This window comes from Pantoea sp. X-Soil-ISGK-421 (assembly GCF_059730785.1).
The window spans coordinates 748,419-805,809 of the sequence record NZ_AP035980.1; the positions used below are offsets into that span (position 1 = coordinate 748,419).

53 protein-coding genes and 2 pseudogenes (2 of these 55 only partly in view) are annotated in these 57,391 nt (G+C 54.2%); 24 read left to right on the forward strand and 31 right to left on the reverse strand.

Features of this window, described 5'->3' with window-relative positions; translation table 11 throughout:
- A protein-coding gene (phbB, locus tag AC6I8K_RS22095) for an acetoacetyl-CoA reductase (RefSeq protein ID WP_007886565.1) crosses the window boundary here: on the reverse strand, positions 1–608 show its 5' portion. 136 nt of this gene lie to the left of the window's left edge; the window shows 608 of its 744 coding nt (coding positions 1–608); the start codon lies at positions 606–608; its stop codon lies beyond the left edge, outside the window.
- A gap of 316 nt (positions 609–924) precedes the next feature.
- On the opposite strand from phbB, the gene AC6I8K_RS22100 reads away from it, so the two are divergent.
- The gene (locus tag AC6I8K_RS22100; protein WP_497827608.1) at positions 925–2,031 is read left to right on the forward strand and encodes a lactonase family protein; all 1,107 of its coding nucleotides are present in this window, start codon (positions 925–927) and stop codon (positions 2,029–2,031) included.
- Position 2,032: 1 nt separating this feature from the next.
- On the opposite strand, the gene AC6I8K_RS22105 is transcribed toward AC6I8K_RS22100, so the two are convergent.
- From AC6I8K_RS22105 to AC6I8K_RS22135, 7 genes are all read right to left on the reverse strand, one after another.
- A complete protein-coding gene (locus AC6I8K_RS22105) occupies positions 2,033–2,986 on the reverse strand; it encodes a LysR family transcriptional regulator (protein WP_497827609.1) in 954 nt (317 codons plus the stop codon).
- Between the two features lie 8 nt (positions 2,987–2,994).
- The gene (locus AC6I8K_RS22110) at positions 2,995–5,643 is read right to left on the reverse strand and encodes an aconitate hydratase (RefSeq protein ID WP_497827610.1); all 2,649 of its coding nucleotides are present in this window, start codon (positions 5,641–5,643) and stop codon (positions 2,995–2,997) included.
- A 123-nt stretch (positions 5,644–5,766) separates the two neighbouring features.
- Entirely contained in the window at positions 5,767–6,477 is a 711-nt protein-coding gene (locus AC6I8K_RS22115) for a transporter substrate-binding domain-containing protein (protein ID WP_007886559.1), read from the reverse strand.
- The gene (locus AC6I8K_RS22120; protein WP_497827611.1) at positions 6,437–7,822 is read right to left on the reverse strand and encodes an MFS transporter; all 1,386 of its coding nucleotides are present in this window, start codon (positions 7,820–7,822) and stop codon (positions 6,437–6,439) included. The genes AC6I8K_RS22115 and AC6I8K_RS22120 overlap by 41 nt, the downstream gene beginning before the upstream one ends.
- Positions 7,823–7,848: 26 nt before the next feature.
- Positions 7,849–8,724, reverse strand: coding sequence for an amidohydrolase family protein (locus tag AC6I8K_RS22125; RefSeq protein WP_497827612.1), 876 nt, complete (start codon positions 8,722–8,724; stop codon positions 7,849–7,851).
- A 37-nt stretch (positions 8,725–8,761) separates the two neighbouring features.
- A complete protein-coding gene (locus AC6I8K_RS22130; protein ID WP_007886556.1) occupies positions 8,762–9,418 on the reverse strand; it encodes an aspartate/glutamate racemase family protein in 657 nt (218 codons plus the stop codon).
- A gap of 56 nt (positions 9,419–9,474) precedes the next feature.
- A complete protein-coding gene (locus AC6I8K_RS22135; protein ID WP_007886555.1) occupies positions 9,475–10,545 on the reverse strand; it encodes an isocitrate/isopropylmalate dehydrogenase family protein in 1,071 nt (356 codons plus the stop codon).
- 327 nt (positions 10,546–10,872) lie between these two features.
- Here AC6I8K_RS22135 and otnK point away from each other — a divergent pair, with 327 nt between their 5' ends.
- The 4 genes from otnK to AC6I8K_RS22155 all read left to right on the forward strand — a co-directional run bounded on the left by otnK (position 10,873) and on the right by AC6I8K_RS22155 (position 14,903).
- Positions 10,873–12,129, forward strand: coding sequence for a 3-oxo-tetronate kinase (otnK, locus tag AC6I8K_RS22140; RefSeq protein ID WP_091003534.1), 1,257 nt, complete (start codon positions 10,873–10,875; stop codon positions 12,127–12,129).
- Positions 12,126–12,764 (forward strand): 3-oxo-tetronate 4-phosphate decarboxylase, encoded by a 639-nt coding sequence (otnC, locus tag AC6I8K_RS22145; RefSeq protein ID WP_180822941.1) that lies wholly within the window; start codon positions 12,126–12,128, stop codon positions 12,762–12,764. Before otnK ends, otnC begins: the two co-directional genes overlap by 4 nt.
- A gap of 82 nt (positions 12,765–12,846) precedes the next feature.
- Positions 12,847–14,148 carry an SLC13 family permease gene (locus AC6I8K_RS22150; protein WP_007886552.1) on the forward strand — a complete coding sequence of 434 codons (1,302 nt, stop codon included), beginning with the start codon at positions 12,847–12,849 and terminating at the stop codon, positions 14,146–14,148.
- Positions 14,149–14,159: 11 nt separating this feature from the next.
- Entirely contained in the window at positions 14,160–14,903 is a 744-nt protein-coding gene (locus AC6I8K_RS22155; protein ID WP_483818211.1) for a DeoR/GlpR family DNA-binding transcription regulator, read from the forward strand.
- Between the two features lie 36 nt (positions 14,904–14,939).
- Here the strand turns inward: AC6I8K_RS22155 and AC6I8K_RS22160 are convergent, their stop codons facing one another.
- A complete protein-coding gene (locus AC6I8K_RS22160; RefSeq protein ID WP_497827613.1) occupies positions 14,940–15,392 on the reverse strand; it encodes an Lrp/AsnC family transcriptional regulator in 453 nt (150 codons plus the stop codon).
- Positions 15,393–15,623: 231 nt separating this feature from the next.
- On the opposite strand from AC6I8K_RS22160, the gene AC6I8K_RS22165 reads away from it, so the two are divergent.
- The 7 genes from AC6I8K_RS22165 to crtB all read left to right on the forward strand — a co-directional run bounded on the left by AC6I8K_RS22165 (position 15,624) and on the right by crtB (position 23,421).
- A complete protein-coding gene (locus AC6I8K_RS22165; RefSeq protein ID WP_497827614.1) occupies positions 15,624–16,238 on the forward strand; it encodes a LysE family translocator in 615 nt (204 codons plus the stop codon).
- Positions 16,239–16,247: 9 nt separating this feature from the next.
- On the forward strand, positions 16,248–17,048 hold the full coding sequence (gene panB / locus AC6I8K_RS22170; RefSeq protein ID WP_483818208.1) for a 3-methyl-2-oxobutanoate hydroxymethyltransferase: 801 nt from the start codon (positions 16,248–16,250) through the stop codon (positions 17,046–17,048).
- A 608-nt stretch (positions 17,049–17,656) separates the two neighbouring features.
- Positions 17,657–18,559: a polyprenyl synthetase family protein gene (locus AC6I8K_RS22175; RefSeq protein ID WP_483818207.1), complete on the forward strand. Its 903-nt coding sequence runs from the start codon at positions 17,657–17,659 to the stop codon at positions 18,557–18,559.
- A 14-nt stretch (positions 18,560–18,573) separates the two neighbouring features.
- Entirely contained in the window at positions 18,574–19,851 is a 1,278-nt protein-coding gene (locus tag AC6I8K_RS22180) for a glycosyltransferase (protein ID WP_497827615.1), read from the forward strand.
- The gene (gene crtY / locus AC6I8K_RS22185) at positions 19,851–21,017 is read left to right on the forward strand and encodes a lycopene beta-cyclase CrtY (RefSeq protein ID WP_497827616.1); all 1,167 of its coding nucleotides are present in this window, start codon (positions 19,851–19,853) and stop codon (positions 21,015–21,017) included. The genes AC6I8K_RS22180 and crtY overlap by 1 nt, the downstream gene beginning before the upstream one ends.
- The gene (locus AC6I8K_RS22190) at positions 21,014–22,495 is read left to right on the forward strand and encodes a phytoene desaturase (protein ID WP_497827617.1); all 1,482 of its coding nucleotides are present in this window, start codon (positions 21,014–21,016) and stop codon (positions 22,493–22,495) included. Before crtY ends, AC6I8K_RS22190 begins: the two co-directional genes overlap by 4 nt.
- Positions 22,492–23,421 (forward strand): 15-cis-phytoene synthase CrtB, encoded by a 930-nt coding sequence (gene crtB, locus AC6I8K_RS22195; protein ID WP_483818203.1) that lies wholly within the window; start codon positions 22,492–22,494, stop codon positions 23,419–23,421. Before AC6I8K_RS22190 ends, crtB begins: the two co-directional genes overlap by 4 nt.
- On the opposite strand, the gene AC6I8K_RS22200 is transcribed toward crtB, so the two are convergent.
- Positions 23,360–23,893 (reverse strand): sterol desaturase family protein, encoded by a 534-nt coding sequence (locus AC6I8K_RS22200; RefSeq protein ID WP_483818202.1) that lies wholly within the window; start codon positions 23,891–23,893, stop codon positions 23,360–23,362. The genes crtB and AC6I8K_RS22200 overlap by 62 nt on opposite strands.
- A 229-nt stretch (positions 23,894–24,122) precedes the next feature.
- On the opposite strand from AC6I8K_RS22200, the gene AC6I8K_RS22205 reads away from it, so the two are divergent.
- Positions 24,123–25,313 carry a CynX/NimT family MFS transporter gene (locus AC6I8K_RS22205; protein ID WP_497827618.1) on the forward strand — a complete coding sequence of 397 codons (1,191 nt, stop codon included), beginning with the start codon at positions 24,123–24,125 and terminating at the stop codon, positions 25,311–25,313.
- Here the strand turns inward: AC6I8K_RS22205 and AC6I8K_RS22210 are convergent.
- The 3 genes and pseudogenes from AC6I8K_RS22210 to AC6I8K_RS22220 form a co-directional block, all read right to left on the reverse strand.
- Positions 25,306–25,650: an ArsR/SmtB family transcription factor gene (locus AC6I8K_RS22210; protein WP_497827619.1), complete on the reverse strand. Its 345-nt coding sequence runs from the start codon at positions 25,648–25,650 to the stop codon at positions 25,306–25,308. The genes AC6I8K_RS22205 and AC6I8K_RS22210 overlap by 8 nt on opposite strands.
- Positions 25,651–25,769: 119 nt before the next feature.
- Positions 25,770–25,974: pseudogene (locus AC6I8K_RS22215) on the reverse strand (sugar phosphate isomerase/epimerase); the annotation flags it as partial.
- An 8-nt stretch (positions 25,975–25,982) separates the two neighbouring features.
- A pseudogene (locus AC6I8K_RS22220) lies at positions 25,983–26,916 on the reverse strand (Gfo/Idh/MocA family oxidoreductase).
- A 385-nt stretch (positions 26,917–27,301) separates the two neighbouring features.
- Between AC6I8K_RS22220 and AC6I8K_RS22225 the strand changes: the two are divergent.
- The 5 genes from AC6I8K_RS22225 (at position 27,302) to AC6I8K_RS22245 (ending at position 33,237) form a co-directional block, all read left to right on the forward strand.
- A complete protein-coding gene (locus AC6I8K_RS22225; protein WP_483818199.1) occupies positions 27,302–28,315 on the forward strand; it encodes a LacI family DNA-binding transcriptional regulator in 1,014 nt (337 codons plus the stop codon).
- 17 nt (positions 28,316–28,332) lie between these two features.
- Positions 28,333–29,157 carry a sugar phosphate isomerase/epimerase family protein gene (locus AC6I8K_RS22230; protein ID WP_497827620.1) on the forward strand — a complete coding sequence of 275 codons (825 nt, stop codon included), beginning with the start codon at positions 28,333–28,335 and terminating at the stop codon, positions 29,155–29,157.
- A gap of 247 nt (positions 29,158–29,404) precedes the next feature.
- Positions 29,405–30,133 (forward strand): gluconate 2-dehydrogenase subunit 3 family protein, encoded by a 729-nt coding sequence (locus tag AC6I8K_RS22235; protein ID WP_497827621.1) that lies wholly within the window; start codon positions 29,405–29,407, stop codon positions 30,131–30,133.
- Positions 30,134–30,151: 18 nt separating this feature from the next.
- The gene (locus AC6I8K_RS22240; protein ID WP_497827622.1) at positions 30,152–31,921 is read left to right on the forward strand and encodes a GMC family oxidoreductase; all 1,770 of its coding nucleotides are present in this window, start codon (positions 30,152–30,154) and stop codon (positions 31,919–31,921) included.
- Positions 31,922–31,923: 2 nt separating this feature from the next.
- A complete protein-coding gene (locus AC6I8K_RS22245; RefSeq protein WP_483818195.1) occupies positions 31,924–33,237 on the forward strand; it encodes a cytochrome c in 1,314 nt (437 codons plus the stop codon).
- A 55-nt stretch (positions 33,238–33,292) separates the two neighbouring features.
- Here the strand turns inward: AC6I8K_RS22245 and AC6I8K_RS22250 are convergent, their stop codons facing one another.
- Together AC6I8K_RS22250 and AC6I8K_RS22255 are read right to left on the reverse strand one after the other, a co-directional pair.
- Complete coding sequence (locus tag AC6I8K_RS22250; protein WP_064739776.1) at positions 33,293–33,757, reverse strand: heme-degrading domain-containing protein; 465 nt, start codon at positions 33,755–33,757, stop codon at positions 33,293–33,295.
- 82 nt (positions 33,758–33,839) lie between these two features.
- Entirely contained in the window at positions 33,840–34,184 is a 345-nt protein-coding gene (locus tag AC6I8K_RS22255) for a cupin domain-containing protein (protein ID WP_483818194.1), read from the reverse strand.
- 145 nt (positions 34,185–34,329) lie between these two features.
- Here AC6I8K_RS22255 and glsB point away from each other — a divergent pair, with 145 nt between their 5' ends.
- The 3 genes from glsB (at position 34,330) to AC6I8K_RS22270 (ending at position 37,798) form a co-directional block, all read left to right on the forward strand.
- A complete protein-coding gene (gene glsB, locus AC6I8K_RS22260) occupies positions 34,330–35,253 on the forward strand; it encodes a glutaminase B (protein ID WP_497827623.1) in 924 nt (307 codons plus the stop codon).
- A 322-nt stretch (positions 35,254–35,575) separates the two neighbouring features.
- The gene (locus AC6I8K_RS22265) at positions 35,576–35,992 is read left to right on the forward strand and encodes a DUF2946 domain-containing protein (protein WP_064739773.1); all 417 of its coding nucleotides are present in this window, start codon (positions 35,576–35,578) and stop codon (positions 35,990–35,992) included.
- Positions 35,993–36,064: 72 nt separating this feature from the next.
- Entirely contained in the window at positions 36,065–37,798 is a 1,734-nt protein-coding gene (locus AC6I8K_RS22270; protein ID WP_497827624.1) for a DUF2534 family protein, read from the forward strand.
- Between the two features lie 80 nt (positions 37,799–37,878).
- Here the strand turns inward: AC6I8K_RS22270 and ahr (AC6I8K_RS22275) are convergent, their stop codons facing one another.
- The 3 genes from ahr (AC6I8K_RS22275) to AC6I8K_RS22285 all read right to left on the reverse strand — a co-directional run bounded on the left by ahr (AC6I8K_RS22275) (position 37,879) and on the right by AC6I8K_RS22285 (position 40,480).
- The gene (ahr, locus tag AC6I8K_RS22275) at positions 37,879–38,895 is read right to left on the reverse strand and encodes an NADPH-dependent aldehyde reductase Ahr (RefSeq protein ID WP_497827625.1); all 1,017 of its coding nucleotides are present in this window, start codon (positions 38,893–38,895) and stop codon (positions 37,879–37,881) included.
- Positions 38,896–39,071: 176 nt separating this feature from the next.
- Positions 39,072–40,088, reverse strand: a complete 1,017-nt coding sequence (gene ahr, locus AC6I8K_RS22280; protein ID WP_483818190.1) for an NADPH-dependent aldehyde reductase Ahr — start codon at positions 40,086–40,088, stop codon at positions 39,072–39,074.
- A gap of 122 nt (positions 40,089–40,210) precedes the next feature.
- A complete protein-coding gene (locus AC6I8K_RS22285; protein ID WP_064739769.1) occupies positions 40,211–40,480 on the reverse strand; it encodes a hypothetical protein in 270 nt (89 codons plus the stop codon).
- 279 nt (positions 40,481–40,759) lie between these two features.
- On the opposite strand from AC6I8K_RS22285, the gene AC6I8K_RS22290 reads away from it, so the two are divergent.
- The 3 genes from AC6I8K_RS22290 to AC6I8K_RS22300 all read left to right on the forward strand — a co-directional run bounded on the left by AC6I8K_RS22290 (position 40,760) and on the right by AC6I8K_RS22300 (position 43,116).
- Entirely contained in the window at positions 40,760–41,320 is a 561-nt protein-coding gene (locus tag AC6I8K_RS22290) for a thioredoxin (protein WP_497827626.1), read from the forward strand.
- A 111-nt stretch (positions 41,321–41,431) separates the two neighbouring features.
- The gene (locus tag AC6I8K_RS22295; RefSeq protein ID WP_497827627.1) at positions 41,432–42,355 is read left to right on the forward strand and encodes an extracellular solute-binding protein; all 924 of its coding nucleotides are present in this window, start codon (positions 41,432–41,434) and stop codon (positions 42,353–42,355) included.
- Positions 42,355–43,116: a molybdate ABC transporter permease subunit gene (locus AC6I8K_RS22300; protein ID WP_497827628.1), complete on the forward strand. Its 762-nt coding sequence runs from the start codon at positions 42,355–42,357 to the stop codon at positions 43,114–43,116. Before AC6I8K_RS22295 ends, AC6I8K_RS22300 begins: the two co-directional genes overlap by 1 nt.
- A 73-nt stretch (positions 43,117–43,189) precedes the next feature.
- On the opposite strand, the gene AC6I8K_RS22305 is transcribed toward AC6I8K_RS22300, so the two are convergent.
- The 13 genes from AC6I8K_RS22305 to AC6I8K_RS22365 form a co-directional block, all read right to left on the reverse strand.
- Positions 43,190–43,663, reverse strand: coding sequence for a GlcG/HbpS family heme-binding protein (locus AC6I8K_RS22305; protein ID WP_483818186.1), 474 nt, complete (start codon positions 43,661–43,663; stop codon positions 43,190–43,192).
- A gap of 86 nt (positions 43,664–43,749) precedes the next feature.
- Complete coding sequence (locus AC6I8K_RS22310) at positions 43,750–44,361, reverse strand: response regulator transcription factor (protein WP_483818185.1); 612 nt, start codon at positions 44,359–44,361, stop codon at positions 43,750–43,752.
- Between the two features lie 4 nt (positions 44,362–44,365).
- Positions 44,366–45,673 (reverse strand): sensor histidine kinase, encoded by a 1,308-nt coding sequence (locus tag AC6I8K_RS22315; RefSeq protein WP_497827629.1) that lies wholly within the window; start codon positions 45,671–45,673, stop codon positions 44,366–44,368.
- A gap of 146 nt (positions 45,674–45,819) precedes the next feature.
- Positions 45,820–46,971, reverse strand: a complete 1,152-nt coding sequence (locus AC6I8K_RS22320; protein ID WP_497827630.1) for a VasL domain-containing protein — start codon at positions 46,969–46,971, stop codon at positions 45,820–45,822.
- Positions 46,972–46,990: 19 nt separating this feature from the next.
- A complete protein-coding gene (gene tssE / locus AC6I8K_RS22325) occupies positions 46,991–47,446 on the reverse strand; it encodes a type VI secretion system baseplate subunit TssE (RefSeq protein WP_497827631.1) in 456 nt (151 codons plus the stop codon).
- Positions 47,443–47,979 (reverse strand): type VI secretion system lipoprotein TssJ, encoded by a 537-nt coding sequence (tssJ, locus tag AC6I8K_RS22330; RefSeq protein ID WP_497827632.1) that lies wholly within the window; start codon positions 47,977–47,979, stop codon positions 47,443–47,445. Before tssJ ends, tssE begins: the two co-directional genes overlap by 4 nt.
- The gene (tssG, locus tag AC6I8K_RS22335; RefSeq protein WP_483818181.1) at positions 47,957–49,024 is read right to left on the reverse strand and encodes a type VI secretion system baseplate subunit TssG; all 1,068 of its coding nucleotides are present in this window, start codon (positions 49,022–49,024) and stop codon (positions 47,957–47,959) included. The genes tssJ and tssG overlap by 23 nt, the downstream gene beginning before the upstream one ends.
- Entirely contained in the window at positions 48,988–50,742 is a 1,755-nt protein-coding gene (gene tssF, locus AC6I8K_RS22340; RefSeq protein WP_497827633.1) for a type VI secretion system baseplate subunit TssF, read from the reverse strand. The genes tssG and tssF overlap by 37 nt, the downstream gene beginning before the upstream one ends.
- 62 nt (positions 50,743–50,804) lie before the next feature.
- Complete coding sequence (gene tssA / locus AC6I8K_RS22345) at positions 50,805–52,376, reverse strand: type VI secretion system protein TssA (RefSeq protein ID WP_497827634.1); 1,572 nt, start codon at positions 52,374–52,376, stop codon at positions 50,805–50,807.
- Positions 52,376–55,783: an ImcF-related family protein gene (locus AC6I8K_RS22350; protein WP_497827635.1), complete on the reverse strand. Its 3,408-nt coding sequence runs from the start codon at positions 55,781–55,783 to the stop codon at positions 52,376–52,378. Before AC6I8K_RS22350 ends, tssA begins: the two co-directional genes overlap by 1 nt.
- Entirely contained in the window at positions 55,776–56,960 is a 1,185-nt protein-coding gene (locus AC6I8K_RS22355; RefSeq protein WP_497827636.1) for a KPHS_23130 family T6SS system protein, read from the reverse strand. The genes AC6I8K_RS22350 and AC6I8K_RS22355 overlap by 8 nt, the downstream gene beginning before the upstream one ends.
- Complete coding sequence (locus AC6I8K_RS22360; protein WP_497827637.1) at positions 56,903–57,160, reverse strand: PAAR domain-containing protein; 258 nt, start codon at positions 57,158–57,160, stop codon at positions 56,903–56,905. The genes AC6I8K_RS22355 and AC6I8K_RS22360 overlap by 58 nt, the downstream gene beginning before the upstream one ends.
- A gap of 68 nt (positions 57,161–57,228) precedes the next feature.
- Positions 57,229–57,391: the final stretch of a T6SS phospholipase effector Tle1-like catalytic domain-containing protein gene (locus AC6I8K_RS22365; RefSeq protein ID WP_497827638.1), read on the reverse strand. 2,243 nt of this gene lie beyond the right edge of the window; only the last 163 of its 2,406 coding nucleotides appear in the window; the start codon falls outside the window, past its right edge; the stop codon is at positions 57,229–57,231.

A 57,391-nucleotide genomic window follows, 5' to 3' on the forward strand; every position in this document is an offset into this window, starting at 1 on the left:
ATCTTATCAATAACCTGCACCGGCGTGACTGTTTTCAGTTTTGACGTAGCCAGATAGCCCGGCGATACCGTATTAACTGTTACTCCGCGTGCCGAAACTTCACGTGCCAGGGCGCGAGTAAAACCCCGTACGGCAGATTTTGCCGTAGAGTAGTTAACCTGACCTGTTTGACCAATTTGCGCGTTGACTGAAGAAATATTGATAATACGTCCCCATCCACGCGACATCATGCCATCCACAACTTGTTTAGTGACGTTGAATAATGAGTTCATATTGGTGTTAATAACGGCCTGCCACTCCTGTGGCTGCATATCACGAAATAATACATTCCGTGCCGTACCGGCATTATTAACCAGCACGTCTATCTCACCGATTTCAGCTTTTATTTTGGCAAACGCTTTAACCGTTGATTCCCAATCAGCCACGTTTCCTTCTGATGCGATAAAATCAAATCCCATCTTTTTATTGTCATCAAGCCAGGCGGTTTTACGTTGAGAATTGGGACCGCATCCTGCAATCACTTTAAAACCATCCTTCGCCAGTCGACGGCAAATAGCGGTTCCGAGGCTTCCCATCCCGGATGTAACATACGCAATACGTTGGGTCATAACCCTTCTCCCAGATGCATTTATGTAACAGTTTTCACGACTTGTTAACAGTAAGCTATCTGCGGTTTTTTTTAGCAATCGCGAGCCGTTGAAATTGTGACCACGATCGTCAATCTTCTGCATTTAAACCCATTCAAATGCAATAACATAAAATTGCAGTGCAGTTTTAAGCCGCCTAAAAACACCGACGCATAACGTAAAAACCCCTTTATAGTTAGTTTAAAAAGCTTGATAACCACAAAAGCGTGATATCAATCACAAGTCAATTTATGCACTTGTGTTTAAATAAATGCATATTGGTATGGCGGGGTTGTAAATGAATAAGTTTGCCTATGTAGGTTGCCGTACGTCCGAGTGGCGTGGCGCACGTGGAAAAGGAATTGAAGTATTTCGCATTGATGAGTCAGGGAACTGGCATCACGTACAACGTGTTACCTCTGTTCAGGAAAATCCGTCCTGGCTCACACTAGATGAAAATAGAAATCGGCTGTACGTGCTGCATGGGGATGGCAATCAGGTAGCTATTTTTGCGCGTGATCCTAACTCTGGCATGCTGACTTTGTTATCTGAACAAACAACGGGCCCACAGAATCCACATCCCGATCTTGATCCACTGCGGCGCAATAACCCGGTGCATGCTGCTCTCTCACCGGATGGCCGCCATCTGCTGATTGCTAACCATGAAGGCGGCAATGTAGCAGCATTAGCGTTCGCTGATGATGACGCGCTACTGCCTCCTCACCACCTGGCGATGGTGGAAGGCCACGCTGATGAGGATGGCGCTGCGGCCAGCCTGTCACGTCCGCATGAAATTATTTTTGCGCCAGATAGCGATTATTACGCTCTGCCCATCCAGGGCAGACAGGCCGGGAACGGCATTGATATGGTGCGTATTTATCACTGGCGAGATGGACAATCACTACTCAATGATGAAGTGCTGTTGCCGTCTGGGAGCTGGCCGCGTCATGTTGATTTCCATCCACAGGGGAAGTGGCTTTATGGCCTGAGTGAACTCGGGAATACGATTACCGTTTACGATTTTGAACAAGAGACGGGAAACATTGCGCTCAAGCAAACGCTGAGCAGCCTACCGGAAGGATTTGAAACACGTAACGACGCCAGTGAAATCGAAGTGCATCCGTCTGGGCGCTTCTTATATGCCGCCAATCGTGGTCATAACAGTATTGCGATTATGCACATAAATCCTGATGATGGCTGTTTAAAGCCGGTGGGATGGGTGTTTTGCGGTGGTAAAACGCCGCGTTTTACAACGCTCTCTGCAGATGGGCTCTATTTTTACAGCGCTAACGAGGACTCTGATTCTATTCGCATTTTCAGCGTTGATCAGGACTCGGGTATGCTTAAAGACACAGGTAAAGAGGTATTCACTGCCAGCCCTACCTGCATTGTATTTTCCGATTAACTCAGCGCTTGAGGTCAGCATTAATGAGACTGGCCTCAAGCAGCGCCCCCTCTTCGGCACCCGTTGCACGTTTCAATGGCGTGACATTTTCGATAAACGCTTTCACCGAGGGTGAAGATAGGGCATATCCCTTCACACCAACATACAACTCACGTTTCGCCCATGGCTCGACGAGGGGAATACAGCGCACAGCATCATGATTAGCCACCTGAGCGATTTCATTAACTGGCAAGATGGCTATTCCCAACTGTTGCGCAACCAGTTCGGCCATAGAGACGAAACTGCTGACCCGTAAGCCTATATTCAGCGTTGTACCCAGCTTTCTCGCTTCACGCTCCAGAATGTGGCTCACTGCACTTTCCCGATGTGGCCCAATCATTTTCTCATCGATGCAATCCACTAATTGCAAGGTCGCGCGCTCCGCCAACGGATGCCCCTGCCACACCAAAACGGACAAATAGTCTTGCTGCCATGGCCAGACCTCAATGCCGGAAGCAGGTGTCCAACTGGAAAAGAAACCGACATCCGCGTCCCCCTGCAGCAAGCCCTGCACGACGCCAATGCCGGTGTGTTCTTCAATATCGATATCTGTCTGCGGGTAATGAGCAAGGAACTGACTGATGGCACGCGGCAAATAATGCATCAACGCCGCAGAGATCGTAAAAATGCGAATGTGGCCGCGTACGCCAGCCACGTAATCACTGAGCTCCTCTTCCATTTGGTCGAGATTGCGGAACACCTGGCGCGCGTGGAACAGCAGCGAGTGCCCCGCAGGCGTCAACTCGATGCCGCGCGGCAAGCGTAGCATCAGTGGCGTGCCAATTTGCTGTTCCAGTTCTGTTATGCGCTTACTCACGGCTGAGACGGCCAGATGCTTACGGCGTGCGGCACGCGTAAGATTCTGCTCTTCAGCCACAGCGACAAACAGTGAAAGTGAGACCAGATCGTAGCGCATGAACTTCCCTACTCTTTAAGTGTTTGCTGAATGACAAAGGGCAAAATACCGCCATAGCGCAGATAGCGCAGTTCTTGCTGGGAGTCTATCACTGCCTCAAGATTCAGTGCAGCAATCTGCCTGCCTCCACGGCGGATGTAGAGCATCAGCGGCGTCGCACCCGGCGCGATCATTTCCAGGCCTGTAATATCCAGGACCTCGGTACCATCCATCTCGGGTAATCTGTCCGCTTCATCGGCAATAAAATGCAGCGGAAGAATGCCCATTCCGATCAAATTCGTGCGGTGGATACGTTCGAAACTATTAGCAATGACGGCTTTAACCCCCATCAGTGCCTGCGCTTTAGCAGCCCAGTCACGGCTCGATCCCGCGCCATAGCGCTCGCCCGCCAGCACTACCAGCGGCGTATCTGTTGCATGCCATGTTTGCGCTGCCTCAAAAGCCGGAAGAATTTGCTGATGAGACGCATCCCAGGCATAACCGCCGCCACCGCGCTTATCCGCCGGTAACAAACGGTTGGATAGCGCTTTATTGGTAAAAGCACCGCGTACCATCACCTCATGATTACTGCGTCGCGTAGAGTAAAGATTCAGGTCCTGTGGATCTTCATGATGTTCCAGCAACCATTGACCGGCAAGGCTGCCTGCGGAAATCGCACCTGCAGGCGAAATATGATCGGTAGTCACGTCATCGCCAAACCAGAGGAAGGGTCGGGCATTATTGAGCGACAGCGGTTCGGCAGGGTCACGAGGTAAACGTTCCAGATAGCCCGGCCGACGCAGATAGGTTGAGGTCGATTCCCATGGATAATGCACGCTACCCGGAGCTTCAATTTGCTGCCAGTGCGGGGTTCCCTGCCAGATAAGATCGCGACGCTGGATGTAATGTTCGCGCTTCATCACTCTTGTTACCCAGCGTTCAACTTCTTCACGCGCTGGCATTAAGTCGCGCATGAAAACCGGCTGATGATGCTCATCGTAGCCAAGCGGGTCACTCAGCATGTCATGCTGCATATTTCCGGCAATAGCCCAGGCAATCACCAATGCTGGCGAGGTGAGATAACCATGACCGAGGCTGGGATTAACGCGACGGGGAAAGTTACGGTTACCGGAAAGCACACACACGGCCTGAAGGCCATCACTCACCAGACTTTCCATGGCCGGTTGTAATGCGCCCGAACTGCCAATGCAGGTCATACAGCCATAACCTGCCACATCGAACCCCACCTTTTCCAACTCGCTAAGCAGGCCTGATTCTCCAAGATAATCGGTAACCGCCCGAGATCCGGGTGAAAAGGAGGTTTTAACCCAAGGCTTGGGTTGCAGTCCATACTTTGCCGCATTCCGGGCAAACAATGCCGCCTGAATCACCAGCCAGGGGTTGGCGGTTGTGGTGCAGCTGGTTATGGCCGCGATAGCCACGGCGCCTTGTTGAATCGGTTGTGGGTAATCATCATGCTGCCATTGCAAAGCGCGCTCGCCGGCTTTCAATGTCTCCATAAAACTTTTCGGCGAATCACTGAGCGGAATTTGTTGATGAGGATTATAAGGCCCCGCCACGCTGGGTTCGATGCTACTTAAATCCAGCTCAATGCGTTGTGTGAAGTCAGGCTGACGATCCTCCGGATGACGCCAAAGGTGCTGATGTTGCATATAACTGCGAATAATTTCCTGTTTCTCTTCACTGCGCCCGGTCATGTTGACGTACTCTGCGCTGCGCTGATCAAACGGGAAGAACACCACGGTGGCACCGTATTCCGGGGCCATATTGGCAATGGTGGCGCGCGATTCGAGCGGCATGCTGTGGAGTGCAGGACCGGTGAACTCAACAAATTTGCCGACCACACCGCTTTCACGCAACAGGCGCGTGATGTGCAGAGCCAGATCGCTGTCGCTGACATCCGGCGGCAGTTCACCGGAAACACAAATTCCCACCACGTCCGGGAAGCGTAACGTGACTGGCTCGCCAACCAATGCGGCTTGACCTTCCAGACCACCTACGCCCCACCCCAACACACCAAGTGCATTTATCATCGGCGTATGGCTGTCGGTTGCAATCATGCAATCGGCGTGCAGCAACGGTATGGCTTCACGCTCATCCACCGTGACCACTTCAGCAATGGTTTCAAGGTTCATTAAATGAATAATGCCGGTGCCGGGTGGAATGACGCGGAAGTTATCCAGGCTTTTTTCTGCCCAGCGAATGAAGCGATAGCGCTCAGCGTTACGGCGAAAATCAAACTTGAGGTTATCTTCCAGCGCATCGGCATTAGCGTAACTTTCAACGATGACCGAATGATCGATGGTTAGCACAGCAGGAATGTGTGGATTGATAGCGCGCGGATCGCCGCCTAACTCAGCAGTAAGATCGCGCATAGCAGCAAAGTCAGCCAAAGCCGGTAAACAGGTAGTGTCATGGAACATGAGGCGGTCGGGATAAAACTCAACCTCACCAGGGGAGGACTTTGCAGACAGATAGTTGAGAAATTCAGGCAGCGTTTGCGGTGAGCATCGCGCAACGTTCTCCAGAAGAATGCGAATGCTGTAAGGCAATGTCTGCAGTTGCTCCAGCGGGACGATCTGGGTGAGGTCAATAAAATGATACAGGCGGTTATGGATAACCAGCGATGAGCGTTCCAGCGTTAAGGGCGATGTCATAAAAACCTTCCGTCACAGCAATCTTGTTATGTTCGTCGCTGGATAACGTCTCATGCCCATTAATGAATGAAAATTGAACATTAACCAATGCAGCGTTCTCCAAATGAGAACGCTGCATTAAGTTTAAGACTCGGCAAGATTCCGATTAATAATCTCGCTGATAGCGCCATTTTCCTGCCATTTATTCAGGTAATGACTAATTTCACCATAAAGCTGGTCCTGCGCATGCGGCAAACAAATAGCCTGGAAAATCTGACCGAAATTATCGGGCAGAACGCGAAAACCGCGATTGTTACTGACTGCACTTTCTAAAGGCTGACGGATTCCTGCTGCCATATCGCCTTCTCCATCCAGAAACGCATCGATCGCGGCCTGTGATGAAGCGAGTCGATTGAGCGCAGCATGTTTTAATTCGCGGCTCAGAAACAGATCGTAGGCTGCTCCTTTACCGACATTGATGACCACATCAGGTTTATCCATCTCGGTCACGCTTTGCCAGTTGCTGCTCTCTCTCACCATCACGGTACCTTCGATAGTGATATAAGACTGCGTAAATCGCAGCACCTCTTCACGCTTCGGGTCTATCGCCAAAAAGGCGACGTCCCAGCGATCGTGAGTGGCATCATCGACCACCTTGCCTGCTGTGGGATACGTAATAAATTGCGCGACTCTTCCCTGTTCAGCCGCAATTTTTTGGGCGATCTCCACAGTAATCCCGCCAGGCTGCCCATCGGGCAGCGTTTTGGCCAATACGGCGTTACCTAAATTGATAGCAAAACGTAGTGGGGTTGCGTTATCGGTGGCTGACATGCGGCTCTCCAGAAAAGTCATCATCGTGATCCTGTTTCGGCGTTTCAAAATTCAGACGTTGAATTTTTCCAGCCACAAACAGATAACAGCACAGATTGAGGAAAGCGCAGACGCCGACAAAAATCAAAGCACCATTGAATAAACCGGTATCTTTTATGATGTAGGCAATAATAATTGGCGTAAAGATTCCCGAAATATTGCCAATCATATTGAACAATCCGCCGCTCAGGCCGACCGCCTCTTTCGGTGAGAAGTCTGAGACTACGCACCATCCCATCGCACCAAATCCCTTGCCAAAGAAGGCCAGCGACATAATAGCCACCACAACCCATGCGGAATCGACGTAATTGCAAATAACCATACTCACGGCTAACAGCATGCCGATAACGATCGGTGTTTTACGTGCGGCTGACAGACTGAAACCACGCGCCAGCATGTAATCGGATAACACGCCGCCCAGCAACGCGCCGGCACATCCACATAACGCCGGCAGTGACGCGATAAATCCCGCCTTGAGAATGGTCATACCACGATCGTGCACCAGATAAACCGGGAACCACGTCAGGAAAAAGTAGGAAAGCACCGTAAAGAAGAACTGCCCCATATACACACCCAGCGCCAATCGGCTGGTCAGTAATTTACGGGTATATCCTTTGCCGACGTTATCGCCTTTTTTACTGGCTTTCATGTTGGTCAGACCGCCGCCGGACTGGATATATTCAAGCTCAGCATCGTTGACCAACGGGTGAACTTTAGGCGTATCGGTGAGTACCCGCGTCATCAACAGCGAGACCAGAATACCGACTGCGCCCATAAACCAGAACACCGACTCCCAACCAAACGAATAGGAGAACCAGCCCATCAACGGTAAGAAGACCACTAATGCAAAATACTGTGCTGCAGTAGTGAATCCGGAAGCTTTACCACGCTCTTTCGCCGGGAACCATGCCGCAAGGAATCGAGAGTTAGCGGGTAGCGTTGGTGCTTCAATCAACCCCATCATAAAGATGAAGCCAAACATCAGTACGCGTGTCACCCAAATATTGTCAAAAGAGGTGCTGAAACCCACCAGAAAGACGAACAGTGACCAGGTGAAAACCCCGGTTACCAACACTTTCTTTGAACCGTAACGATCCAGTAACCAACCACCCGGATATTGCCCCAGAACATAGGCCCAGGTGAAGGTTGAGATCAGATAACCGAGCGCCACAATATCCAGCCCGGCAGATTTCACCATATCCGTACCGGCAATTGAGAAGGTCGCTCTATCACCATGATTTAAAGCAATACTGAGAAATACCATCAGCAAAATCATATAACGATAATGCGTAGGTCTGTTCTTTTTAGCAGTGGAGTTCAGAGTAATCATAATATTCGGCCTTGTCTGGCATACGATTAATTAAATCGGTAAAGTTCAGCCGGGTTTTCCACAAATAATTTGTGTCTAACCTGATCGTTATGCGCCCAGTGGTATATTTTCGATAGTATCAATGCATCATCTGGCATATTTTTATTGGCACTTATTAAATTGGGATGTGGCCAGTCACTTCCCCATAAAACACGTTCAGTTGCATCGTGAAGAAAGCGGGTAACCAGAGCTGCCATATCAGACACATCATCACATTGTGACTGATGATAAAGCGCGGAGAGCTTTACCCAGCATTGGCCCTTTTCAATCAGCTCCCAAGCCAGCTTCCAGACTGGATGCGCCATCGGCTCAGGCTGCGGTAAACGAAAGTAGTGGTCGATGACCAGATTTCCGGGTATCTGAAGTAGCGTTGATCGCAACTGCCACAATTGATCCGCAGTGGCGTGGACCTGCACATGCCAGCCACGTTCCGCCACGCGTTGCGCTACGGGAAGCAGCATTTCAGGTGTCGTTGCATTGCCCGCACCAAGATTGAATCGAACCCCCGTTACGCCAGCTTGCTGCAGCGCATCCAGTTCAGCATCACTGACAGTGTCGTCCACCACGGCTTCACCACGTACATGGGTGCCAAAAGCGCGTAATGCATCTGTCAGGCAACGATTATCCGTTCCATAAGAAGAGGGCTGCACCAGAATATGACGAGAGTGTCCCAACCATTTTTTAAACTGGTTGTAATCGTTGACGGTCGCGTTTGGTAAATTACGTGTATCATCCGCAGCATAGGGATAACGCCTGTCAAAAATATGATGATGACAGTCACAGCTATTTTCAGGCAATACGATCTCAGGCGAGTGTGAAATATGGCTATATTTCACATCCGCCAATATATCTCGGCTTTCCACGTTGATGCCTTTTTTTAAAAGAAATCGACTGACTTAATTAATGAGCCATTAATATTTTCAGTTTTGAAACGGCTGCATGCGGACTGCTCAATACCGGACAGTTCACTGCTGACTGAGCCTGCTCCCAGGCAATGGCCATCGAGAAGTGCGCAAGAAGGATGGCATCAGCCTCAGTATGTTCACGAGCAGCCTGAACAATGAGCTGGTTGTGGCGCTCGGCATCACCTTGCTCGAGAGCATCACGCGCCCCTTCAACCAGAACGCTGGTTAACGTGGCGTCACGATAACCTTTACGTACCAGTTCATGAAATTCCGCTTCCATCCCGGCGACGGCGGGAGCAAACGTTGCCAGCATGACGATATGTTTACCCTTAGCTAAAGCCGCTTCAAACATGGCTTCGTTTGGCTTAAGCACCGGCATGGTATTTTTCGCTGCGCTGGCGTCAATCGCTTCACCAAATGCCGAGCAGGTAAACAACACTGCACCAGCATCAATGTTGGCAGCATAGTTCACCAGTGAATCGATCCGTTGAAACAGACGATCGGTCAACATCGTCACCTTACGACGATCCACACTTAACGCGTCATCCAGCAAGTTACTGATTTCAGCCTCTGGCCACTGATCGGCAAAAGCCTGGTTTATCGGCTCAACCGCCAGTGGAGTCGCGTGGATTAAAACAATACGTTGATTCATCTTCGGCTCCATGAAAGCAGGCTGCCGCTAAAGTGCGGCAACCTCATGACGTTTAATCAGGCGCGAATAGAAGCAGCCACTTTGTCAGCAAAGGCTTTAGTACCACATTTGCCACCCAGGTCCGGCGTGCGGGTTTCTGGGTTTTCCAGCACTTCATCAACGGCACGGCTGATCTCTTCCGCCGCTTTCAGGAATTTTGGCTGGTTGTGCTTCTCTGCGTACCATTGCAGCATCATGGCAACCGACAGAATCATCGACACCGGGTTCGCCTTGTCCTGATTCTGAATATCCGGAGCTGATCCATGCTGAGCCTGCGCGCAGCAATGAGTATCACTGGCCATAATTGAACCGGCCAGGCCAAGGCTGCCTGACAATTCACTCGCCAGGTCGCTGATGATGTCACCATAGAAGTTAGTGGCAACCAGTACGTCGAAACGCTCTGGGTTACGCACCAGGTGAGCGGTTGACGCATCAACTAACAGATCGTCCAGCTCAACTTCAGGGAACTCTTTTGCCACGTGACGTACGGCTTCAAGGAACAGGCCATCCGTCATATGGAAGCTGTTAGCTTTATGAATTGCGGTCACTTTTTTACGACGCTGCATCGCCAGCTCGAAGGCTTTGCGAGCAATACGCTCAGAGCAATGACGGGTAATTTTACGGGTAGACAGCGCCATATCCGGGCTTGGCATCACTTCACCCCAGCCGCGAGTCATGTTGCGGTCTGGATAGAACCCTTCCGTCGCTTCACGCATGATCACCAAATCCATGGATTTGCCTTCCTTCATATTAGACGTCAGGAAAGGACGAGTGCGCGCAGGACGGACGTTAGCATAGAGATCCAGACCAATGCGGAAGCCAGCAGAAACGTTACGGCCGCCTTTTTCCGGTGCTGGATAATCCGCGTGGGACTGGGTACCCAGAATAATGCCGTCATACGTTTTGGCGCGGTCGAGTGATTCCTGGCGCAGCGTAGTGCCGTGTAACTCCAGGCTTTTAAAACCTACGTCTTCGTAGTCGAACTCAAAGTTCAGGCCATACGCTTTATCCAGTGACTCCAGCACAGTTACCGCAGCAGAAGTGATCTCAGGGCCGATACCGTCACAAGGCAGAACCAAAATACGCATAAATACTCCAGATGGTTGGTCAGTTTTCGATTGCATTTTTATACCAATAAATGCACTGAAGGCAAGGTGATTGAGATCACATTTCTGATACAAAAAAAACACATTACAACATTCCTCCGTTTTTTCAGTAAGTTATGGATAAGCCCTGCGAGCTTTAGGATTATTACCCGTTGTAACAGCCGCTTCAAAGATTCCACTCACACCAATTTGTTAACCATAACCCCTTATTTTGTGATCTAAAGCACAAATTAACACCAAGCCTGATTGCACTTGTATTTACATAAAAGCAATATGAGCTCAATTTGTTACCGCTTTAGAGGAACACATATGATTAAGTTGGGCGTCATCGCGGATGACTTTACGGGTGCCACCGACATTGCAAGTTTCATGGTGAATGCGGGCTGGAAAGTGGTGCTGTTCAATGGCGTTCCTGCTGAGGCTTTTGATCAGGAAGGCATCGATGCGGTGGTTATTGCCCTTAAAAGCCGTTCGATTTTGACCAAGACGGCGGTGGAACAATCATTGTCTGCATCAAACTGGCTTAAGTCACAGGGCTGTAAGCGTCAGCTATTCAAATATTGCTCAACCTTTGACTCGACAAAAGAGGGGAACATTGGTCCGGTTACCGATGCCCTGATGAAGAATCTGGATGCGCCAATCACGTTGATTTGCCCGGCAGTACCTGATAATGGACGGACCATTTTGCAAGGCCATCTGTTTGTGAAAGGCCAGTTATTGAATCAAAGCGGGATGGAACATCATCCAGTCACACCGATGAGAGAGTCTTCACTAAAAAAATTGATGGAGGCGCAATCCACCGGCCGCTGCGAAGTCATCGATCTCGACACCATCAAAAATCATGTAGAAGACATTCCTGATGCCCTAGCCAAACTGGCAGAGGAAAAGATCAAATATGTTATCTGTGACGTACTGGATAACAATGATCTGTTAACCGTCGCGCGTGAAACCGCAGATTATGTCCTTATCACCGGTGCAGCAGGTATTGGTTATGCCATTGCGGCACTGGATACGATGCATAAATCCGCTGATAAGCCTGCGTTTGCTATCAGCAAAGAGGGGGCAAGCATTGTCCTGTCAGGCAGCTGCTCTTCCATGACCAACCAGCAGGTGAACTTTTATCAGCAGCGCGCCTCCTCACTGGCACTGGATGTGGAAAAAATCCTTCACGAACCAACGTACTTGCAGACGGTGACGGGCTGGGTGGTGACCCAAAAGAATGATGCGTTGGCTCCGATGGTCTATGCCACGCAACCGCCTCAGATTATCGAGATTATTCAGAAGAACTACGGTGCAGAATTTGTCAGTGAGAAGATTGAAAGCTTCTTCGCCACACTTGCCCACAATTTAAGCAAGGAAGGTTTCAACAAATTTATCGTCGCTGGCGGTGAAACGTCGGGTGCGGTATCACAGGGTCTCAATATTAAAGGCATGGTGATCGGCGATGCTGTCGCGCCTGGTGTACCCTGGACACAGGTATTAGATGAAGAAAAGTGGGTAATCCTCAAGTCAGGCAACTTTGGTAACAGTGATTTCTTCTTAAAAGCGCAGGAGAGTGTGAAATGAGCGAAGTCCAATATCGTCAGGATTTAGTGCGCTACGCACGCTCCCTGTTTGAACGTGGTTACAGCAGCGGTGGCGCTGGAAATATCAGCCTGAAACTGCCTGATGGCCATATCCTCGCCACGCCGACGAACTCCAGTTTTGGCGACCTTGATGCTGATGAATTGAGTAAAGTCACGATGACCGGTGAGCTGGTTTCGGGTCATAAGGCGTCTAAAGAAGTGCTGATGCACCTGGCAATGTACCGTCAGCGTCCTGCTTGTGGCGGCATCGTACATTTGCACTCCCCCTGGCTGACCGCATTATCCTGCTTGCCCGATCTCGACTATGAAAATGCACTGCCGGCGATAACTCCTTACTACGTGATGCGTGTGGGTAAACTGCCGGTGGTGCCTTATATTCGGCCGGGCTCGCCAGAAATTGCTGTACATGTTGAAAAACTGGCTAAGGATCATAATTCAATTCTTCTCGCCAACCATGGCCCCATTATTTCGGGTAAAAATATCCGTGAAGCGGTTTTTAATGCAGAAGAGTTAGAGGAAACGGCAAAACTCTATTTCGTACTCAAACCCTATGGCATGAAAACATTAACTAATGAAAATATTGATGAGCTCAATACGCTTTTCAATATGAAATAAATATTGCCATGGTAAAGCTGTGCAGATTTATCTGCGCAGCGTTTTTTTACATCTTCTACTCTGAAAATTAAAAGGATAAGTCATGTCTTTGATGCTTATCACCGGGATTGTCATGTTTGTTATTCTGACATGGTGCTTATTGAAAAATAAGTTCCCTCCCAGTGTGCTGTTTATTATCTTACCTACGGTAGCCGCTTTAGTCTGTGGATTTGGCTTTAAAGAACTGGGCGAATATGTCGCTTCAGGACTGAAATCGGTAGTTGGCACCGCGACGCTAGTCGCGTTCAGCGCTATGTTCTTTACCCTGATGAAAGAAGCCGGTGTGTTTGACGTGATTGTGCGTTTCATCCTGCGTTTCGTCACACAATCGACCTTTTCTGTTCTACTTGCGACATTGGTCATAGCTTCAGTCTGTAGCCTCGATGGTAATGCGTACGCAACCCTGCTGGTAACCGTTCCGGCATTGTTACCTCTGTATGAAAAGATGAACATCAGCCGTAAAACGTTGCTGATGCTGGTTACCGTTGGAGTCGGCGTAACGGGTATTACCCCATGGGGAGGCTCACTCAACCGAGCCATTGCGGTGACCCATCTTGATATTCTTGACGTCTATTACAAACTCATTCCTCTGCAGGTCGTGCTGTTTGTTCTCGGCGTTATTCTCTGCTGGTACATGGCCAGAGTAGAAAATAAAAGTGGTTCTGGCATTAGCAAAGAGGCCTTCCTGGTGATGCGTGAGGAGATGCTAACCAGCAAAGGTGACCATAATCCATGGCTGCTGCGCGCCAACTTTGTGCTGGTGATTGCAACCATTGTGATTCTGGTTTCTGGATTAGTCGCGGGTAACTTCCTGTTTATGATCGCATTCTCGCTGGCAGTCATGATCAATTATCCGGATGCCAAAAAAGCACAACAGAAAATTAAAGATTACGCGTTAACCATCTTCCCGGTAATCGTGATCTTCTTAACGATTGGCGTATTTGTGGGCATATTGCAAAATACTGGCATTATTAAAGTATTAGTAAATGAACTCGCTGCGGTACTTCCTTCCAGTTTAGGACCTTATCTTTATATCATTCTGGCTGCTTTCAGCGTACCGATCGTTATTTTGATTGGATCCGATGCGTTCTATTTTGCACTCCTTCCTCTCGCGGTAGGCCTTGGGCAAAGTTTTGACGTTTCCCCGCTGCACGTCACCATCGCCATGCTCATTACCGAACAAATAGGTTTGCTGCTTAGTCCGGTTATTCCGGCAACGCATCTGGGGTTAGGACTGCTTAATCTCCAGGTCGGTGAGCATATCCGTCACTCCATGGTGAAAATCTGGATCATGAGTGTCTGTGCTCTGTTGGCCGCTGTCGTTCTTGGCATTATTCCTGTCTGATGAGGAGCGATATGATCCCCGCTGAGCGTCATCAACGGATACTCGAGGTGGTATCCATCAAACATTTTGTCAGCCTGCGGGAGCTGGCAGATATGCTGGATGTCACGGTGATGACTATACGGCGGGATATTGAACAACTCAGCGCGCGTGGCGTCATCATGTCTACGCGCGGTGGTGTGAAATCACGTGAAACCCCGCTACGTATGCCCGTTGAACGCCCCGGGGCTCATTCTCTGGTCCGTGCTGCGCTACGTTATTTAGGTGATAGCAAAGTGGTTTATCTTGATGGCGGAAAATTGACGTTTGAGTTGGCCACGTATTTTCCTTATAGCGATGAGATGACCATAGTCACTAATGACTTTGCCATTGCGCAGCATGTTATGACTCACTCTAGCGCCGCCCTGTTTTTTATTGGTGGCAAACTCAGCCGTCATGATAATACTTTTCATCAACGCGTTGCGCTTGAAACCTTACAGAGTCTCAATTTTGAAAAGGCGTTTATCGCACCGGAATCATGGAGTGATAAAGGCATTTTTCATCATGATGAGTACAGAGCGGCTTACTATGGTGCAATCATCAACGCAGCGCGAAAATGTATCATGCTGGCAGATAACAACACTTACGGCAGCAACGCGCTGTACAAGATGTTCTCACTGACCGACATGGACATGGTCATTACTGACCTGCCTTCCTCGGAGGTGATTTTGAGCAGACGAATGGATCCGCTAAAGCTGCATCCGGTTACAAATAAATAGCATTGTCATGCTCAAAACAACGAGTTAGCAGCCGGCCTACAGCGGCAACGGCCGATCCTGAATGACGGTTTTCATCACCAGGGTCGACGTTAGCCTCTGTACGCCGGGCATAGCGGAAAGTTTCTCATCATATAACTGCTGAAAAGCGGGCAAATCACGCGTTGTGATATGCAGAAGATAATCAGGATCGCCAAATAAGCGTTGTGCCAGCGTAATTTGGGGAAGTTCTTTCACCGCCTCTTCAAACGCACTGACGGCCTTACGGTCGCCATCACGCAACGTCACGAATACAATCGCCGAGAAGTTATATCCGAGGAAGGCAGGATCAAGCTGAGCACGATATCCCTGAATGACGCCACTCTGCTCCAGCGCTTTTACCCTGCGATGGCAAGGTGACAGGCTTAATCCTACCCGCTCCGCAAGCTCAGTTACGGATAAACGGCCATCAGCTTGTAGCTCAGCAAGAATATTGCGGTCGATTCGGTCCATGGGCAAGATTATTCCCTTATCAGCGACATTACGCATTAATATTGAAAGCACATTTTAACCAGCTGAGGATATTCTTTCTACCTGCTAATGCTGTGCGACGCCGCCCAGCATCTGAAGATAGATTCTGTTTATTTCGTTAATCAGGTAGAAGATCGTGTGCAATATCATTTTTTTAAGTCATCCCGAAGACGCTGTGCTCAGCATGACTAATACATCGAGTGGGGTGTAACGATGGCGCTGAGTTTTTTTGCTGCGTTTTGGGCCGTTTCAGTGCTATTTGTCATTACTCCTGGAGCAGACTGGGCCTATGCCATCTCCGCAGGCATTCGCGGGGGCCGGGTTATTCCCGCAGTCTGCGGATTGCTCTCTGGTCACTTGATTGCAACGTTAATTGTTGCCGCAGGTGTAGGAGCCGTGGTCGCAGACCTGCCCACGCTCATGAAAGGATTAACCGTAGCTGGCGACTGCTATTTGATCTGGCTGGGAATAGGCATGCTGCGTCATCCTGCCGTTCCCACTGCAGATGAAAGACAGGTCGAAGGTAATGCGTTGCGTTGGGCTGTAAAAGGGCTTTGCATAAGTGGTCTTAATCCAAAGGTATTTCTGCTGTTTTTGGCATTGTTGCCACAATTCACCGATCCGCATGGCACATGGCCGCTCTCCTTACAAATGGCCGCATTGGGTATGGTGCATGTCGTAAGCTGTGCTGTGGTTTACCTGATAGTGGGCTTCGGATCGAAAGCCGTGTTACAAACCCGGCCAAGGGCTGCACGCCTCGTCAGCCAAATTTCCGGCGCTCTGATGATCATCATCGCAGCGCTATTACTGACAGAATCATTTAGATGAGACATTGAGATGCCAGAGATCACCCTGACCCATCTGCAGAAGATGAAGAAAAACGGCGAAAAAATTGCCATGTTGACCTGCTACGATGCGACTTTTGCCCACGAGTCCAGCCAGGCTGGCGTCGATATGCTGCTTATCGGCGATACGCTCGGTATGATTCTGCAGGGCCACGACAGTACCCTTCCTGTCACCATTGAGGACATGGTTTATCACACTGCCAGCGTAAAACGCGGTAACACCGGCAGCTTTATCATCGCCGACCTTTCCTTTATGACCTACGCCACCCCAGATCAGGCTTTGCAAAGTTCAGGCCGTCTGATGCAGGCGGGAGCGCAAATGGTGAAACTGGAAGGTGGCGAATGGTTGTGTGAATCGGTGCGTCAGTTAACCCGCAATGGCATTCCTGTCTGCGCACATATTGGTTTAACGCCGCAATCGGTCAATGTGTTTGGCGGGTTTAAAGTTCAGGGTCGTGGACCAGAACAGGCCAAAGGGCTTATCGATGCAGCCGTTAAGCTTGAAGCCGCCGGTGCAGCAATGATTTTGGTTGAAGCGGTCCCTTCTTCCGTAGGCAAAGCACTCAGTGCAGCGGTTGCCATCCCGGTAATCGGTATTGGGGCTGGGGTAGATACTGATGGCCAGGTGCTGGTTTTACACGACATGCTGGGACTGAGTATCACAGGGCGCGCGCCTAAATTTGTCCGCAACTTTATGACGGGCCATGACAGCATTCAGCATGCTATTCAAAGCTATGTTGCTGCGGTTAAAACCAAAACGTTTCCTGCTGCTGAACATTGTTATGCTGAATGAGCACGATGGTGCTGAATAAAAATCACCGTTGAGTGCCAGACTTATAAATCAGTTTTGAAAAATTGCTTAGCCTTAAAATTCTCCTACTTCACCAGCCAATCAGGCGGGTGAAGTTCTGTAATTCAATGGCCAAATTTTCTCGATATATCATGACAAGTGAGAGTGACCCCGTTCCCGTGGCGATTCAACGTGGCACCCTGTACGTTATTAGACAGGATCTTTCCCCCTGTCGTAGCGCACATCCTGAATGAATACTCTTTACGTTTCCAACTTGGTAGATAGCTAAGTTGCGAGCCGCCGCGTAAAGCGTCCTCAATTTCCTTCGAAGCCGGAAGGCTCAAGCTACCCATAATTGAGTTTTTAATGCGTTTTCAAGTAGATCATTGTAGTTATGAAGTGCAGTCACCGAATGAGAGTCGAACTAAGCTAAACAAAAAATACTTTTAATAAACAACATTTCAACATCCATCTTAGCACCACAGCATTAGGCGAATCTTATACACTTCGGGGTTTACCATGAAACATAAGGCACTCGCTGGCGAACTCACCTTACGCAGTCTACGGTTAATCAAAAAGCATAAAAATTTCACCAACCATGGATAGCCATTATGACCACCCGTGTCGACACAGCGCATCAGGCCAGCGAACTCCTTCAGCTACAGCAAACTTTACAGGCACACCTTGAACATTTATTGCCTGCTGGACAGCAAAGCGATCGCGTGCGTGCCGCAATGCGGGCCGGTACGCTGGCGCAGGGTAAACGCATCCGTCCTTTATTACTGATGTTGGCGGCGCGCGATATGGGTTGCGAGCTAACACAAAATGGTATCCTCGATCTTGCCTGTGCGGTCGAAATGGTACACGCGGCATCGCTGATTCTGGATGACATTCCCTCCATGGATAACGCACAGATGCGCCGTGGTCGCCCTACCGTACACCGCGAGTTTGGTGAAAATGTGGCGATCCTCGCCGCCGTCGCGCTGCTCAGTCGTGCATTTGAAGTGATTGCCATTGCACCCGATTTGCCTGCCATGCATAAATCTGAAGCGATTGCCGAACTCTCCGCCGCCGTTGGCCTGCAAGGTTTGGTGCAAGGACAATTTCAGGATCTGCACGACGGCGCGCAGAGCCGCAGCCCGGAAGCGATTGCGCTGACCAACGAACTCAAAACCAGTGTGCTGTTTCGCGCCACGTTGCAAATGGCAGCGATTGCCGCTAACGCTTCACCGCAGGTGCGGCAACGTCTCAGCTTTTTCGCTCAGGATTTAGGCCAGGCTTTTCAATTGCTCGACGACCTCACCGACGGCTGTAAACACACCGGTAAAGATGTCGATCAGGATCAGGGCAAATCCACGCTGGTACAGATGCTCGGTGCTGACAATGCTGAACGTCGTCTGCGCGACCACCTACTCAGCGCCGATGCGCATCTTGCCTGCGCCTGCCATCGCGGTATCGCTACTCGCCAATATATGCACGCGCTGTTTAATCAACAGCTAGCGATGTTCAACTGAGCGCGGTTCAGCCGGTGGGCCACTTCGCGGTGATTGCGCCGCCGCTTTACAGCCACTTTCAGGCGTTGCAGGCGTTAGCACAAACGTTGCTGGCGCGCGGACACCGCATCACCTTCATTCAGCAGGCCGACGCTCGGACCTTGCTCAGCGATGAACGCATCCAATTTGTTGCCGTGGGCCAGCAGACGCATCCCGCCGGCTCGCTGGCGCCGGTGCTGCACCGACTGGCCTCACCAGGCGGCCTTTCACTGTTTCGGGTGATTAACGACCTTGCGGCTTGCACCGATATGCTGTGCCGCGAACTGCCTGCGGTACTCAAATCGTTGGATATTGATGGCGTAATCGCCGATGAGATGGAAGCGGCTGGCGGTTTAGTCGCTGAAGCGCTGCGCCTGCCGTTTGTCTCCGTGGCCTGCGCCTTGCCGGTCAATCGCGAAGCCGGTATTCCGCTGGCTGTTATGCCTTTCCGTTTTGCGCAGGATGAGAAAGCGCTGAAGCGTTTTCAGGCCAGCAGCGATATCTATGATCGCATCATGCGTCGTCACGGCGAGGTCATCCTCAAACACGCGCGGGCGTTTAATTTGACGGCGCGCCGCGGATTGCATCAATGCCTGTCGCCGCTGGCACAAATAAGCCAGATGGTGCCGGCCTTTGATTTTCCGCGTCAGCAGCTACCCGCCTGCTATCACGCCGTTGGGCCACTGCGCGCCCCGGTTTCGCCCGTACCCCTTAATGCGCCCTGGCCGTCGCTGCGCCAGCCGGTGGTTTATGCCTCGCTGGGTACGCTCCAGGGGCATCGTTTCCGCCTGTTTCTGCATCTGGCGCAGGCATGCCGCAAGCAGCAGCTGTCGCTGGTGGTCGCGCATTGCGGTGGATTGAACGCTGAACAAGCACATCAACTTGAACTCGCTGGCGCTGCGTGGGTGACGGATTTCGTCGATCAACGCGCCGCTTTGCACCACGCTCAGCTGTTTATCACCCATGCGGGACTGAACAGCGCGCTGGAAGCACTGGAATGCGGCACGCCGATGCTGGCGCTGCCCATTGCTTTTGATCAGCCTGGCGTGGCGGCACGCATTGAGTGGCATGGCGTCGGACGGCGCGCGTCGCGCTTCAGCCGTGTTCATCAACTCGCGCATCATTTACACCAGCTGTTGAACGACGATCGCTACGAGGTAAGGATGTCAGCCATTCAGGCGCAGTTACAGCGCGCAGGCGGTTGCCAGCGTGCCGCCGACATCGTCGAACAGGCGTTGTGTCAGCAGCAAGTTGTGCTGGCGGAGGCCACCTGATGCCAGCGCCTTATGATGTAATTTTGGTCGGCGCCGGACTGGCGAATGGTTTGATCGCGCTGCGCCTGCGTCAACTGCAGCCGCAGCTGAAATGCCTGTTGCTCGAGAGCCACGCACATCCGGCGGGCAATCATACCTGGTCATTTCATCACAGCGATCTCAGCGCCGAACAGTTGCGCTGGTTGCAACCGCTGATAACCGCGCGCTGGCCCGGTTATCAGGTGCGTTTTCCCAACCTGCGTCGCAATTTGTATGGGGATTATTGTTCAATCGCGTCAGGCGATTTTGCCCAACATCTATACGCTGCGATGGGTGACGATCTGTGGACCGACGCCGCCGTAGAACAGGTAAAGCCCACGCAAGTGACGCTGGCAGATGGACGTCAACTTGATGCGCAGGTGGTAATCGATGGCCGCGGTTTGCAGGCTACGCCGCATCTGCAGCTGGGTTATCAGGTGTTTCTTGGACAAGAGTGGCAGCTGGCGCAGCCACACGGCCTACAGCAGCCGATCCTGATGGATGCCACCGTCGATCAGCAAGCGGGCTATCGGTTTGTTTACACGCTGCCACTCAGCGCCGATCGATTACTGATTGAAGACACGCATTATGTGAATCACCCCACGTTGGCGGAGAACACCACGCGCCAGCACATTGCGGACTATGCCCAACAACAAGGCTGGACGCTGAGCACGCTATTGCGTGAAGAGCACGGCATCTTACCGATTACCTTAGACGGCAATATTGACCCGTTCTGGCAACAGCTGCGCGGTCAACCGTGCAGTGGCCTGCGCGCTGGGCTGTTTCATGCCACCACCGGTTACTCCTTGCCATCCGCCGTCGCGCTGGCAGAACTCGTGGCAACCCGGTTGCCCACCGATGCCAGCACACTCAGTCAACACATTGAACACTTCGCTCGTCAGCAGTGGCGCGAGCAGCGCTTTTTCCGACTGTTAAACCGCATGCTGTTTTTGGCCGGAAAGCCACAGCAGCGCTGGCGCGTGATGCAACGTTTTTACCGGCTCAATGCCGGGTTAATAAGCCGCTTTTACGCCGGGCAACTGCGCCTGAGCGATAAAGCACGGATTCTGTGCGGCAAACCGCCAGTGCCATTAGGTGAAGCGCTGCGCGCGCTGATGAATACTGTCGAACCAGGGAAGAAAAAATGAAACGCACTTATGTGATTGGCGCAGGCTTTGGCGGCCTGGCGCTGGCGATTCGTCTGCAAGCAGCAGGCATGCCAACCACCTTACTCGAGCAGCGCGATAAACCTGGCGGACGCGCCTATGTCTTTGAGGATGAAGGTTTTACCTTTGATGCCGGGCCAACGGTGATCACCGATCCCAGTGCCATCGAAGAGTTGTTTACGCTGGCGGGAAAATCGCTCAGCAATTACGTCGAGCTGATGCCGGTGACGCCTTTCTATCGCCTGTGCTGGGAAGATGGCAAACAGCTCGATTACGACAACAATCAGCCACTGCTGGAGCAGCAGATCGCCACATTCAATCCGCAAGATGTGGAAGGCTATCGCCGGTTTCTTGCCTATTCGCGCGAGGTGTTCAAAGAGGGTTACCTGAAACTGGGTACGGTGCCGTTTTTGCAGGTGCGCGACATGCTGCGCGTGGCGCCGCAATTGGGTCGATTGCAGGCCTGGCGCAGCGTCTACAGCATGGTGGCGAAATTTATTCAGGACGATCACCTGCGTCAGGCGTTTTCCTTCCACTCATTGCTGGTGGGCGGTAATCCTTTTGCAACCTCATCGATCTATACCTTAATTCATGCGCTGGAGCGTGAATGGGGCGTGTGGTTTCCACGCGGCGGCACCGGTGCGCTGGTGAATGGCATGGCGCGGCTGTTTGAGGATCTTGGTGGCGAGTTGCTGCTGAATGCGGAAGTGAGCCAGTTGGAAACCAGCGGCAATCGCATCAGCGGCGTCCAGCTGACGGACGGACGACGCTTCGATGCTGCTGCGGTGGCCTCGAACGCCGATGTGGTGCATACCTACGACAAACTGCTGCGTGAACATCCTTTGGCGGCTAAACGTGCGACATCGCTCAAGCGTAAGCGCATGAGCAACTCGCTGTTTGTCCTCTACTTTGGCCTGAACCAGCCGCATGAACAGCTGGCGCATCACACCGTGTGTTTTGGTCCGCGTTATCGCGAGTTGATTGATGAGATTTTTAACAGCAGCCAGCTGGCAGAGGATTTCTCGCTGTATCTGCACGCGCCCTGCAGCAGCGATCCGTCGCTGGCACCGCCCGGCTGCGGCAGCTTTTATGTGTTAGCACCGGTGCCGCATCTCGGCACCGCTGACATCGACTGGCAACAGGAAGGACCGCGCTTGCGCGATCGCATTTTTGCTTATCTGGAGCAGCACTACATGCCGGGATTACGTCAGCAATTAGTCACACACAGAATGTTTACGCCGTTTGATTTTCGCGACACGCTGCATGCCCATCACGGTTCGGCATTTTCGCTGGAGCCCATTTTGACGCAAAGCGCCTGGTTCCGACCACATAACCGAGATGCCGACATCAGCAATCTCTATCTGGTGGGTGCGGGCACCCATCCGGGCGCAGGCGTGCCCGGCGTGATCGGTTCGGCCAAAGCCACCGCTCAGCTAATGCTGGAGGATCGCGCCGAATGAATCGACCGCCCTTACTTGAGCAAGTAACGCAAACTATGGCGGTAGGCTCGAAAAGTTTTGCCACCGCAGCAAAGTTATTTGATGCGCCGACGCGGCGCAGCACGCTGATGCTGTATGCCTGGTGTCGTCACTGCGACGATGTGATTGATGGGCAAACGCTGGGCGAAGGCGGCACGCAGCATGCTGTTGAAGATGCTCAGGCACGCATGCAGCATCTGCAGATTGAAACCCGGCGCGCCTACAGTGGCGCGCATATGGATGAACCGGCGTTTAAGGCGTTTCAGGAAGTGGCGCTCATCCACCAGCTTCCGCAACAGCTGGCCTTTGATCATCTGGAAGGTTTCGCCATGGATGCGCGCGACGAACACTATGCCAGTTTTGATGACACGCTGCGTTACTGCTATCACGTCGCCGGCGTGGTGGGTTTGATGATGGCGCGCGTGATGGGCGTGCGTGATGAAGCGGTACTCGATCACGCCTGCGATTTGGGACTGGCCTTTCAGCTCACCAATATTGCACGCGACATTGTAGAAGATGCCGAGAATGGGCGCTGCTATCTGCCGCAATCCTGGCTGGATCAGGCGGGATTACGTGCCGATATGCTCACGGCACCGGAACATCGTGCAGCGCTGGCCGCGTTGGCCGCGCGTTTAGTGGCGGAAGCGGAACCCTATTATCACTCGGCGCGATCCGGCTTACCAGGTTTGCCGCTGCGTTCAGCATGGGCGATCGCCACGGCACGCGGCGTTTACCGCGAAATTGGGGTGAAGGTGCAGCACGCTGGCGCGCACGCATGGGATACGCGCCAACGAACCAGTAAAGGCGAGAAACTGGCGCTGCTGGTGAAAGGCGCCGGTCTGGCGATCACTTCACGGGTGGCTCGTCCTGAGCTGCGTCCGGCTGGTCTGTGGCAGCGTCCGCGTTGATTTTTCGCCCGTGACGCTGGCGCAGCGTAGCTTGCAGCTTATTAAGCGACGGCGCGTAGAGAAAACCAAATGAGACGCAGCCTTCACGCCCCCGCACCGCATGATGCATGCGGTGCGCCATGTACAGGCGTTTGAGATAGCCTTTGCGCGGAATGTAGCGGAATGGCCAGCGCTGATGCACCAGTCCATCGTGTACCATGAAATAGAGCGCGCCGTAGGTGGTCATCCCAGCGCCAATCCACTGCAGCGGCCACAAGCCCTGTACGCCGACATAGATCAGCACAATGGCCAGCACGGCAAACACCACCGCATAAAGATCGTTAAGCTCAAACTTGCCGCTGTGCGGTTCATGGTGCGACAAATGCCAGCCCCACCCCCAACCGTGCATGATGTATTTATGCGAGAGCGCCGCGACGATTTCCATCACCACCACGGTTGCCAGCAAGATAAGCGCATTCCATAACCAGAGCATTGTTCGTCCATTTGTGGAAAAGGGAAACACTAAAGGTGGACGCGGATGACCGATGGCGCAAGCTACAAAATGAATAAGTCCGCACGCAGTAATCCGCTGACTTTACATCTTCCTACTCACTGGTTAGTATTGCCCTCCTTTCAGCGGTCAATCACCGCTGCGTAAGCGTTAACGTCAACCAACGCACCATAAGCAGACTCGGTCTGCCTCATTGCTATGGTGCGAAAATATGACCCATACCGCTTTTTCTGCGAATCCTGCCCTGCGTCGTTCTGGTTTTTTCCTGTTCTTGTTGCTGCTGACGGCGGCCAACTTACGCACGCCTATTACCGCGGTCGGCCCGGTGCTGGAAAACATCCGTCAGACGTTTGGCCTGAGCGCCAGCGCCGCGGGCGTGATTAACTTCTTACCGTTACTGATGTTTGCCACGCTTGCGCCGCCCGCAGCGTGGTTCGGCAATCGCTTTGGTCTGGAGCGGAGTTTGTGGGGCGCATTGCTGCTGATTACGCTGGGATCGTTGCTGCGTATCAGCGGCAGTGAGAATGCGTTGTGGGCCGGCACGATCATCCTGAGCTCGGGTATTGCGGCCGCCAACGTGCTTCTGCCACCGCTGATTAAGCGTGACTTTACCGAACACACTGCGCGCTATGTTGGCTTGTATGCGATGACCATGGCGATCACCGCCAGTATTGCGTCGGGTGTGGTAGTGCCGCTGGCGGAGTTGAGCAGCGCGGGCTGGCGCCTCTCGTTAGCGGTGTGGCTGGTGCCAGCGATTGTTGCGCTTTTCGCCTGGCTGCCGTATCTGAAAAAACCCGCCTCTCAGGTAAAACATATCGCCACCAGCAAAGTCACGCGTTCGCCGTGGCGCGCCGCCTTAGGCTGGCAGGTTTCGCTGTTCATGGCCTGTCAGTCGCTGGTGTTCTACACCTTGATTGGCTGGTTCACGCCTTTCGCGCAAGACAGCGGAATGAGTCAGTTAGAGGCGGGCGGCATGCTATTTGTCTATCAGATTGTCGCCATCGTTTCGAATCTGGCCTGCATGAGCGCGCTAAGAAAGATGCGCGATCAGCGCGTGATTGGTTTTATCGCCTCGCTGTCGATCTTTGTGGCCGTCGCGGGTCTGCTAATGGCGCCGAACTACGCGCTGCTGTGGCTGATTCTGGCGGGATTGGGCGCTGGCGCATCAATGGTGATTTGCCTGTCGCTGTTTAATCTGCGCAGCCAGGATCATCAGCAGGCAGCGAAGTTGTCGGGCATGGCGCAGTGTGTTGGCTATGGATTAGCCGCACTTGGCCCGCTCTGTTTTGGCCTGCTGCATGATGTCAGCGGTAACTGGCAGTGGCCGCTGATGCTGCTCTTAGTGATTGCGGGTTTGCAGATGGTGGTAGCTACGCTGGCGGGTCGTGCGCGGGTTATTTAACCTGGAAATCATCCAACGTCATGCGGGTCAAGACATCTTGTTGAGTGGCGCTTAACAGCGAATCGAGCAAACCCGGAAAACGCGCATCGAGATCGGCGCGTCGGAGTGACAGTAGATTTTCTCGGCCGGACGGTTTTTGCCAGATGATGCCACCCTCGCGCAGCACGCGCCAGTGATGGGTCAAGGTGGATTTGGATACGCCTTTCAGCAGCGATCCGCAGGTATGTTCGCCGCCGTCCGCCAGAATGCTGATCACCGTCATGCGCATCGGGTTGCCCAACGCCGCCAGCACATTCTCCAGCCTGATTTCATCGCGCTGCGGGTGATTCTCCAGCATGGCGTGCCTCTTCATTGTGGGTAGGAACCCCGAATTATCAGGCAGTCGAGGTACAATGTACAGAACACCACGAGCGGTTACCCGCCGTGGATTTGACATTATTGACTAAGGGTTTGCTTCAGCGCCGCAATCGACATGCCTCGACTCCCCAGCGCTTGCAACAACTGTTGACGCTGCGGAGCAATTCTTCGCTACGCAGATGCGGTGCCGGTGACCAGCCGCGGTCGCCATCTCCACGCCGTAAACACTCAGTTCCAGCAATTTATCCAGCATCTGTTCAAACGGCAAATGACCGAGGCTATCGGTACAAAACGAAAGTTTCATGGCAATCATTATTCGTAGTTAACCCAGCTCGCGCCGTTGTCCGCAAAATGTACGCAGTTTTCGATCCAACGCACACCTTCAATCCCGGCGTTAATATCGGGATAAATCAGGTTTTCGGGCATTTTCGGGTCGCCCTGTTGGGTGGCGTGAATGGCAATGACAAATTTCAGATAGCTGTGACCCAGGATTTCGCCCGACCTACGGTGTGCAGCGCGCCCAAACGTTCATCCATCAGCGCGCTTTCTTACTGGTACGGCATGCCGTGTTGCATGATCTGATTCGGTTGACCCTGCACTTCGTACTTCAACTTGCCGGGGTTTTAGTCGCTCCACTCCAGCTGGGAGATGTAGAAGGTATGCGTGGATATGTCGCCTGGTACAAACGACGGACCGCCGATTTTTTGATCGACGCGCCATTTTGCGCTTCGCTGCATTTAACGGCGCTATCATTGGCGCTGAAGCCGGGCGTGTATTGCCGCTCCACCATGCGCACATCACCAATTTCGCCATTGGCGATCATCGCACGCATTTGCATCAGCAGCGGATGGCCGGAGAAACCGTAGGTCACGCCAACGATCGGCCCCTTTGCCGCCGCAAGCGTCTCGATTTCCAGCGCTTCGGCAATGGTGAAGAACAGCGGCTTTTCACAAATCACGTGAATTCCGGCGTTAAATGCCGCTTTGGTGAGCTCAGAATGGGTGCCGTTTAGCGTGACGATGGACATGACTTCAACGCTATCCTCACGCTTCGCCTCTTCGGCCAGCAGCTGCTGATAAGTGGCGTTACAGCGCTCCGCGTTAAGTCTTAAGTTGATACCGAAATCGCGGCCACGCTCGGCGTTAATACCAAAGGCGCTGGCCACCATCAGATACGCGGAGGCATCACGCAGCGCACCGTAACGGTGTTTATAACCAGCCTGGCTGAGACGACCGCCACTGATCATGGCTCAGCGCAGTGGGCGTGGGATACTCTTTTCACCGATGAGCATAGCAACTTTTCTTTATTTTGCACCTGAGTGCAAAATGGCTTACTTGTGATAGCTAAAATGGCTTTAGGCTGCGTTGCGGTGAGCGAAATGTGAGCGGGGACGACTTTGTAGTCAATGTAGCAACGTGCAAATCAGCGAAATCGATCGCAATAAGTTAATGAAATGCACCCGATTGCAAAAAACGTTGCAATCGGGTGCAAAGATCAAACATAATCGCAACATCATAAAAGCAGGGTTATTTGTCGCGCTTTACGCCAATTGCGGGCGCTTAGGTGTTTATTTTCCGTTGGGTTTCACGTTCAATGCTGGGGGTCTCCGCTTTTCCCCCTATGCAGGTGCTATGAGTAAACCAACCGCAAAATCTCACAAAGCCACCGCCAGCGATGTGGCAAGACTGGCTGGCGTTTCGAAATGGACGGTATCGCGCGCCTTCACACCTGGCGCGTCAATTTCCGAAAAAGCGCGCGAACGCGTAATAGCGATTGCCACTGAATTGGGTTACCGCCCTAACCTGCTGGCACGCAGCCTATCGCAGAAGAAGACACAGATTATCGGCGTAGTGATCGACGAGCTAAAAAATCCGCACTCGATGCTGATGCTCGACACCGTCACTCGCCAGCTGCAGCAGCGCGGCTACATGGCGCTGCTGCTGAATATTGGTAGCGGTGAAAACTATCACGCAGTGCTGTCGCTAGCCGATCAATTGCAGGTCGATGGCATGCTATTTCTCGGTACGCTGCTGAGTGAGGAGTTGATCGCCGTCGCGCGTGAAATGCACCACATTCCGCTGGTACAGGTGTGTCGTAACAACGACGAACCCGGTATTGAAGTGGTAAATATCGACGGGTTACAGGCGGGCAAACAGCTGGGTGAACTGCTGCTTGCGCAAGGATATACGCGCATTGGTTACATGATGGGTCCAGCCACCAGCAGCCATCACACGCTGCGTTTAGACGGTTTACAACTTGCGCTGAGCGAAGCGGGCTTAGTGTTGGAAGTGTTGCTCACCGCCGGTGAATACGCCCGCGAACGCAGCTACGCGGTGTTGACTGAGTATCTTAACGCACAAGCGCCCGATCAGCGGGTTGAAGCGCTGTTTTGCGAAAACGATGTGCTGGCGCTCGGCGCGCTGGCGGCACTGCGCGAAGGTGCAGGCAACAAATTTATGGCGGTAGTAGGTTTCGATGACATCGACGAAGCCAGCTTGCCCAGCTGGCAGCTCACCACCTTTAGCCAGCGTATTGATTTGATCGTCACTGAAGCCCTAAATCGGCTGATTGATGAACGTGCCACTCCGGGTGGCGTTTGGTCTCAGGGAGAATTGCGTATTCGACGCTCTCACCTGAAGCCGTGAGGTAACAAGGAGGAGAGATGAAGTTGTCGTTGCATGGCGTGTCTGTTTGGTACAGCAATGCCGTCACTCAGTTACGCATCGCCCATGAGACAGGCTTTAGCGGGCTAGAAATCCTGCCAGAACATCTGTATCGCTATCTGGATAACGGTGGCAGCTACAGCACCTACCGCGATCTGATGGCGAAATACAGCGTCGATATTACCTGTATCAATGCGCTGAAACGCATTGGCCGCCATGAGCCGGAAGCGCGAGCCGAATTGCTGCGCGAAGCGGAAAAAATCTGCCAGGCCGCAGTTGAGCTGCGTTGTCCGGTGGTGCAAATCATGGCGCTGACCGAACTCGATCATCTTTCCGCCGCCGAGCGAGATACCATCCTGATTGAGAATATTTCCGCCATTGCTGATATCGGCGCACCGCACGGCATCAAATTCCAGATTGAAGTTGTCGCCTTCACCGCGTTCAATTCGCTGCAACACGCGCTTGATTTGATTAAACAGAGCGGCAAAGACAATCTCGGTGTCGTGGTGGATTTCTGGCACCTGCATGCCGGCGGCGGCACCACGCCTGCCGAAGTGGCGCGCATGAATAAAGAACTGATTTACGGCGTTCATTTCTGCGACGGCCGCGCGGCCAAACCAGGCGAAGCCTGGGATGAGTGGGTACAGCGCGACTATGCACCAGGCGAAGGCGAAGTGGATATTGCCGCCTGGGTGGCGGCGGTTAAAGCTACAGGTTACGACGGCGTTTGGTCACCGGAATTATTAAGCCCGGAAAACTGGGAAGACGACCTGTGGGGTATTTCTCGTCACTGCTATGAAGATATGAATAAATACATTCATTAACATAAAGGGAGCCCGATAACCGGGTTTCCCGCGAATACGGTCACCATAAATGGCGACCCTACAGCATATTTTTTCGGGTCGCCATTTATGGTGACCTCATATTTACCTACCTCTGAGAACAAATAATAACGAACGCAGTTTCATCGCTAGCGCCTGCGCGCTATTTAGCGCGCTGTCATTGCGTCTGAAATATCTGAACGTCGTGCTCTGTCAATATACATCTGTTGAAGTTTAAGGGATAAATAGTATGAACCGAAGAGAAGCACTTTTTTCGCTCAGTGGCATTGTGGCCTCGCTCGCCGTCGCGCCGCAACTGAGGGCGAAAGAGCTGCACAATGTCCCGCTGGAAACCAAACTCAGCACCGATCATCTGCCGCAACCCGCGTGGCAAGACGGTTATCAGGTGCTCACTAATCCGCTGGATCGCCAGAATCTGGCAGCCATTTTTGATCGTCTGATCCCCGCCGATGACCTTGGCCCGTCCGCCAGTGAAGCGGGCGCGATTGAGTTCCTTGATAACCAGTTAGCAGGTGATTATGGCTCCGGCGCGGCGCTCTATTTGCAGGCGCCTCTCCATCCGGACAATGAAGCCGCCTTAATGGGCAGCCCGCAATTTCTCACGCCGCCGAAAGCGCGTTATTTAACCGGCTTAGCCGCGCTGGAAAAGTGGGCGCAGCAACAGCATCAGGCATCATTGCATACCTTATCAGCTGAACAGATCGATGCATTCCTGACCGCGATGGAAGACGGCAAGATCGATTTAGGAAAAGACGTGAATAGCCAGGCGCTGTTTGAATTAATGCTGCAAAACGCACGTGAAAGCTATTTAGCGGATCCGATTTATGGCGGAAATAAAAATATGGTCGGCTGGAAAATGATCGGTTTTCCTGGCGCACGCTATGACTATCGCCCTTATATCGAACGCCGCAATGAAAATCTGGCGCTTATTCCCGTCAGTCTGATTCCTAACGATTAAATAGCCGGAGCTGAGTCAATGTCATTAGTACGAAATAAGGCTGACGTGGTGATCGTCGGCTTAGGTTGGGCCGGTTCGGTGATGGCGGAAGAGTTGACCCGTGCGGGGCTCAACGTGGTCGCCATCGAACGCGGTGCCTGGCGCGATACCTCGACCGATTTCCCGGTCGCCATTGATGCCGATGAGCTGCGCTTCCACACACGCCGCAAAATCCTGCAACCGATGAGCGTGGAAACCACCACCTTCCGCAACCGCAGCGATCAGCTGGCGGCACCGGTACGCAATTGGTCAGCGTTTCAGTTTGGCTGGAATGTCGGCGGCGCAGGCACGCACTGGGCAGGCATGTCATGGCGCTTTACGCCGTGGGATTTTGAAGTGGCGAAGCAAACTCGTGAACGCTATGGCGCGAAGAAAATGCAGGGTTTGCAGCTGCAGGATTGGGGCGTGACCTACGACGAAATGGCACCATTTTACGATCGCTTCGAGCGCATTGCCGGCACGTCCGGTATCGCGGGCAATCTCAATGGTAAGCCGCAAAAAGGCGGTAATATCTTCGAAGGCCCGCGATCGCGCGACTATCCTACCCCGCCGCTAAAAGATACGCACTGGATGAGCAAGTATCGCAAAACCACCGAGAACATGGGTTATCACCCGTTCACGGTGCCTGCCGGTAATCTGTCGCAGGCGTATGTGAATCCGCTCGGCGTCAGCATGGGTCCGTGTACTTATTGCGGCTTCTGCGACTTTCACGGCTGCGGCAACTTCTCCAAGTCATCGCCGCAAGCGTGCATTCTGCCAGTGCTGATGCGCCGTCCAAACTTCACGTTGCTGACCGAAACCGAAGTGCTGCACGCCGTGAAGCATGACGACGGTAAAACGGTGAAAGGCGTAAAATTTATCACCCAGGATGGCGTGGAAGGCTTCCAGCCGGCGGATATCGTCTGCATCACCGCTTATCAGATGGATAACGTGCGCCTGATGCTGCTCTCCGGCATCGGTGAGCAATACAATCCGCTGACCGGTCGCGGCACCATTGGCCGTAACTACAACTATCAAACCTGCTCCAGCGTCACCGGATTCTTTGATAACGAATACATGAATCCGTTCATCGGTGGCGGCGCATTGGCGGTCCAGATTGATGACTTCAACGGCGATAACTTCGACCACAGCGATCTCGATTTCATCGGCGGCGCAGGCATTATGGGCTTCTCCACCAATGGTCGTCCAATTCAGAACATGAACGGCCTGCGTCCAGGCACTAAACGCTGGGGCAGCGAGTGGAAAGCGGGCTACAAGCGCGATTATCAAACCGCCGGCACCATCTTCTGTCAGGGTACCTCAATGCCGATGCGCGAAGCCTATCTCGATCTCGATCCCAACTATAAAGACCGTCACGGTCAGCCATTGATCCGCACCACCTTCGACTGGAACCAGAACGATGTGCGCATGGCGAAATATGTCACTGACCGCGCCATCAACATTATGAAAGAGATGGGCGGCCAGCATATCGTGGTGGATAACCAGGCGGAGAAAAGCTGGAATCCTTACCAGCAGCACAGCTCGCACACCATTGGTGGCGCGGTGATGGGCGCCGATCCCAGTACCTCTGCGCTCAATCCGTATCTGCAAAGCTGGGACGCGCATAACCTGTTTGTGGTCGGTGCATCCGCCTTCCCGAACAACGGCGGTTATAACCCCACCATCACCATCGGTGCGCTGGCCGAGCGCGCTGCGCAGGCAATCCACCAGAAATACATCCATAATCCGGCACCGCTGGTGGGGGCGTAATCATGGCGAAAGCAAAGAAGATCACTTATACGCTCGCCGCGCTGGCGGTAATTGCGGGCATCGCGGCGTCTGGACGTTTATGGGTGGTATTGGATAGCGCCCGCTCCAATGTGGCCGACAATAAAGTGCAATTGGCTGATTTTCACTCCAATGACGCCGATGCCATAAAGCGCGGGGAATATGTGATGCGCCTGGCGGACTGCGCCGCCTGCCACAATGCCGATTTCTCCGGCGGCTACAAAATCGATACGCCGTTTGGCGCGCTTGAGACCTCAAACATTTCGCCTGACCGTGCAACCGGGATTGGCAAAATGACCGAGCGCGACTTCTTCAACGCGGTGCGTCAGGGGCGCGGCGAACACGGATTCCTCTATCCAGCGATGCCTTATACCGCCTACACCCAGATGAGCGATGGCGATATGCACGATCTCTGGGCCTACTTCTCGGCGCAGAAGCCAGTGCACAACGCCGTCGATGAGAATGCGGGCATGAACTTCCCGTACAACATTCGTCTGGCGATGGCCGGTTGGAACCTGTTGTTCTTCGATAACAATGCGTTTAAGCCACAAACCGCACAGAACGATGAGTGGAATCGCGGCAAATACATCGTTGATGGTCCGGCACACTGTAGCGTCTGTCACACCGCGCGCAACGCGCTGGGCGGCGAGATCGGCAGCCAGTATCTACAAGGTGGCAATTTGGGTAGCTGGTACGCGCCGGATATTACGCCAAACCCGCATGCGGGCATTGGCAAATGGAGTGATACGCAGATCGCTGATTACCTGAAAACCGGCTCTAATGGTGAAAGCGTGGCGGCGGGCCCGATGGCGGAAGCGGTTGAACACTCCACGCAGTACTTCAACGATCGCGATTTGCAATCCATCGCCACCTATCTGCGTAGCTTACCGGCCTCTTCCACACCGCAAGCCGCTGGATTTGTGATGGATAAAGCGCGTAACGATCAGGCTGCACTGCGTTATGAAGTGGATTGCTCGGCGTGCCACGGTCTGTCAGGTGAGGGTATCACCGGCATGGTGCCCGCCTTTGCGGGCAATGGCGCGATGCAGAACGATCCGACTAACATGATCCACGCGCTGTTGGATGGCGCCCGCGCGCCACATACCGAAGGCCGCCCAACGTCCGCAGGCATGCCGGCATTTTCCTGGAAACTCAACGATCAGGAGATGGCCGATGTGCTGAACTACGTGAGGAATTCGTGGGGTAATCAGGCTGCTGAAGTGAAAGCCAGCCAAGTCGCCGATCTGCGTAAAACCACCGGCGTGGGCGATAAGCTGAAAGTCCCGGCGATGAAATAGCGTTTGTTAACTGTAGAGTCGCCATTCATGGCGACCTTTTTATCGGTATCCTGGATCAACGCAGCAGCTGAGTAATCCCCCACAGCGCTAATGCATGATCGTCTTCAGACGGTAAACCGCTGATAGTGACTGCTCCGATGATCGCGCCCTGAGAAGTCAGCAGCGGGAAGGAGCCACCGTGATCGGTGTAATCTTCCTGGCGAGTATAGCCCTGCTTTGCCATACGCTCGCCCTTTTGCTCATTAAAAAGCCCCATATACAGGGAAGAGTGGCCAGTCAGCAACACGGTATTGCGCTTGCGACGCATCCATTCCAGGTTTTCTGGGGCGGATCCTGGCAACGAAGCCATAAACAGCACCTGCCCAAATGCATAGACTTCGATAGCCACAGGCGCATTGTCTTCACGCGCGCGCTGCTGGATGCTTTGACCAATTTGCCACGCTAAATCGAAATCAAACTGTGGTAAACGGTGTTCAGCTTCCTGCTGCAGCAGGGTTTCAAGGGACGGGAGCGATGACATGATAGAATCCTCTCAATTTGAAATTAATTTTCCATATTTTATAACATGAAATATATCTTTCGCTTGTGATGAGGTTCTCACTTTAGATTGCGCTAACCGGGATCGCGCCGTAATGCACTGCAAGCCAAACCGTTGGGCCGCTGCTGTCAGTCCAGTTGACGCGATGGCGGCAGCCGGCAGGAATCGCCAAAAAATCGCCGACCTGCAAGAGACGCTCCTGCACTTCCCCTTCCAGCTGCAATCCTGCCGATCCTTGTAAAACGATCACCCATTCACCTTGGGTCTGACAGTACCAGAAATCGGGTGGACTGGTTTGTCCGGTTGAAACGATGCGTTCGATATGTAGATTGGGCTGCGTCAGCAGCGCTTCAAAACTCTCTGCACTGCCTTGCTGGGCGGGTAAATCGCGAAACAGGTTGCTTATCATCGCGCGGGCTCGACATTTAATGAAATCAGCTTGAAATGTAACGCAGGCTTCATCCAAAAGCCTCACAGAATTTCGCGCCGCGGATTGACGCACCGCATGCAAATCTCCATTATCCTGGCCACCATTGGCTGCATGGAGCGTGAAGGTGTCGGAACTCAGTAATGCATTGCTTGAAGAGATTGTTAGCGAAGTTCGCCCACTCACCCAACAAGGTAAAGTGGCGGATTATATTCCGGCGCTGGCCGACGTGGATGCCGATCAACTCGGCATCGCCATTTGCACGCCTGACGGATGCTGTTTTCAGGCTGGCGATGCCGCGACGCGCTTCTCCATCCAATCGATTTCGAAAGTGTTGTCGCTCAGCGTGGCGCTGACCTTATATGAAGATGGCGAGATCTGGCAGCGCGTTGGCAAAGAGCCGTCCGGCCAGGCGTTTAACTCGCTGGTGCAGCTGGAGCTCGAACACGGCAAACCGCGCAATCCGTTTATCAATGCCGGTGCGCTGGTGATGTGCGACCTACTGGAAAGCCGCCTGACAGCACCGCGCCAGCGCATGCTGGAAATTGTGCGTCGTCTGGCGCAGCAAAATGACATCAATTATGACCGCGTAGTGGCGCGTTCCGAATACGAGCATTCAGCCCGCAACGCCGCGATTGCCTGGCTGATGAAATCTTTCGGCAACTTCCATAATGACGTTAGCAAAGTGATGGAAACCTATTTTCATTACTGTTCATTAGCGATGAGCTGCGAAGAGTTGGCGCGGACCTTCCTCTATCTCGCTAATCATGGCCGTACTCAGGATGATGAATCAGCAGTGATTTCACCGCGTCAGGCGCGCCAGGTCAATGCGCTGATGATGACCAGCGGCATGTACGATGGTGCCGGGGAATTCGCCTGGCGCGTGGGCATGCCAGCGAAGTCGGGCGTCGGCGGCGGCATTGTTGCAGTGATCCCAGGCGACATGAGTATTGCCGTTTGGTCGCCCGCGCTGGATCACTCAGGCAACTCCTTAGCGGGCACGGCGCTGCTGGAAAAACTCACCGAGCGGCTAGGAAGGTCGATTTTTTGACGTTCTCTGGCAGATCGGGCTTTCATTCACCGCACAAGCCGTAGCGGCGCAATTCATTGCGCGACAAATCGCGCCGCTCCGGAATGTGCGCTGATTTGATTCGGCGCTTAACTGACAGGCATTCCGCCATTCATGCCGTGGCCGGGTGATGGTGTTTCTTTACTGTTTTTATAAGGTTGCATTAAGGTTAACAAGCGCACCGCTTTAAGTGACTATTTTCAAAAGGTGCGAATTTTTTCTTAAATAGCCTCTATTTTTTTAACCCATCAACGTCAATCGCGTTACACTTCCGCCTCATTTACCGAATCATCCACTAGCAACCATGACGTTTACACATCACTTTCGCCAGCGTTTAACTGCCTGCGTCGCCATTGTGGCGGTGCTGCTGCTGTTCGTCGCGCCGATTGTGTCGAAAACTTTAATGGAGCGTCAAAGCCAGATGCTGGCGATGCCGCAGCACAGCATGATGGATAGCTCAATGCACCATCATGAAAGGGTGATGGCGGATATGCCAATGCCCGGCATGAGCCATCACATGATGGACGACGGCGAGTTTGCCTGCGGCTACTGCGATCTGCTGGTGCATGTCCCACTGCTGATGTGGGTGTTTATTCCGTTCATCTGGCTGATGATGGTGATCTCGCGCGCGCCGCCGCTGCCACATGTGGTTGCGCCGATTGTGCGTCGCTTCAGTTGCATTCATCGACCGCGCGCCCCGCCTGCACCGTTTCCCTACTGACCACATTTATTGCAGCGTTCGCTCCGCTTGAGCGATGCGCTAAGACAATTTCTTTTAGGAAGGAAGACGGCTTTGTCTGCTGCTCACTCTGCAGCACCGCGCGGCGCGGTGCTTAATTTGCTACGTCGCTTACATTTTTACATCGGCCTGTTTGTCGCCCCGTTCATCTTCGTTGCGGCACTCAGCGGCACGCTTTATGTGTTAACGCCCCAACTGGAAAACCAGATTTATGCCGATGCGCTAACCGCCGAACCGCACGGCGATGCACAGCCGCTATCCGCACAAATCAGCGCCGCTCGCGCCTATGTGGGCGAAAAAAAACATATTTATGCGGTGCGTCCTGCGCCGGGCGCAACAGACACCACGCGGGTGCAATTTAGCGACGCCACGCTCGGTGCCTCGCTGTCGCGCGCGGTGTTTATCGATCCCTACAGTCTGAAAGTTAAGGGCGATATGCCGGTGTACGGTACCAGCGGCGTGTTGCCGCTGCGCACTACCCTCGACTTGCTGCACAGCAGCCTGCTGCTTGGCGATTTTGGTCGCAATTACAGCGAATTGGCGGCGTCCTGGCTGTGGGTGGCCGCTCTTGGCGGCGTGGTGCTTTGGCTGGGAACACGTCCGAAACGTAAGCTGAAGCAGCCGCGTAGCGGCTTCACTTTCAGCCGCCACTGGCACATTACGCTCGGTCTGACGCTGGTAATCGGTTTAGTGTTCTTCTCGATGACAGGATTGACCTGGTCGCAGTGGGCAGGCGGCAATATTGATCGCATGCGTAGCGAACTGAACTGGCTGACGCCACAGGTGAACACCGCGCTGAACAGCGATGCGCCTGCTGCGCCGGCCGATCCGCATGCCGATCACATGTCGGATATGGATATGTCGGGCATGAGCATGCCGATGTCGTCCATGACCAAACCGGCAGCAGCAGCCAAACCGGTGCGCAATAATGCCGCCGATGCCGACTGGGATCGCGTGCTGAATGTCGCGCGTCAGGATGGACTGAGCGCGGCGAAGCTCGAAATACGTCAACCGAGAAACGTGGATAACGCGTGGGCAGTGACGGAAATCGATCGTAGCTGGCCAACGAAAGTGGATGCGGTATCGGTGAATCCGCAGGATTTTAGCGTGGTGGATCACGTCTACTTTGCCCAATTCCCGCTGGTGGCGAAGCTGACGCGCTGGGGCGTGGATGCGCATATGGGCGTGCTGTTTGGTTTGCCTAATCAGTTGCTGCTGGCGTTCTTTGGCCTCGGCTTATGCAGCATGATTGTGTTCGGTTATCGCATGTGGTGGATTCGTCGGCCTAAAGATGTGGAAGCGAATCCGGCACAAACCCTGACCGAAACCTGGATGGCGTTGCCGCATTACGCCAAAGGTGCCTGGCTGATGGTCGCGCTGGTACTGGGTTATGCGCTGCCGGTAATGGGTGCGAGTTTGCTGGTGTTCCTGCTGCTGGACATCTTGCGCTGGCGTAAACAGCAACGCGCGCCGCTTGATGAAGCCGCGCTGCTGGCATCACAACAGTCACCGCTTGGCATTATTCGCGCGCGATTTGCCGTGAAACGGAAAGAGATGCGCTACTTCCTGCGCGGTTTGTTCATCCTGGCGCTGATTGTCAGCACCGTGATGAGCAATGCGATTATCGGCGGCGTCATCGATCAATATGGCATTCCGTTCAGCCATTGGTCGCTGACCATGTATATCACGCAAGGCTTCATGATTGCGTTGTATACCACGGTATTTACCGCGCTCACCTCAATTCCGCTGTGGTATTTCTTCCTCGGCGAAAAGGATGATCGGGGATAATGTAAAACGGTGCTCTGTGTTGTAGCGGCGTAATTTATTGCGCGATAAATCGCGCCGCTACAGTACGTGCAGATATGCGATTAAAAATCCGCCTTCAACACCACGCGATAATTCGCCTTACCGGCGCGCAGATGTTCCAGCGCGTCATTTATCTGCGACATGGGGAATTCTTCAACCTGCGGCGCAATATCAGTACGCGCAGCTAATTTCAGCAGCGCACGCAGTTGGCCCGGCGATCCGGTCGATGAACCCGTTAATGCGCGGTCGCCGACAATCAAACTAAATGCCGGTACTTCAAACGGCTTCATCACCGCGCCGACGGTGTGGAACGCACCTTTGCGTGCCAGCGCCTGATAATAGGGCTTCCAATCTAAATCCACCGCCACGGTACTGATGATCAGATCAAATTGCCCTGCCATCCCACTTAGCGCTTGCGGATCGCGGCTGTTCACCACGCGATCCGCCCCCATCGCTTTAATCGAATCGGTTTTAGCCGCGGAAGAACTGAATGCGGTGACATGCGCGCCCATCGCCCGCAGCAGCTTGATCGCCATATGCCCCAAACCACCAATACCAATCACACCGACGCAGCTGGTGGCGGAAATATTGTGCATGAGCAAGGGTTTGAACACGGTAATGCCGCCGCACAACAACGGGCCAGCGGTGGCGATATCCAGAGAATCGGGCAGCGGAATCACCCATTGCCAATTAGCGCGCAAGTGGCTGGCAAAACCGCCGTGATTATTGATGGTGGATGTTTTACCGTTTTCGCAATTTACCTGATCGCCTTCAATGCAGGCATCGCAGTGCTGGCAGCTTTTCGCCGTCCAGCCAATGCCCACGCGCTGGCCTATCTGCAACCCTTTATTTTGCGCCGCATCACCCAACGCCACCACGCGGCCAATCACTTCGTGACCTGCAATCAGCGGATAGCGCGAACCGCCCCATTCGTTATCGATCATCGACAAATCAGAATGGCAAACGCCGCAATAATCCACTGCAACCTGCACATCTTCGGCGGCCAGTGGACCGGCATCGTATTCGTAAGGCACCAGCGCCTGACCCGCTTGCAGAGCGGCATAGCTGAAAATTTTCATTGCTGTCCTCGAGGTTAGATTGGCTGACAGCAGTTTATCAAAGCACTGCGTAACATTATGCCGAATAATCAGGTGATTAAGATGATGGGTGCTGTTTTGAAGGGAGGGGCGAGCGGTAAAACGGTGCGCAAAATGCGCACCTTGTCATCTGGTATCGCCATTCATGGCGACCTCATTCAAAAATCAGCTTTCAACACGACGCGGTAATTGGCTTTACCAGCACGCACGTGATCCAGTGCTTCATTGATTTTAGACATCGGGAACTCTTCGACCTGCGGAGCGATATCCGCACGCGATGCCAGTTTCATCAGCGAACGCAACTGGCCTGGCGAACCCGTGGATGAACCGGTCACGGCACGATCGCCAGTGATCAGGGTAAACGCAGGTACTTCGAACGGTTTCATCACCGCGCCGACGGTATGGAATTTCCCGTGCGGGGCCAATGCCTTGAAGTACGGCTGCCAATCGAGGTCCACCGCCACCGTGCTGATAATCAAATCAAATTGGCCAGCCAGCGCATTCAGCGCCTGCGGGTCGCGGCTGTTGACCACGCGATCGGCGCCCATCGCTTTAATCGATTCGGTTTTGCTGGCGTTGGAGCTGAAGGCTGTAATTTCTGCCCCCATCGCACGCAGCAATTTAATTGCCATGTGGCCCAAACCGCCGATACCAATCACGCCAACGCGGCTCGTCGCGGTGACATGATGCATCAACAACGGCTTGAACACGGTGATGCCGCCGCACAACAGTGGGCCCGCAGAGGTGTAATCCAGCGCTTCTGGTAGCGGGATCACCCATTGCCAATCCGCACGCAGATGGCTGGCGAAACCGCCTTTGTTCATGATGGTTGGCACAGAACCGTTTTCACAGTTAACGTGTTCACCGTTGATACAGGCATTACAGTGCTGGCAGCTCTTCGCCGTCCAGCCAATGCCCACACGCTGGCCCACTTTTAAGCCTTTATTTTGCGCCGCATCGCCTAATGCGCTAATGCGACCAATGACTTCATGTCCAGCAATAACGGGATACGAAGAAACGCCCCACTCGTTATCAATCATTGATAGATCTGAGTGGCAAACTCCACAGTAATCGACCTCAACCTGCACCTCTTCAGCTGCCAGTGGACCGGCCTCATACTCATAAGGCACCAGCGCTTCACCCGCATTCAAAGCGGCATAACTTTTGATTTTCATTACTGTCCTCTGTCTCTACGTTTTAAACAGGGCAAGTCTAGCAGAGCAGATTAATCACTCCTGACGATAAATCCGCCACTTAGTTACTTTACGGCGGATAAGGGGAGGAAAAGCATCAAGGGTTAAAGCGGGTCGTGGTTTAGCGGCGTGCGATATGCCACGCGCGCTTCTTCAATCAGTTGGCTGGCGGTTACTGTGGGCGGTAAGCGCAATAATATTCTGCTCGCCTGCCAGTAACAGAGCACCATTAACTCATCGGATTCGCTTTCAGCCATCTCCACCAACCGCTCACGCAGCGTGGGCACGTCCAGCGTTTGTTGCTCATCCATTAATTCAGCAATGGTTTCATTGAGAACCTGATGAATAATCTTCCAGGAGAGATTTGCAAACACAGTGAACCTCGATACTTAACGTTTTGGCTCCAGGCAAATGAATCAAAAATGCTGCAAATAACAAAATTGAAACAAATTTAACTATAGCCGCTTATTTTCTGTGCAATGTCGCTACAGCCCGAGTTTCTTGTAGCTCGCGGATCTATAAAACGATTTTTCTTTCACCCCATTTGCCTCCGATGAATGGCCTTGTAACAAAAAAGCACAAGCCCGCGCTGGCTGTACGCGCAGCGCTTTGCCAAAGTAAGGCTACTTTTATTGATGCTACAGGGAATTACCATGAGCCAATCCACCGCATTACACGCCGATCCGCTGATTTGGGGCCACGGCCCGAAAGTATTCGAAGTGTTTCTGGAACCTACCTGCCCGTTTTCCGTGCGCGCATTCAACAAATTGGATGCGCTGCTAAAGCTGGTCGGCGAAGAGAAGATGACGTTGAAAATCCGTTTGCAATCGCAACCGTGGCACATGTATTCCGGTGTGATTGTGCGCTACATCCTTGCGGCCTCTACCTTGCCGGAAGGAAAAACGGCTGCCAAAAAGGTGTTACAGGCGGTGGCCGATCATCGTGAGGAGTTCGAGTTTACCGATCATAGCCACGGCCCGAATATGGACGCCACGCCAAACCAAATTCTCGATCGTCTGGAGCGGTATAGCGGCGTCAACGCGCGCGTCCCCTTTCTGCGTGCCGAACTGCAAAATGAGATCAAATGGCACAGCAAATACTCACGTCAAAATGGCATTCACGTTTCACCGACCTTCATCACCAACGGTTTGGTGCAGCTGGATATCGGCAGCGGCGACGACATTGAATCCTGGGCCACACGCATCCTTGCTTAGCCCCTTCAGCGCGGTGTGGCGTTTGGTATGATTTCGCAATAGATTTTTGCTTGCGCTGACTGTTTCAATTCCGATAATCGCTATCTACCTTATTATATAGCGAGAAAGGGAATGCGATTCACACACCTCCCCGTGCTGCTGCTTACCGCCGGCGCGGGCTTTAGTCTGCATGCACAAGCCAATACCGATATCCGCGTCACTTATGCCGGTTCTATGGGCAAAGTGATGGATCAATCTTTAGGTCCAGCGTTTGCCAAACAAAATAACGGTACTTATGAAGGCCAAGGACAGGGCGCTTATGGCATGGCGCGTTTGCTGGCAAGCAAGAAAATCACTGCTGATGTGTTTGTTTCAATCACGCCGGGACCGATGCAGATCCTGAAAGATGCCGGATTGATTGATGAAGCGGTTCCAGTGGCGAGCACCAGCATGGTGGTGGCGTACAGCCCGAAAGGCAAATACGCGCAGCAGTTTGCTCAGGCCAAAAGCAGCAATGCCAGCTGGCTGCAGGTGCTGGCCACGCCGGGCATCAAGTTTGGTCGCACCGATCCGATCAACGATCCTAAAGGTCAGAACATCATCTTCACCCTGCTGCTGGCCGAGAAGTATTATCAGCAGCCGGGCATCGCCGATAAAATTATGGGCGGCTATCAAAACCCGGCGCAAACCCATTTGGAAGGCGGACTATTGACGCGTCTCGAAAGCGGCCAGGTTGATGCGGCTGCCGGTTATGAAAGCGAAGTGATCTCCGCGCATCTGCCGTATGTGGCGCTACCCGACGAGATAAATCTCAGCAATCCGGCGATGGCGAAACAGTGGTACGACACGGTGAGTTTCAGCGTGAAAGACAGCGCAGGCAAAGACAAAGTGCTGCACACACAGCCACTGGTTTATTACGCTGCCGTGCTGAAAAATGCACCGCATGGCGCCGCAGCAGGCAAATCGTTTGTCGATTTTATGCTGAGTCAGCCAGGACAGGCGCTGTTTAAACAGAACGGCTATGCCGCGCCGAAAGGCAGTGCGATCTACCCGTAATGAAAACACGTCATGCCACCGCGCTATGGCTTTCACTGCCGACATTGCTGTTGCTGGCGGTGCCTTTTCTCACGCTGATTGGCGTCACAAACTGGCAGCATCTGCAACTGGCGTGGGGCGATGGCAATGCTATCGCTACGTCGCTTGGTTTGGGTGGGATCGCGCTGTTGCTGATTTTTATCAGTGGATTGCCGCTGGCGTGGTGGCTGTCACAGGCACGCGGTCGCGCGCGGTTGATTGCCGAAATACTGGTGATGATTCCGTTGTTGACGCCACCGCTGGCGATGGGAATTTTGTTGGTGAGCGCTTACGGTCCGTATAGCTTGCCGGGTGAACTGCTGGGGAAATTTGGCTGGACGCTAGTCAATAATCCGGCCGCGTTTATTCTGGCGCAATGGTATGGCGCATTGCCCTACTTCATCACCACCGCGCGCTCAGCGTTTGCCGGTGTACCAAAGGATATTCTGGAAGCAGGCCGCACACTGGGTGCGTCGCCGTGGCAGCGATTTTGGCGTTTGTCGATACCGCTTGCCGCGCCGGGCCTGGCAACAGCCAGCGCACTGGCATGGGGGCGTGCCATGGGCGAGTTTGGCATCGTGATGATTTTTGCCTATTTTCCCCAGGGCATGCCGGTTCAGCTGTATAACAATTTGCAAAACAGTGGCATCGATGCGGTGTACGTGCTGCTGTGGTTGCTGCTGCTGTTCACCTTACCGATGCCGCTGATCTGTTTTGCGCTGTCGCGCAGAGTAAAAGGCTAAAGGTGCTCTTGTTGTAGGGTTGCCATTCATGACGACCAGGTGCGCATCAATGCGCACCCGACAAAATAAACACTTACTGAATGGCTTTCAACGCATCCATCGCGCAGGCTTCATCCAGATTGCCGCCCGGTGCGCCGCCGATGCCGATGGCACCCATCACCTGATCGCCACTTTTCACCGGCACACCGCCCGCCAGCAGCAGGAAGCCTGGAATATCACGCATATTCTGCGCACCGGTATTTTTCTGTGCAGCTTCCATCACGTTGCCGCTTGGGTTTTTAGTGCTCAACGCGGTGTAAGCTTTCATCTGGCTGGCTTCAACGGTGTGCGGACCGGCGTTATCCATGCGCTGCACCGCTTTCACCAGGCCAGCACGATCGACCACCGTCACCGTGACGTTATAGTTTTTCGCCGCGCACGACTGAATCGCGGCATTTGCCAGCTTCTGTGCGTCAGCCAGAGACAGGTTGGATTCGGTTAATGCAGCCTGGCTGCCGAAGGAAACGAAGGCCGCCGCAGCGGCCATCAGAAAAAGGCGGATGTTCATGTGTCACTCCTGTTTAATCGTGAGTGACACTTTAAAGCGTGGCTGGAAAAAGAAATATTCGGGCGATTACGGGTTCGGCCTGGTAGTTATACCTGGTTTAACTGCTGCCAGGCGTGAATCAACTGCGCGAGATTATTGAGTTCAAGCTTGGCAAACACCGCCGCGCGATGCGCTTCCACGGTGCGCGGCGATAACGATAAATCACGCGCGATCGCTTTGCTGGTTTGTCCGGCAATCATCAACTGCATCACTTCACTTTCGCGCACCGACAGCAGCGCGAAACGCGCCTGCAAACCCTGCCGCGACTGCCAGCGCTCGGCACGCTGCTCACTTTCGTTGAATGCCAGATGCAGGGTTTCCAACAGCGGTTCAATTTCCAGCGGCTTGGTATAGAACTCAAACGCGCCCTGCCGAAACGCGCGGCGGCAGGCGTCAATAGTGCCGTGGCCGGTCATGATAATGACTGGCAGCAGCGGATGGCGATCGCCCTGCTCCGCCAGCCAGCTCAAGCCGCTGATGCCCGGCATGCGCACATCTAAAAGCAAGCAGCCGCGCAGCGGTTCCTGCGCATGCGTGGCCGCTTCAAATGCAGCCAAATCGGCAAAATCGGCCACGTCATAATCCAGCGTCTTAAGCAGAAAACCGAGCGATTCACGCACGGATAAATCATCATCCACTAACCAAACCTTTGCGACCATTCCGTTACTCCGCCAGTTGGAACATTAAGGTAATCTCCGCGCCGCCTTCAGCGCGATTTGCCAGCCGCAGCTGGCCGTTCATACGTAACATCAAGCTCTCAACCAGCGTCATACCTAATCCCATGCTGTTGGCGCGCGAGCTGTAAAACGGCATGCAAGCCTGCGCTAATCCTTCCGCAGAGAAGCCGGGGCCGTTATCGCTGATGATGATGTTGATGCCCTGTGGAGCGAGCTCAGAAGCAATTTTTACCCATGCATCGGGCCGCCCTTGCTGCATGTGAATGGCGTTTTGCAGCAGGTTATGGAACACCTGCTCCAGCCACTGCGGATCGCTACACACCTTTGCCTGACCGTGATGAAACTGTTGACGCAGCCTGACGTCACCGTCATCCAGCTCTTGCTGCAGCAGCACCGTCACGCGCCGCCACACGACTTCCGGGCTGATGGCGGTCATCGCTACCGGACGTTCGCTAACAATGTCGCGAAAGCGTTGTAGCAACGCCGCCAGACGTTCAGTTTGCAAGTTCATGGCGTTGAGCGCCTGCGGCAAATTCTCGTACTTTCCCTGTTTCAGCAGCAGCTGACTACTGTGCAGCCAAGTATTGATGGCCGTCAGCGGTTGATTGATTTCATGAATGATGCCGGCGGTGAACTCGCCCAGCGCTTCACGTCGCGTACGCTGAAAATAGTCCGCACGCAGCCGCATCTCTACATGGTGACGCCAGTGACGCAGCAGCCACCAGCCGAGTCCGCCCATCACCAGCCACAGCAGCAGCGTCAGCACAAACGGCAGTGCATGCAGTGAACGCCAGTCAGGATTGGCGCTGCCTTTGAGTAAAAACGGCTGGTAATGATTGATGAATGGCCGCTGCCATTGCCAGCGCGCCGTATCCGAATAGTTCTCAGTTTTAATTGCAGGCGGCGCCTGAAGATGAAAAGCCAAGGCCAGCGCCACATCCGACGTTTGCAGGGCAAAATGCAAATCGATCAGCATGCGAATCTGGCGATAGGGATTGTAGAGCCAATAACGCCCACCGCTGGCTTCTTCGATACGCGGCGCAGTCAATGGGCGATTAACGGTGCGTTCCAGCAAAACGAGCTGTGGAAACTTCGTCTGCAAAGCAGCGAGATCCTCATCGCCATTGAGCAGCGGCAACAGCGTTTCATTCTGCGTCTGATAGGCGGCAAGGCGGTTAAACTGCTGATTAAAATGTGCTTCACCCACACGCCGCTGCTGCAAAATTTGATCGGCAAATAACGCGATCACACTGAGCAGCGTTAACAGTAGCCAGACCAGCCAATACCTTTTCATCCATGGTCGGTAAGTGTGAGGCATAGGTTTCCGTGGTTATGCAGTAAAAATCCGCCATGAAGCAGGCCTGACTAAAGTCAAACGTTGTAACCCGCGCCGTAGAGGGATTCAACGACTTTTCCTTGTCCGTCAGCGTTTTCAGAAGTCTACCTGGCATGCGGCTCGCTAAGCGATGATTTGGGAAGGGAGGACGTCGACAACAGATATTGCCCGGCAAGCTGCTGAAGATGCATTTGCGTTTGCATAATCTGTGCCTGAGTAATCTCCTTGCCAGCGGCGCGTTGTGCTTGTAGCTGACGCAGTTGTTCCTCCAGAGGAATCGTTTTATTAAAGGCTTTTTGCATGCCATAAACCGCAGTTTTTAGCTCACTCACCGTCAGATATTTGCCGCGTTTTTCATCCAGTTCATCCAGACGCTGTGAAAGACGTTGCAGTTGTTCCATGCCCTGCTGCCAACCTGCCATTTTCTCAGCAGGCATTGGGTCGGCGTGCAACGGTTTACTCCAGTGCGCAGAGATCGCAGCCACGGCCGTGGCGTACGGCAGTAATGGATTGGCCTGCTGCTGCGTGAAATAGCCACCAGCAGCGATCAGGGCGCAGAGCAGCAGTGAACTTGTTGCGCCCGCCATAAACATTGGCCAGCGCGGGCGCTGGGGTTTAGGTATATCTGGTGTTGCGGTGGGAGCGTACATCCCGCCGCCGGAAAGCGTATCGGGAGGAGAGAGAGTAGGTGCGTCCGCCGCTTCTTCAACCGACGCAGCGGGTTGAGGCGTATCACTTCGCTGCAGCATCGACAGCGTGCTACTGATCCGATCCCGCAGCGAATCCAGCTGGCTTTGCTGACGCAGCTCAAACCGCTGCAGATGATCGCCCGCTTCACTGAGGAAGTTTGCTGCCTGAATGAGGGGCGCATGATCAGCGAGCGTAAGCGTTTGGCTGCGCAAAAATTGCTGCAGCCTCCGACTCAAACTTGCCAGCAGTTCAGTGCGCGCCTTTTCCGACTGCGGCCAAAACATCGTCCACTCACGCGTGATGAGTGCTACCAGCGTATTCAATCCTTCCGCCATGCCAGCCGCACCCGCAATCTGCGTGCGTGCCAGCGCATACCAAACCGCGCTTTGCAACTCGACACCGTTCTTTTCAAACAGGGTCAGGCAGAGCGTGCAAACCTGCTGCCAATCGACATCCGGACGTGCCGGATGCGATAGCTTCTGCATTTCCTGACGCAGCGCGGCGTATTCTGTGAACGCTCGGGGATCGCCGCCCGTTTTGAGAGAGCGTGGCTGAGATAACGTCATTGCTTAGTTCCATAGGTAATCAAAGAGATGCGCGGGCATCCACATACTGCTGCTGTTTCATATGGCGGATCATCACGCGCCCTTCCGGCATAAATTCGGTGCCGAAACGCACCAGCCCAATCTGTTTGAGCTCGGCATCAATGGCATAGCGCAGCTCGCCGGGCAGATTTTGTTCCAGTAACACCACATCAATGCGCTTCAGGCGCGGCTCGTATTTCAGCAGCACGGCAGAGAGCGTGCAGAGCAGTTGATGCGCGGTGCCGGGCATGCCCTGCAGGATGCGCGTCATATCGGGCAGTCCGTAATCGGGGATATGCGACAGCGATCCGGCGCGGGTATTGAGGATGCGCTGCATGTTATCGAGCACGGAGAGGATCACCTGATCCTGCTCCTTCACGCGATCCAGCTCAAGACCACCCGCGAAGCTGCCTTTCAGCAGCTCATACAGCGAAGGTTGATGATTGCCGCCACTCATGGTTTTACCTCGCTAATCAGGCGCAGACTGTTGCTGCTTAACTCAATCGCGCGCGCTTTATCCGCATCCAAATCGTTGCGCTCCAACACCCGCCGCCAGCTGTTATGGGTCATGTCCGGCTGCTGGAACAGCGCTACTACCGCGACAAATTTTGCCTCTTTTTCCATCGGCATATTCAGCGACACGTCACCGCCCGGCGTCAGCACCACGTCACGATCGGCGAGAAGTTCTGACTTGAGCACGTCTGCCGCGTCGCCAGTCAGTTGCTGATACACCGCGCCGTCAAACGCTTTGCGCTCGCTGAGCTGGAACACGCGCACCATCACCGGCTGCGACAGCGGATTGTGCTCGCGGCTGTCGCTGTTGAGGCTTTCACGCGCGCTGAAATCAAGATGCAGCGTTTTAATCTGCTTATAGAAAATCGCGTCAAACGCCGCGACGGATCCCTCAGTGACTTTCTGCTGCAAACCGCAGCCGCCAAGCAGCAACAGTGCGCTGCACATCATAATGTTAATCAAAGTGGTAACTGACACGTCGCTGCTCCTCGCAGGGTTTGACCGGGCGCATGCCTGCATAGCAGCCCAGTTCGGTGGTAAAGGTTTGAGGGATGTCGCTGCACTCTTCGTCCGCGCCCAGTACGCCGGTCATACCAAGCCAGAACGGCGCATCGCCCAGTTCCGGCGGGGCCAGCAGTTGCGTCTCCAGACACAGACGGATGCGCGCGCGATAGCGCCAGCCGAGATAGACGCGCAGCATCACCAGAAAATCCTGATACAGCTGGCCGTCCGGCAGCCAGCGCGTGGCCTCATCCGGGCAGGCGGTTTGCAGTTCAATCAGCAGCTGGCTGTTGGCATCCATCGCTTCATCGCCGAGTGGCGCATTGCCATCCAGTACGAACTCGCATTCCAGCGGATGGCTGACTCGCACCGGACGCAGGCAATGTGGCTGCACGCAAACTGAGGTGCCGGGCGCCAGCAAACGCACCAACGCGCGAATGCCCTCTTCCGTTCTGCCCGGCTGGCGCATAACGCCGAGTAACGCCAGAAAGCGTGAAACCGGCGTGGCGATATGCCTGCCGGTGCCCGGAATGCCCAATCCCACCAGCCCGAGCAGTGACTGGGAGATTTTGTCGCTGCCGCCCGCTTCGAAGGTCGCCGGATACGAGTATTTGCGCCAGATGCGATAAAACTGCGTCAGGATGCGGTGGTTAAACATATCGAGAAAACCCTGCAGCGCTTCATGCCCTTCATCGCGCTGGGTGATGTCATCGATATAGTTGCCCGGCAGCGGTGAATCGACACCGTACAATCCGAGAAAAGTGGTGCGCACCACTGGCGGCGCAGCGGCATCGGTTTCAGGGTACTCAACCGCTTTCAGCTCGCCCGCTGGAAAACCCATGCCGGGATGCGGCAGCAAACGCACCGCATCATTTCCCGGCTTGCTGGTGCTGCCTAGCGGCGGCTTGTCCTTATGCTGATGTTCAATCAGCTGACAAAAGCGGTAAAAGTTTAGCCGCGTCAGCTCCTGCTCCAGCCGTGGCGTCAGCCGGAGATGTGGCGATTGTGCTTCTCTTCCCATACGAGGCGCTCTCCGGTTGGCTGCAGGATTAAAATCAGACGGTTAAACAAATGGATGTCGGTGTAGAGGGCAAAGAAACGACTGAGCATTTCGCCAAACAAGCAGATATCACCGCTGCCGGCAAAGCCGCTGCTGTCGAGGGTGATTTCAATCTGCACGCCGCGCAGCAAATAGCCCTGCTCAAAGCGTTCGGTCTCTTTATGGCAAACGTGCAGAATCGCTTCCAGCCGACGGCGATTCATTTCGCTGTTCGTCCAGTCGTACAGCGCCAGCGTGCCGCGCAGTACTTCGGCGTTATCCATCATCCACAGAAAGCTTGAGCCGAGGTGGCTCAGCACGCGCCAGTGAAAGCGGTCGCGGTTTGGCGGATAACATGGCAGCGTTGGCGCACACAGGTTGCGCACCTGCATCGCCACGTCGGTGCTGCTCACGGCGGTATCCAGCAGCGTGCTTTGCAACGCACGGCGCGGCAGCTGACCGTTGGTGCCGGTGACGCTCACCGACAGACTTTCATTCTCTGGCAGGCTGTGATTATCAAACGCTTCGCCGCCGAGGATCATCCAGGTCTCGTGCAGCCCGGACGGCCCACGTCGCACGCGCGTATGGAAGTAATGTTCCGGCGCTTCGTGACGCATCATGCCGCCTTTATGGCGGAAGCTGCTGAAGGGTACGTAAGGCTGATTTTTCGAAGAGATCACCGAATCCACTGAGTAAATTTCGGTGTGACCATCCTGCACGCGCATTGGTCGCAGCATATATTCGGTCTGCAGGCCGTTAATCATTAATGGGTCAGATTCCATCGCGAACAGGTTGATGACCGGCACGGCATTCAGGTGCAGATGTTTCTCGCTGAACTGGAAATCATGCTCCCAGCGCTGGGCCAGCACCACGTCAAGTTCAAACCACGGCAGCGAGGCGGGCAGCGCAACCTGCTCCAGCCCGCGCAGATTTACCGCCATGAATTTTTCGCGGAAGGTGAAGTATTCCAGCAGCAGTTGATAGCCGCTAAAGCTGCCCTCATCGCCCGGCCACAGCCGATCTTGATCGCTGAACCCCTGCGCGCTGAAATGGCCGTCAAAGCGGCGACTGTCGATTTCACCTGGCAGACGTAGCGCGATGCTGGCAACGTTGAGCGTGAGAGCTTCGTGCAACGCGCAGGCCAGCGGCGCATCAGCATTGAGATAGAGTGGAATGTGGCTGACGTCAATGCGGCTCCAGTCGGCCAGCGCGCTGCCGTTAAAGCGCAGGCGAATGACCGAGCGCCCGGCGGCATCGGTCGACAGCTTTGCCGACTCCAGCGCCAGCGGCAGCACCTGCACGTCACGCGTGGTGGTGTAACGGCAGCGCGTACCTTTTTCACCCACCGGACGCGAAATCACTTCAAAGCCGCGTGCCAGCCGCATCGGCTCCTTCATTTCACGCCAGTCGGGCGTGAACTCCACCACCGACATCGACGGGATGGTACGCAAGTAGTGTGGCCACAACAGGCTCACCAGCCCTTCGGTCAGTTCCGGCAGGTCATCGTCGAGCTTTTCCCGCAGCCGACCGACCATAAAGGCGAAGCCTTCGAACAGTCGTTCAACATAGGGATCGCGCGCGCCGGCTTTGTCGAGATTGAGCATCGCTGCCTGTTCAGGATGGGCGCGAGCGAACTCTTCGCCCGCTTCTTGCAGGTAGCGCATTTCGGCGTCGTAATAACGCAGGGTTAAGTCGTCCATGGTATTCACTAAGTGATGTGCCGCCGGAACGAATCAGGCGGCAGAAAGTTGAAAGGCGGATGTCAGCTGCAGAGGATGGCGGCCCTGACCGGGTCAAGGGTGATAAGGCCGGACAACAGCGCGTCCATTTCCGGTTGAATGCGCATGCGTTCACTTTCGCTACGCGCTGCTCTGGCACGCAGCAACTTCAGTCGTCGGGCTCGCACTTCGAATAATAAGGTTGGTTCCCACTGCGCAAGCGTCAGTGCACCTGCCTGCTGGTTAAGTTCATCCAGCAGATGCAGTGCCATTTCACTTTTGCCGAACTGCTCGCAGATCCGCGCCATCAGCAGGCGCAGCAGCCACTGATCTTTCGTATTGCTGATGCCCGGACGCATTTGCAACCAGGCAAGCGCGGCTTCGACGTTTTCCGCTTCCGCTTTTTCCACTGCTTCGTTTTCCAGCGACAAAATGTCGTTATCCGGGCGGGAAACCGGCGTGTCGCTTTCTGTTAAGCGCACATCGCCCATCACTTTCTGCGCGATCCAGCTGCGCGTCACCTCATCAGCAAACGGCGTGCCGTCTGAATACGAGAGCATTTCAAGCCCCGGCAATCGCGACAGCAATCCGTTTAAATCCTGCTGCACGATATTCGCCAGCGTCGCGCCCTTATCTTGTCGATTCAACGCTTCGCAGGCGTACCACTGCAGATCGAACCACACGTGATTGATCGTCTGACCAAACAGCGAATCAGTCAGTTCCAGCAGTTCCATCCAGCTTTGCTGCACATACAGGCGCTTAAGGTGTGCGCGGTGATCGGGTTTTGGCGGCAGCAAGCGGGTATTGCCGCCGGGCCCCAGCGCAGGAAGATTGAGGATAGTATCCCAGCGCACGCTTTTCATCAGATGGTGCGCTGAAAGCCAGCCGCCGGGCTGCTCGCGCAGGTAGTTTGCCAGCACTTTTGCCTGCGCCTTGAGCGTTTCGCCGGAGTTGACCGGCGCAAGTACGGCAAGAGCTAAATCATCCACGTCCGCATGCGCCGGGCTGTTAAGCGGCACCATCGCGCTGGCTCCGCCGTTCTGCGCCAGCCGCAGTTCCAGCGCGCGCAACAGCGGTTGAAGCCCGCTGCGCTCGTCTTCATTAAGCGCATCTTCAATCAGCAGCAATGCACCGCTGATGCGGCAAACCCGCGCGATATCGGCTTCCGGCCACAGTGTCAGGCTGTCGAGCATTCTGGCGCTGCCGAGCCAGGCCAGCGCGCCCTGGCGACTGCGGCTGCGCTGCGGATGAAGCTTTCCACCAAACTGATGCAGCGCAGCTGCCAGCAGTTCAAGTCCTTCAGCCAGCCCCTCCTCACCATGCTGATGCAGGCGCGCCCAGGCGTAAAAGCTGATGACCCGGATGTCCTTGCTCACGGCTGTCAGCAGTGATTCAGACAGACGAGCGATCGCGTCGGTATCAAACCCGGAAAGCTTGTTCACCTCTTCACGGATCTGCATAAACTGATCGTCGTAAGCCGGATCGTCTCCGGCGGGCAACACTTGACTGACCGGTTCCAACCAGCGCGCCCAGTCGCTGCAGCGTTTTTTAGCTTCGCTTCTGAGTGTGGACTCATCCACGCCGCAGGCGCGAACAAGTTCTGTCATCGCGGTCATTATTCTGCTCCCTCCATGTCGGTAGTGATGTCATCCGTAAAGGTTTCGCGCGGGGCCATCGCCTGGGAGGCACTCGCCGCATCCACGCTGAATATTTCCGTCGGCAACGTAAAGCCGCGCAGGCGCAGCAGCGCCAGTGGACCGTCGCGCATCTGCGTGCGCAGCACCCACGTCAGGGTGCGTTTATCCGGCGTGGTGAAGCTCAGCAGCCAGCGGCTGCGATCGAGGCGCTCACGTTTACCCTGCTCCAGCCAGCGGATAAAGCCCCAGGTGCCGGGATAATCGCCGTAAATCTGCGCGCTGCTTTTCACGCCGGTCCAGGTCAGCAGCGTGCCCGGCTTCAGGCTGTCGCCCGGCCAGCGCATCGCCTGCCACGTCGCCATCTGGTTGAAATAGCGTAGCGGCTGACCATCCAGCATCAGCTGAGTTTCCACCACGTCTGGCGCGGCGCGGCCCTGCAATTCAAAGCTGATGCCCTGCGTGCCGTCGGTAAACAGAATATCGGAGAGCTCGCGCAACTGGTTAACCGCCCTGAGGAAGGCAGGATTGAAGGTCAATCCCTGGCTGTGCGCCGCATCCGGCACCCAGCTGCTGCCCTCTTTTTGCAACACGCCACCGAGACGGCTGCTGAGGAAGCTATCGATGCGTCCGGCGTCGCGGCGGATAAACTCCGCCAGCATCGGCAGTGACGCGTCGCTTTGCCCGGCGGCAAACGGATAGCGCCCGTCAAACGCGCTGCGCCAGTTTTCCACGATGGCGCGCTGCCACTGCGCGTTCAGGCTCACCGCCGACGGCTGCAGGATGGTTTCCCACGCCTGCGTCAGGGGCTGCACGAACATCGTCTGCCCGAATCCGCTCCACTCTTCGCCGAGGCTCGCCGCCATCAGGCTGCCATATTGCTGGGTGTCGGTGAGATCGACGCTTTTGCCCTGGAAAACCGTCTGCGCCAGCGTTTGCAGCATCTCCTGCGGATCCGGTGCGGCCGCGACCTGCTGCAGACGCAGGCGTACGCGGGTGATGCGGGTTAAAAAGGTTTGCAGCGTCAGGCTGCTGTCGGCGGCCATCAGCTGCGATCCGCTGTTTTTGCCGGTCAGCGCCAGTAGCGGGCCGAAGGTCACATCCAGAGGACCTTCGGGGCCGGTGGCTTTCTGGCTGATAACCGGCTTGTCTTTCTGGCGGATCAGGTCTTTGGCTGAATTGATCAGCGTGTCGGACAGCGCCTCGCGCTGCTGCCCGGTCTGCCCCTGCCATGCCAGCGTGTTCATCAGCGCAATCAGCGGCGACTGGCGCACGTCGCTCATCAGCGTCAGCTGGTCCGTGACGTCGGCAATGTTCTGCGCCGGGTTGAGCCGGATGCCGTTGAGGAAGTTGAGCCAGCTGGCGGCAAAGTCACTGAAATAGCGCTGGGTTAACCGGGCCTGCAGTGCTTCCGGGGAAATCTCCTGCGGCACGGCGCTGCGGGTATCGCTGAGCACCCAGTCGATTTCATCGCGCCGGGTGTTGGCCGCTTTCTCAATCTCCTGGCGCACGCCGCCTTCCCACGCCTGGCGCGTATACACGCCGGGAACGTTGTCATCGCTGCTGAACAGCCGGCGCATATCGGTGCCCGGCGTCATATCTTCCAGCGTCAGATCGGTGTAGTTGCGGCGTACGTCGCGAAGGATGTTTTGATACAACGTCATCTCGGCGTTGCGCTGCCCGGTCTGCAGCAGCAGCACCTGACGCACCTGACTCAGCAGCGACGCATCGGGCTTGATGCGCCAGCCCGGCTGCGACGGCAACGACGCGGCATAGAATGCCCATAAATCCGGTGCCAGCGTCTGCCAAAACGACGTTGAAATGCCAGGATATTCCGGCTGAACGGTCGCCATGGTCTGCGCATAAAATGCCGGTTCAGCGCGCTCCGGGCGCGACATCATCAGCCAGGCCTTTAACTGCTGATATCCCGTCTGTGCCAGCGTGGCGCGTAGCGGGCTGGCGGCAGGCAAACCTGCCAGATAGGTTAATTTCTCCTCCAGCGCGATGCGGGCGGGTTCGTGGATCAGCTTATGTGCTAAAACGCCGTACCACGGCAGCAGCGCATTATGCAGCTGCTGCGTATGATTAATGCCGAAGCGCTGATACCAGGGCGCGCCGTGCTCCAGCCAGTGTTGCTGCTGCCCGAGGTCGTTACGCAGGCCGTGCAGCGCAATCAGCTGCGCATCATCAGCCTTCGCTGAATTCACCAGCACCTCAGCTTTATCCACCGCGCTGACAATCTGATGGCGGTTGAACAGCGCAGACGCCAGCATGCCCGCGCCAGCAAGCAGCATCAGGCTCAGCAGCGACCAGGCCAGCGTCTGTTCCCACGGCAGCCCGGTGCGACGACCTCTGGCGCGGTCTGACGCGATACTCTGCCAGAGCGCGCTGTCGGATAATGCATGAGGATGCACGCTGTCCGGCGCAGGCTTTGCTTCCGGCAGGCTGAACATCAGGCCACGCAATAAACTGCGACGGGCCGGGTCCAGCCACGGCGCTAAGCGCTGCTGCCAAGCCTGGCTTTCACCGCTGGCAAGCTGCTGCGACAGACGCAGCAGCCAGTCGTGGCTGATGTTGTGATCGATCTGCGCCAGACCGCGTTCACGTAACGGAGCGACCAGGCTTTCGAGCTGTTGAGCTATATCTTCCGGCAGCACTTTCGCCGGAAACACTGCGCCTACCGCGTTGTTTTCACGCTCTGGCTGCGGCCAGTCACTGTGACCGAGCTGCCAGATCCACACCGGCGCACGCCAGCGCAGCGCGATGGCAATTTTCTCCAGCGAGCGCATCGCTGCATCGCTTTTTTGTGGTGTGAGAGCGGTATCGGAACCGTGCACCAGAACAATGCCGTCCAATGGGCGACTGCGGCGTAGTTTTCGCAGGAATTGAACCGTCGTTACATTCTGCTCAACCTCCAGATTCGCACAATGAATCAGTACGGCCCCATCACCTTCCAGCCACTGCTGTTTAACCAGGCCGGGAATCAGTAATTCAACAGCGGCAGTTTCGCCAGTAACCAGTATCAGGCGCATTTTTTTGCGCCACAACCAGCCATAGCGCGCACTGAGATGCTGACGTAATGCCAGCAGCGTCTCATGCGAACTGTTTTCCGTAATCGCTTTTTTAGATGCTGCAGGTTCTGAAGTGACGGTTCGTTTGATCCACAAACGCCAGACCATTACTGCAATTACAGTCAGGCTGCCCGCCATGATCCAGACCAAAAAGCTGACCAACAGTAGTGGGCGAAGCTGTTCCCACTCAGTGGTTAGCTGTAAAGAAAGCCACCACCAGAGTGCGCTGCCGAAGAGATCTGCAAACGTGATGAAGATAAAGAAGAGTGCTGCGGTGGCCACCGGTGAGATTGCGGCGGGCTTTTGAACCTTATCCATAGGTTTTGACTATTCCCGTGGTGTAACCCGCAAGCGGATCGCGTGCAATCCAGCCGTTGGGTTTTCCTTGCTGTTGCGTATGAAGTGCGGCGAGTGACATGACAACCAGCGCTTCCAAACGTCCTGTGTTTCCCCAGTTACCGTCCTGAATATGGTGCGTCAGATTCCAGCCGCTGGCAGCGGGCATATCATTTTCAGGCAGAGAGAAAAGCAAACAGGCATCTGGCGGCTCGCTTATTTCGCCCTGTACCATGGCGCGTAAACAGGCAGCGGCAAGTGCATCAGCATCACCCGCATCGCTGATTTCACCACGGGTTAACTGCACCTCGCCTTCACGGCCTGCCAACCAGAGTACCGCCGCTTCGCCAGCAGGCAGAGCGGCACCTGCCGTGGCGAGATACGATTCGCAACCAGCGACGAGAATAGTTTGTTCTGCTGTAAGATGTGGCATCTTCTCTGCGATTGCCGACAATGAAGCCTCTCCCAGCCAGCACTCGGGATATTCCGGCAATGAAAGTTCAGGAAGAGTCGCTGATGCCTGTTGAATGAAAGCCTGCCAGGCCTCCTGCGTGCCCTGCCAGAAACAAATATTGGGGGTTGTCAACAGCGTATCCGGTCGCTTTTCCCGCCACTTCATCACCAGTAAACGTGCCAGTTGCGCTTCGCGCGTGGCTTGACTTTTACTGAAGATCTGCGGTAACCGCAGTGCCTGACCGTTGGATTCCAATACAGGTTGCGGCACTCGATGGTCTCGTAGCAGCAGCCTATACCAGTGTTGTAGCTCCGTTCCAGCGGGGCCAAGCAATACGATGTGCTGAAGACCAATTGCCTGCCTATGCTGGCTCCACCACTGCTGCTGCTCGTACTCCACGAGTTGCTGATGAAAGCTGTTGTTATGCCGGGCGCAGCGATACCACAATATGCGCGTGAGCCAGGCTATCAACAGCAGCATCATAATTACAGCCGCCACAGCTATGGTGTTCAGTCCACGCTGTTCCTCTGGCGTGAGTAAAGCGATTACCGCAGAGCTGAAGGACAATAATGCGGCACTGATAAGCAGCCAGCGCTTATTATTAGGTGAGGCAGATTCAGGGCGCGGCGGAAAAGAAGGTGGCGGCCTCACGATGCGATACCGCAATCCGGGAACGAACTGACCAGCGTGCAGCCACATGCGCATTTATGGCCGTGAAGTGCGATGGGCTGACCATCAATTTTTGCCAACGAGCTACCTTCAGCAATCGAATTCATTCCGTGAAAATTGCACTGAACCGGATCGCCGACAACGGCGATACCTTTACCAAAACAGAGATAATGTCCTGCCAGAACTTTACCGCCGAATTCCCGTAAGGCATCGCCTTCTCGAATGACTTGTTTCATTGGAATTCCTTTTCTTAACACCAGATATCTCGATAGGGATTATTAACTACTTATCTGTTTAAAGCCTGCTATGACCACAACTCTGTTATCGCCGATTTGGTGCTGACAAGCTGTTCCTCGTTAATAGAATGCTGGATGACATCACTTCCTTTAACTGTATTTGTCAACGCTAACTGAACGGGTAATTTGGATGTATTTTCTACTTGAAGATTTTCCGACGAATTTATCAGG

What these genes read in the sequence shown, in the direction of transcription:
- otnK (WP_091003534.1), top strand. Translation starts at nt 10,873, where the DNA reads ATGATTAAGTTGGGCGTCATCGCGGATGACTTTACGGGTGCCACCGAC.
- AC6I8K_RS22175 (WP_483818207.1), top strand. Translation starts at nt 17,657, where the DNA reads ATGACCACCCGTGTCGACACAGCGCATCAGGCCAGCGAACTCCTTCAG.
- AC6I8K_RS22210 (WP_497827619.1), bottom strand. Translation starts at nt 25,650, where the DNA reads ATGCTGGAGAATCACCCGCAGCGCGATGAAATCAGGCTGGAGAATGTG.
- AC6I8K_RS22310 (WP_483818185.1), bottom strand. Translation starts at nt 44,361, where the DNA reads ATGGTCGCAAAGGTTTGGTTAGTGGATGATGATTTATCCGTGCGTGAA.
- crtB (WP_483818203.1), top strand. Translation starts at nt 22,492, where the DNA reads ATGAATCGACCGCCCTTACTTGAGCAAGTAACGCAAACTATGGCGGTA.
- AC6I8K_RS22295 (WP_497827627.1), top strand. Translation starts at nt 41,432, where the DNA reads ATGCGATTCACACACCTCCCCGTGCTGCTGCTTACCGCCGGCGCGGGC.
- AC6I8K_RS22160 (WP_497827613.1), bottom strand. Translation starts at nt 15,392, where the DNA reads ATGGACCGAATCGACCGCAATATTCTTGCTGAGCTACAAGCTGATGGC.
- AC6I8K_RS22320 (WP_497827630.1), bottom strand. Translation starts at nt 46,971, where the DNA reads ATGACGTTATCTCAGCCACGCTCTCTCAAAACGGGCGGCGATCCCCGA.
- AC6I8K_RS22360 (WP_497827637.1), bottom strand. Translation starts at nt 57,160, where the DNA reads ATGAAACAAGTCATTCGAGAAGGCGATGCCTTACGGGAATTCGGCGGT.
- AC6I8K_RS22150 (WP_007886552.1), top strand. Translation starts at nt 12,847, where the DNA reads ATGTCTTTGATGCTTATCACCGGGATTGTCATGTTTGTTATTCTGACA.
- AC6I8K_RS22205 (WP_497827618.1), top strand. Translation starts at nt 24,123, where the DNA reads ATGACCCATACCGCTTTTTCTGCGAATCCTGCCCTGCGTCGTTCTGGT.
- AC6I8K_RS22225 (WP_483818199.1), top strand. Translation starts at nt 27,302, where the DNA reads ATGAGTAAACCAACCGCAAAATCTCACAAAGCCACCGCCAGCGATGTG.
- otnC (WP_180822941.1), top strand. Translation starts at nt 12,126, where the DNA reads ATGAGCGAAGTCCAATATCGTCAGGATTTAGTGCGCTACGCACGCTCC.
- AC6I8K_RS22235 (WP_497827621.1), top strand. Translation starts at nt 29,405, where the DNA reads ATGAACCGAAGAGAAGCACTTTTTTCGCTCAGTGGCATTGTGGCCTCG.
- AC6I8K_RS22265 (WP_064739773.1), top strand. Translation starts at nt 35,576, where the DNA reads ATGACGTTTACACATCACTTTCGCCAGCGTTTAACTGCCTGCGTCGCC.
- AC6I8K_RS22350 (WP_497827635.1), bottom strand. Translation starts at nt 55,783, where the DNA reads ATGGATAAGGTTCAAAAGCCCGCCGCAATCTCACCGGTGGCCACCGCA.
- AC6I8K_RS22190 (WP_497827617.1), top strand. Translation starts at nt 21,014, where the DNA reads ATGAAACGCACTTATGTGATTGGCGCAGGCTTTGGCGGCCTGGCGCTG.
- AC6I8K_RS22315 (WP_497827629.1), bottom strand. Translation starts at nt 45,673, where the DNA reads ATGAAAAGGTATTGGCTGGTCTGGCTACTGTTAACGCTGCTCAGTGTG.
- AC6I8K_RS22130 (WP_007886556.1), bottom strand. Translation starts at nt 9,418, where the DNA reads ATGAATCAACGTATTGTTTTAATCCACGCGACTCCACTGGCGGTTGAG.
- AC6I8K_RS22355 (WP_497827636.1), bottom strand. Translation starts at nt 56,960, where the DNA reads ATGCGCATGTGGCTGCACGCTGGTCAGTTCGTTCCCGGATTGCGGTAT.
- AC6I8K_RS22135 (WP_007886555.1), bottom strand. Translation starts at nt 10,545, where the DNA reads ATGCGTATTTTGGTTCTGCCTTGTGACGGTATCGGCCCTGAGATCACT.
- AC6I8K_RS22100 (WP_497827608.1), top strand. Translation starts at nt 925, where the DNA reads ATGAATAAGTTTGCCTATGTAGGTTGCCGTACGTCCGAGTGGCGTGGC.
- tssF (WP_497827633.1), bottom strand. Translation starts at nt 50,742, where the DNA reads ATGGACGACTTAACCCTGCGTTATTACGACGCCGAAATGCGCTACCTG.
- AC6I8K_RS22240 (WP_497827622.1), top strand. Translation starts at nt 30,152, where the DNA reads ATGTCATTAGTACGAAATAAGGCTGACGTGGTGATCGTCGGCTTAGGT.
- panB (WP_483818208.1), top strand. Translation starts at nt 16,248, where the DNA reads ATGCCAGAGATCACCCTGACCCATCTGCAGAAGATGAAGAAAAACGGC.
- AC6I8K_RS22300 (WP_497827628.1), top strand. Translation starts at nt 42,355, where the DNA reads ATGAAAACACGTCATGCCACCGCGCTATGGCTTTCACTGCCGACATTG.
- AC6I8K_RS22165 (WP_497827614.1), top strand. Translation starts at nt 15,624, where the DNA reads ATGGCGCTGAGTTTTTTTGCTGCGTTTTGGGCCGTTTCAGTGCTATTT.
- AC6I8K_RS22115 (WP_007886559.1), bottom strand. Translation starts at nt 6,477, where the DNA reads ATGATGACTTTTCTGGAGAGCCGCATGTCAGCCACCGATAACGCAACC.
- AC6I8K_RS22305 (WP_483818186.1), bottom strand. Translation starts at nt 43,663, where the DNA reads ATGAACATCCGCCTTTTTCTGATGGCCGCTGCGGCGGCCTTCGTTTCC.
- AC6I8K_RS22255 (WP_483818194.1), bottom strand. Translation starts at nt 34,184, where the DNA reads ATGATAAGCAACCTGTTTCGCGATTTACCCGCCCAGCAAGGCAGTGCA.
- crtY (WP_497827616.1), top strand. Translation starts at nt 19,851, where the DNA reads ATGCCAGCGCCTTATGATGTAATTTTGGTCGGCGCCGGACTGGCGAAT.
- AC6I8K_RS22120 (WP_497827611.1), bottom strand. Translation starts at nt 7,822, where the DNA reads ATGATTACTCTGAACTCCACTGCTAAAAAGAACAGACCTACGCATTAT.
- tssE (WP_497827631.1), bottom strand. Translation starts at nt 47,446, where the DNA reads ATGAGTGGCGGCAATCATCAACCTTCGCTGTATGAGCTGCTGAAAGGC.
- AC6I8K_RS22110 (WP_497827610.1), bottom strand. Translation starts at nt 5,643, where the DNA reads ATGACATCGCCCTTAACGCTGGAACGCTCATCGCTGGTTATCCATAAC.
- AC6I8K_RS22250 (WP_064739776.1), bottom strand. Translation starts at nt 33,757, where the DNA reads ATGTCATCGCTCCCGTCCCTTGAAACCCTGCTGCAGCAGGAAGCTGAA.
- ahr (WP_483818190.1), bottom strand. Translation starts at nt 40,088, where the DNA reads ATGAAAATCAAAAGTTATGCCGCTTTGAATGCGGGTGAAGCGCTGGTG.
- ahr (WP_497827625.1), bottom strand. Translation starts at nt 38,895, where the DNA reads ATGAAAATTTTCAGCTATGCCGCTCTGCAAGCGGGTCAGGCGCTGGTG.
- AC6I8K_RS22230 (WP_497827620.1), top strand. Translation starts at nt 28,333, where the DNA reads ATGAAGTTGTCGTTGCATGGCGTGTCTGTTTGGTACAGCAATGCCGTC.
- AC6I8K_RS22155 (WP_483818211.1), top strand. Translation starts at nt 14,160, where the DNA reads ATGATCCCCGCTGAGCGTCATCAACGGATACTCGAGGTGGTATCCATC.
- tssA (WP_497827634.1), bottom strand. Translation starts at nt 52,376, where the DNA reads ATGACCGCGATGACAGAACTTGTTCGCGCCTGCGGCGTGGATGAGTCC.
- tssG (WP_483818181.1), bottom strand. Translation starts at nt 49,024, where the DNA reads ATGGGAAGAGAAGCACAATCGCCACATCTCCGGCTGACGCCACGGCTG.
- AC6I8K_RS22290 (WP_497827626.1), top strand. Translation starts at nt 40,760, where the DNA reads ATGAGCCAATCCACCGCATTACACGCCGATCCGCTGATTTGGGGCCAC.
- AC6I8K_RS22245 (WP_483818195.1), top strand. Translation starts at nt 31,924, where the DNA reads ATGGCGAAAGCAAAGAAGATCACTTATACGCTCGCCGCGCTGGCGGTA.
- AC6I8K_RS22200 (WP_483818202.1), bottom strand. Translation starts at nt 23,893, where the DNA reads ATGCTCTGGTTATGGAATGCGCTTATCTTGCTGGCAACCGTGGTGGTG.
- AC6I8K_RS22105 (WP_497827609.1), bottom strand. Translation starts at nt 2,986, where the DNA reads ATGCGCTACGATCTGGTCTCACTTTCACTGTTTGTCGCTGTGGCTGAA.